At 60.5% G+C, this 57,671-nt stretch carries 48 protein-coding genes and 2 tRNA genes (1 of these 50 running past the window's edge); 35 read left to right on the top strand and 15 right to left on the bottom strand.

Features of this window, described 5'->3' with window-relative positions; all coding sequences use genetic code 11:
- The 10 genes from ACTD9P_RS10325 to ACTD9P_RS10280 form a co-directional block, all read left to right on the top strand.
- Nucleotides 1–221 carry the 3' portion of an N-acetylmuramoyl-L-alanine amidase gene (locus tag ACTD9P_RS10325; protein WP_438867633.1) on the top strand. It extends 1,201 nt beyond the left edge of the window, so only the last 221 of its 1,422 coding nucleotides appear in the window; its start codon lies off the left edge, out of view; the stop codon is at nucleotides 219–221.
- Entirely contained in the window at nucleotides 221–2,134 is a 1,914-nt protein-coding gene (mutL, locus tag ACTD9P_RS10320) for a DNA mismatch repair endonuclease MutL (protein ID WP_438867632.1), read from the top strand. Before ACTD9P_RS10325 ends, mutL begins: the two co-directional genes overlap by 1 nt.
- Nucleotides 2,134–3,105, top strand: a complete 972-nt coding sequence (gene miaA, locus ACTD9P_RS10315; RefSeq protein WP_438867631.1) for a tRNA (adenosine(37)-N6)-dimethylallyltransferase MiaA — start codon at nucleotides 2,134–2,136, stop codon at nucleotides 3,103–3,105. The genes mutL and miaA overlap by 1 nt, the downstream gene beginning before the upstream one ends.
- Nucleotides 3,106–3,198: 93 nt before the next feature.
- Entirely contained in the window at nucleotides 3,199–3,459 is a 261-nt protein-coding gene (gene hfq / locus ACTD9P_RS10310; RefSeq protein WP_003188059.1) for an RNA chaperone Hfq, read from the top strand.
- 12 nt (nucleotides 3,460–3,471) lie between these two features.
- Nucleotides 3,472–4,773 carry a ribosome rescue GTPase HflX gene (gene hflX, locus ACTD9P_RS10305; protein ID WP_017138462.1) on the top strand — a complete coding sequence of 434 codons (1,302 nt, stop codon included), beginning with the start codon at nucleotides 3,472–3,474 and terminating at the stop codon, nucleotides 4,771–4,773.
- A 96-nt stretch (nucleotides 4,774–4,869) separates the two neighbouring features.
- Entirely contained in the window at nucleotides 4,870–6,048 is a 1,179-nt protein-coding gene (hflK, locus tag ACTD9P_RS10300; protein WP_017138461.1) for an FtsH protease activity modulator HflK, read from the top strand.
- A complete protein-coding gene (gene hflC, locus ACTD9P_RS10295) occupies nucleotides 6,048–6,914 on the top strand; it encodes a protease modulator HflC (protein ID WP_017138460.1) in 867 nt (288 codons plus the stop codon). Before hflK ends, hflC begins: the two co-directional genes overlap by 1 nt.
- A 292-nt stretch (nucleotides 6,915–7,206) precedes the next feature.
- Nucleotides 7,207–8,394: an ATP phosphoribosyltransferase regulatory subunit gene (locus ACTD9P_RS10290; RefSeq protein ID WP_438867630.1), complete on the top strand. Its 1,188-nt coding sequence runs from the start codon at nucleotides 7,207–7,209 to the stop codon at nucleotides 8,392–8,394.
- A 54-nt stretch (nucleotides 8,395–8,448) separates the two neighbouring features.
- Complete coding sequence (locus ACTD9P_RS10285) at nucleotides 8,449–9,738, top strand: adenylosuccinate synthase (protein ID WP_010213605.1); 1,290 nt, start codon at nucleotides 8,449–8,451, stop codon at nucleotides 9,736–9,738.
- Nucleotides 9,739–9,878: 140 nt separating this feature from the next.
- Entirely contained in the window at nucleotides 9,879–11,813 is a 1,935-nt protein-coding gene (locus ACTD9P_RS10280) for a methyl-accepting chemotaxis protein (RefSeq protein WP_438867629.1), read from the top strand.
- A 108-nt stretch (nucleotides 11,814–11,921) separates the two neighbouring features.
- Here the strand turns inward: ACTD9P_RS10280 and ACTD9P_RS10275 are convergent, their stop codons facing one another.
- The 4 genes from ACTD9P_RS10275 to ACTD9P_RS10260 form a co-directional block, all read right to left on the bottom strand.
- Nucleotides 11,922–13,475: an ABC transporter permease gene (locus tag ACTD9P_RS10275; RefSeq protein ID WP_438867628.1), complete on the bottom strand. Its 1,554-nt coding sequence runs from the start codon at nucleotides 13,473–13,475 to the stop codon at nucleotides 11,922–11,924.
- Nucleotides 13,475–14,500, bottom strand: coding sequence for an iron ABC transporter substrate-binding protein (locus ACTD9P_RS10270; RefSeq protein WP_438867627.1), 1,026 nt, complete (start codon nucleotides 14,498–14,500; stop codon nucleotides 13,475–13,477). Before ACTD9P_RS10270 ends, ACTD9P_RS10275 begins: the two co-directional genes overlap by 1 nt.
- A 144-nt stretch (nucleotides 14,501–14,644) precedes the next feature.
- Nucleotides 14,645–14,731 (bottom strand) — tRNA-Leu (locus tag ACTD9P_RS10265).
- A 153-nt stretch (nucleotides 14,732–14,884) separates the two neighbouring features.
- Nucleotides 14,885–14,971: transfer RNA gene (locus ACTD9P_RS10260), tRNA-Leu, on the bottom strand.
- Between the two features lie 224 nt (nucleotides 14,972–15,195).
- Between ACTD9P_RS10260 and rnr the strand changes: the two genes are divergently transcribed.
- From rnr to ACTD9P_RS10195, 13 genes are all read left to right on the top strand, one after another.
- Nucleotides 15,196–17,832: a ribonuclease R gene (rnr, locus tag ACTD9P_RS10255; RefSeq protein ID WP_438867626.1), complete on the top strand. Its 2,637-nt coding sequence runs from the start codon at nucleotides 15,196–15,198 to the stop codon at nucleotides 17,830–17,832.
- Nucleotides 17,829–18,584, top strand: coding sequence for a 23S rRNA (guanosine(2251)-2'-O)-methyltransferase RlmB (gene rlmB, locus ACTD9P_RS10250; protein WP_438867625.1), 756 nt, complete (start codon nucleotides 17,829–17,831; stop codon nucleotides 18,582–18,584). Before rnr ends, rlmB begins: the two co-directional genes overlap by 4 nt.
- A gap of 321 nt (nucleotides 18,585–18,905) precedes the next feature.
- Nucleotides 18,906–19,328: a 30S ribosomal protein S6 gene (gene rpsF, locus ACTD9P_RS10245; protein WP_003217491.1), complete on the top strand. Its 423-nt coding sequence runs from the start codon at nucleotides 18,906–18,908 to the stop codon at nucleotides 19,326–19,328.
- 28 nt (nucleotides 19,329–19,356) lie between these two features.
- A complete protein-coding gene (gene rpsR, locus ACTD9P_RS10240) occupies nucleotides 19,357–19,587 on the top strand; it encodes a 30S ribosomal protein S18 (RefSeq protein ID WP_002551829.1) in 231 nt (76 codons plus the stop codon).
- Nucleotides 19,588–19,623: 36 nt separating this feature from the next.
- Complete coding sequence (locus tag ACTD9P_RS10235) at nucleotides 19,624–20,517, top strand: YybS family protein (RefSeq protein WP_438867624.1); 894 nt, start codon at nucleotides 19,624–19,626, stop codon at nucleotides 20,515–20,517.
- Nucleotides 20,518–20,535: 18 nt separating this feature from the next.
- On the top strand, nucleotides 20,536–20,982 hold the full coding sequence (rplI, locus tag ACTD9P_RS10230; protein ID WP_003171376.1) for a 50S ribosomal protein L9: 447 nt from the start codon (nucleotides 20,536–20,538) through the stop codon (nucleotides 20,980–20,982).
- Nucleotides 20,983–21,092: 110 nt separating this feature from the next.
- Nucleotides 21,093–22,487, top strand: coding sequence for a replicative DNA helicase (gene dnaB, locus ACTD9P_RS10225; RefSeq protein WP_253393118.1), 1,395 nt, complete (start codon nucleotides 21,093–21,095; stop codon nucleotides 22,485–22,487).
- A 179-nt stretch (nucleotides 22,488–22,666) separates the two neighbouring features.
- A complete protein-coding gene (locus ACTD9P_RS10220) occupies nucleotides 22,667–24,970 on the top strand; it encodes a YgiQ family radical SAM protein (RefSeq protein ID WP_438867623.1) in 2,304 nt (767 codons plus the stop codon).
- 220 nt (nucleotides 24,971–25,190) lie between these two features.
- A complete protein-coding gene (ssp4, locus tag ACTD9P_RS10215) occupies nucleotides 25,191–26,123 on the top strand; it encodes an Ssp4 family T6SS effector (RefSeq protein WP_438867622.1) in 933 nt (310 codons plus the stop codon).
- Nucleotides 26,120–26,569, top strand: a complete 450-nt coding sequence (locus ACTD9P_RS10210; protein ID WP_438867621.1) for a hypothetical protein — start codon at nucleotides 26,120–26,122, stop codon at nucleotides 26,567–26,569. The genes ssp4 and ACTD9P_RS10210 overlap by 4 nt, the downstream gene beginning before the upstream one ends.
- Nucleotides 26,570–26,756: 187 nt before the next feature.
- On the top strand, nucleotides 26,757–30,044 hold the full coding sequence (locus ACTD9P_RS10205) for a transglutaminase family protein (protein WP_438867620.1): 3,288 nt from the start codon (nucleotides 26,757–26,759) through the stop codon (nucleotides 30,042–30,044).
- A 196-nt stretch (nucleotides 30,045–30,240) separates the two neighbouring features.
- Nucleotides 30,241–32,727, top strand: a complete 2,487-nt coding sequence (locus tag ACTD9P_RS10200; protein ID WP_438867619.1) for a circularly permuted type 2 ATP-grasp protein — start codon at nucleotides 30,241–30,243, stop codon at nucleotides 32,725–32,727.
- Nucleotides 32,727–33,617 (top strand): transglutaminase family protein, encoded by an 891-nt coding sequence (locus ACTD9P_RS10195; RefSeq protein ID WP_438867618.1) that lies wholly within the window; start codon nucleotides 32,727–32,729, stop codon nucleotides 33,615–33,617. Before ACTD9P_RS10200 ends, ACTD9P_RS10195 begins: the two co-directional genes overlap by 1 nt.
- Before the next feature lie 46 nt (nucleotides 33,618–33,663).
- Here the strand turns inward: ACTD9P_RS10195 and ACTD9P_RS10190 are convergent, their stop codons facing one another.
- Nucleotides 33,664–33,846 (bottom strand): hypothetical protein, encoded by a 183-nt coding sequence (locus ACTD9P_RS10190; RefSeq protein ID WP_017138444.1) that lies wholly within the window; start codon nucleotides 33,844–33,846, stop codon nucleotides 33,664–33,666.
- Nucleotides 33,847–34,179: 333 nt separating this feature from the next.
- Here ACTD9P_RS10190 and azu point away from each other — a divergent pair, with 333 nt between their 5' ends.
- A complete protein-coding gene (azu, locus tag ACTD9P_RS10185) occupies nucleotides 34,180–34,626 on the top strand; it encodes an azurin (RefSeq protein ID WP_438867617.1) in 447 nt (148 codons plus the stop codon).
- A 136-nt stretch (nucleotides 34,627–34,762) separates the two neighbouring features.
- Here the strand turns inward: azu and nadE are convergent, their stop codons facing one another.
- From nadE to ACTD9P_RS10170, 3 genes are all read right to left on the bottom strand, one after another.
- Complete coding sequence (gene nadE, locus ACTD9P_RS10180) at nucleotides 34,763–35,590, bottom strand: NAD(+) synthase (protein ID WP_438867616.1); 828 nt, start codon at nucleotides 35,588–35,590, stop codon at nucleotides 34,763–34,765.
- Nucleotides 35,591–35,593: 3 nt separating this feature from the next.
- Nucleotides 35,594–36,808, bottom strand: coding sequence for a nicotinate phosphoribosyltransferase (gene pncB / locus ACTD9P_RS10175; RefSeq protein ID WP_110623864.1), 1,215 nt, complete (start codon nucleotides 36,806–36,808; stop codon nucleotides 35,594–35,596).
- Nucleotides 36,809–37,043: 235 nt separating this feature from the next.
- Nucleotides 37,044–37,934: a LysR family transcriptional regulator gene (locus ACTD9P_RS10170; RefSeq protein WP_438867615.1), complete on the bottom strand. Its 891-nt coding sequence runs from the start codon at nucleotides 37,932–37,934 to the stop codon at nucleotides 37,044–37,046.
- A 153-nt stretch (nucleotides 37,935–38,087) separates the two neighbouring features.
- On the opposite strand from ACTD9P_RS10170, the gene amaB reads away from it, so the two are divergent.
- The 9 genes from amaB to ACTD9P_RS10125 all read left to right on the top strand — a co-directional run bounded on the left by amaB (nucleotide 38,088) and on the right by ACTD9P_RS10125 (nucleotide 49,312).
- The gene (gene amaB, locus ACTD9P_RS10165; protein WP_138817094.1) at nucleotides 38,088–39,578 is read left to right on the top strand and encodes an L-piperidine-6-carboxylate dehydrogenase; all 1,491 of its coding nucleotides are present in this window, start codon (nucleotides 38,088–38,090) and stop codon (nucleotides 39,576–39,578) included.
- A gap of 144 nt (nucleotides 39,579–39,722) precedes the next feature.
- Complete coding sequence (gene amaA / locus ACTD9P_RS10160; RefSeq protein ID WP_438867614.1) at nucleotides 39,723–41,006, top strand: L-pipecolate oxidase; 1,284 nt, start codon at nucleotides 39,723–39,725, stop codon at nucleotides 41,004–41,006.
- A gap of 374 nt (nucleotides 41,007–41,380) precedes the next feature.
- Entirely contained in the window at nucleotides 41,381–42,514 is a 1,134-nt protein-coding gene (locus ACTD9P_RS10155) for a branched-chain amino acid ABC transporter substrate-binding protein (RefSeq protein ID WP_438867613.1), read from the top strand.
- A gap of 277 nt (nucleotides 42,515–42,791) precedes the next feature.
- Nucleotides 42,792–43,706 carry an ABC transporter permease subunit gene (locus ACTD9P_RS10150; RefSeq protein WP_017136076.1) on the top strand — a complete coding sequence of 305 codons (915 nt, stop codon included), beginning with the start codon at nucleotides 42,792–42,794 and terminating at the stop codon, nucleotides 43,704–43,706.
- 2 nt (nucleotides 43,707–43,708) lie between these two features.
- Entirely contained in the window at nucleotides 43,709–44,986 is a 1,278-nt protein-coding gene (gene livM, locus ACTD9P_RS10145; RefSeq protein WP_017136077.1) for a high-affinity branched-chain amino acid ABC transporter permease LivM, read from the top strand.
- Nucleotides 44,983–45,858: an ABC transporter ATP-binding protein gene (locus ACTD9P_RS10140; RefSeq protein WP_017136078.1), complete on the top strand. Its 876-nt coding sequence runs from the start codon at nucleotides 44,983–44,985 to the stop codon at nucleotides 45,856–45,858. Before livM ends, ACTD9P_RS10140 begins: the two co-directional genes overlap by 4 nt.
- Nucleotides 45,855–46,571 carry an ABC transporter ATP-binding protein gene (locus tag ACTD9P_RS10135; protein WP_094949744.1) on the top strand — a complete coding sequence of 239 codons (717 nt, stop codon included), beginning with the start codon at nucleotides 45,855–45,857 and terminating at the stop codon, nucleotides 46,569–46,571. The genes ACTD9P_RS10140 and ACTD9P_RS10135 overlap by 4 nt, the downstream gene beginning before the upstream one ends.
- A gap of 810 nt (nucleotides 46,572–47,381) precedes the next feature.
- A complete protein-coding gene (locus tag ACTD9P_RS10130; RefSeq protein ID WP_138817089.1) occupies nucleotides 47,382–48,149 on the top strand; it encodes an SDR family oxidoreductase in 768 nt (255 codons plus the stop codon).
- 257 nt (nucleotides 48,150–48,406) lie between these two features.
- Entirely contained in the window at nucleotides 48,407–49,312 is a 906-nt protein-coding gene (locus tag ACTD9P_RS10125; RefSeq protein ID WP_056860506.1) for a cation diffusion facilitator family transporter, read from the top strand.
- Between the two features lie 119 nt (nucleotides 49,313–49,431).
- Here ACTD9P_RS10125 and ACTD9P_RS10120 read toward each other — a convergent pair whose 3' ends face one another.
- The 5 genes from ACTD9P_RS10120 to ureE all read right to left on the bottom strand — a co-directional run bounded on the left by ACTD9P_RS10120 (nucleotide 49,432) and on the right by ureE (nucleotide 53,136).
- A complete protein-coding gene (locus ACTD9P_RS10120; protein ID WP_438867612.1) occupies nucleotides 49,432–50,541 on the bottom strand; it encodes an AGE family epimerase/isomerase in 1,110 nt (369 codons plus the stop codon).
- Nucleotides 50,542–50,744: 203 nt separating this feature from the next.
- Nucleotides 50,745–51,317: a HupE/UreJ family protein gene (locus tag ACTD9P_RS10115; RefSeq protein ID WP_438867611.1), complete on the bottom strand. Its 573-nt coding sequence runs from the start codon at nucleotides 51,315–51,317 to the stop codon at nucleotides 50,745–50,747.
- Nucleotides 51,318–51,339: 22 nt separating this feature from the next.
- On the bottom strand, nucleotides 51,340–51,954 hold the full coding sequence (gene ureG / locus ACTD9P_RS10110) for an urease accessory protein UreG (RefSeq protein ID WP_438867610.1): 615 nt from the start codon (nucleotides 51,952–51,954) through the stop codon (nucleotides 51,340–51,342).
- A 10-nt stretch (nucleotides 51,955–51,964) separates the two neighbouring features.
- Entirely contained in the window at nucleotides 51,965–52,639 is a 675-nt protein-coding gene (locus ACTD9P_RS10105; protein WP_438867609.1) for an urease accessory protein UreF, read from the bottom strand.
- Entirely contained in the window at nucleotides 52,636–53,136 is a 501-nt protein-coding gene (gene ureE, locus ACTD9P_RS10100; RefSeq protein WP_138817084.1) for an urease accessory protein UreE, read from the bottom strand. Before ureE ends, ACTD9P_RS10105 begins: the two co-directional genes overlap by 4 nt.
- Nucleotides 53,137–53,475: 339 nt before the next feature.
- On the opposite strand from ureE, the gene ACTD9P_RS10095 reads away from it, so the two are divergent.
- Nucleotides 53,476–53,964, top strand: a complete 489-nt coding sequence (locus ACTD9P_RS10095) for a C40 family peptidase (RefSeq protein ID WP_438867608.1) — start codon at nucleotides 53,476–53,478, stop codon at nucleotides 53,962–53,964.
- A 6-nt stretch (nucleotides 53,965–53,970) separates the two neighbouring features.
- On the opposite strand, the gene ACTD9P_RS10090 is transcribed toward ACTD9P_RS10095, so the two are convergent.
- Together ACTD9P_RS10090 and ACTD9P_RS10085 are read right to left on the bottom strand one after the other, a co-directional pair.
- Nucleotides 53,971–54,603, bottom strand: a complete 633-nt coding sequence (locus ACTD9P_RS10090) for a TetR family transcriptional regulator (protein ID WP_438867643.1) — start codon at nucleotides 54,601–54,603, stop codon at nucleotides 53,971–53,973.
- A 153-nt stretch (nucleotides 54,604–54,756) separates the two neighbouring features.
- Nucleotides 54,757–55,167 carry a hypothetical protein gene (locus tag ACTD9P_RS10085; RefSeq protein ID WP_219266572.1) on the bottom strand — a complete coding sequence of 137 codons (411 nt, stop codon included), beginning with the start codon at nucleotides 55,165–55,167 and terminating at the stop codon, nucleotides 54,757–54,759.
- A gap of 346 nt (nucleotides 55,168–55,513) precedes the next feature.
- Between ACTD9P_RS10085 and ACTD9P_RS10080 the strand changes: the two genes are divergently transcribed.
- Nucleotides 55,514–57,580: an AsmA family protein gene (locus ACTD9P_RS10080; protein ID WP_438867607.1), complete on the top strand. Its 2,067-nt coding sequence runs from the start codon at nucleotides 55,514–55,516 to the stop codon at nucleotides 57,578–57,580.
- Nucleotides 57,581–57,671 lie beyond the last annotated feature (91 nt).

The raw sequence follows: 57,671 nt of genomic DNA, 5'->3' as shown, positions 1-57,671 counted from the left end.
ACCCGCCGCCGGGCACCTACATTGCCTGGCTGCGTGATTCCGGCAAAATCGCCCAAGGCCCGCGTGACCATCGCGTGCAGCCCGGCGACACCCTGGCCATGCTGGCCGTGCGTTTCCAGGTATCGGCCGCGACCTTGCGCAGCGCCAATAACCTGAAGACCGATGAATTGAAAGTCGGCCAGGTGTTGACCATCCCTGGCACTGAATTGGCGGCGCAGTAATGAGCGAATCGGTTTTGAATAGCGGTTCACGCATCGAACTGCTCAGCCCGCGCCTCGCCAACCAGATTGCCGCGGGTGAGGTGGTTGAGCGCCCGGCGTCGGTGATCAAGGAGTTGCTGGAAAACAGCATCGACTCCGGTGCGAAGCGCATTGACGTCGATGTGGAGCAGGGCGGCGTCAAGCTGCTGCGGGTGCGCGATGACGGCAGTGGGATCTCCTCGGATGACCTGCCGCTGGCTCTCGCGCGTCACGCCACCAGCAAGATTCGTGACCTCGAAGACCTTGAGCGGGTAATGAGCCTGGGTTTTCGTGGTGAGGCCTTGGCCTCCATCAGCTCCGTAGCGCGCCTGACCCTGACTTCGCGTACTCGCAGCGCCGAGCAAGCCTGGCAGGTGGAAACCGAAGGCCGTGACATGGCGCCCCGTGTGCAGCCGGCCGCGCATCCGGTGGGGACTTCGGTTGAAGTTCGCGACCTGTTTTTCAACACGCCCGCGCGACGCAAATTCCTCAAGGCCGAAAAAACCGAATTCGATCACCTGCAAGAAGTCATCAAGCGTCTGGCCTTGGCGCGCTTTGATGTGGCGTTTCATTTGCGCCACAACGGCAAAACCATCCTCAGCCTGCACGAAGCCCATGACGACGCTGCGCGTGCTCGGCGGGTCTCGGCGATCTGCGGCGCAGGCTTCCTGGAGCAGGCGTTGCCAATTGAGATTGAGCGCAATGGCTTGCGGCTGTGGGGCTGGGTGGGCTTGCCGACCTTCTCCCGCAGTCAGGCGGACTTGCAGTATTTCTTTGTGAATGGCCGTGCGGTACGCGACAAACTGGTGGCCCACGCGGTGCGCCAGGCGTATCGCGATGTGTTGTTCAACGGGCGGCATCCGACATTTGTACTGTTCTTTGAGGTCGACCCGTCGGTGGTCGACGTCAACGTGCACCCAACCAAGCACGAAGTGCGTTTCCGTGACGGGCGCATGGTGCATGACTTCCTCTACGGCACGCTGCACCGCGCCTTGGGCGATGTGCGCCCGGATGATCAGTTGTCTGCGCCGATTGTGACGGCGGTGGTAAGGCCCAGCGGTCCGGAGGCCGGCGAGTTTGGCCCTCAGGGCGAAATGAGCCTGGCCGCCAACCTGCTGCAATCGCCGCAGCCGCAGCCTTCCTATACGGCGCCGGGTTCCGGTTCGGGCGCGGGTTATCAGTACCAATACACGCCACGTCCGCAGTCGGCTGTGCCGGTAGCTGAGGCCCAGGCCGCCTATCGCGAATTTTTTGCACCGCTGCCGGGGGCCGAGCCGGGCGCTGTGGCGTTGCCAGACGGCGGCGGTGATATTCCGCCCTTGGGTTATGCGCTGGCTCAGCTCAAGGGCATTTACATCCTGTCCGAAAACGCCCACGGCCTGGTGCTGGTGGACATGCACGCCGCCCACGAGCGGATCATGTACGAGCGCTTGAAGATCGCCATGGCCAGTGAAGGTCTGAGCGGCCAGCCGTTGTTGGTGCCGGAATCCCTGGCGGTGAGCCAGCGTGAGGCCGATTGCGCCGAGGAACACCACAGTGTGTTCCAGAAACTGGGCTTCGAACTGCAACGCCTGGGCCCGGAAACCCTGGCTATTCGCCAGATTCCCGCCTTGCTCAAGCAAGCCGAAGCCAATCGCCTGGTGGCCGACGTGCTGGCCGACCTGATGGAATACGGCACCAGTGACCGCATCCAGGCGCATATCAACGAACTGCTCGGCACCATGGCCTGCCACGGTGCAATCCGTGCCAACCGCCGCCTGGCCTTGCCGGAAATGAACGGCTTGCTGCGCGACATGGAAAACACCGAGCGCAGCGGGCAATGCAACCATGGCCGACCGACCTGGACCCAAATGGGCCTGGACGACTTGGACAAACTGTTCTTGCGCGGCCGTTGATGAGTGCCTTGCCCCCCGCCATCTTCCTGATGGGCCCTACGGCCGCCGGCAAGACCGACCTGGCCATCGAGTTGACCAAAGTGCTGCCCTGCGAGCTGATCAGTGTCGACTCTGCCCTGGTTTACCGGGACATGGACATCGGCACCGCCAAGCCTTCAAAAGAACTGTTGGCACAGTATCCACACCGGTTGATTGACATCATCGACCCGGCCGAGAGTTATTCCGCCGCCGATTTCCGTACCGACGCCCTGGCCGCCATGGCCGAAATCACCGCGCGGGGCAATATTCCGCTGCTGGTGGGCGGTACGATGCTCTACTACAAGGCTTTGCAGGAAGGCTTGGCGGATATGCCGGCGGCCGACGCCCAGGTGCGCGGCGAAATTGAGGAAGAGGCTGCACGCCTCGGCTGGCAAGCCCTGCACGACCAGTTGGCGGCCGTTGACCCGGTTTCCGCTGCGCGCATTCACCCCAATGACCCCCAGCGCCTCAGTCGCGCCCTGGAAGTCTGGCGGGTGAGCGGCCAGACCATGACTGAACACAGGCTGAAACAAACTGCGCAAAGTGCTGATGCAGGCGCATCTGGACAGTCACAATTGCCCTATACTGTGGCGAATCTGGCCATTGCTCCGGCAAATCGCCAGGTGTTGCATGAACGAATTGCACAAAGATTCACAATTATGTTGGAACAGGGGTTTGTGGACGAGGTCGTAGCACTGCGTTCCCGAGGTGACCTGCATGCCGGGTTGCCTTCGATACGTGCTGTAGGCTACCGCCAAGTCTGGGAACATCTGGATGGCAAGCTGACGTCAGCCGAAATGCAGGAGCGCGGCATCATTGCCACGCGCCAATTGGCGAAGCGCCAGTTCACCTGGCTGCGCAACTGGAGCGATTTGCACTGGTTGGACAGCCTGGACAGCGACAATCTGTCACGCGCCTTGAAATACTTGGGATCGGTCTCCATATTGAGCTGAGTCCTTGCAATTGCCGTCTATCCTTGGGGGTGTGACGGCCATGAGCTATCTATTTTCCGAATTTTATTATTGATCCTTAAAGGAGTGCGGCACATGTCAAAAGGGCATTCGCTACAAGACCCTTACTTGAATACTTTACGTAAAGAGAAAGTTGGGGTTTCCATCTACCTGGTCAACGGTATCAAGCTGCAGGGCACGATCGAATCGTTCGACCAGTTCGTGATCCTGCTGAAAAACACCGTCAGCCAGATGGTTTACAAGCACGCTATCTCGACAGTCGTTCCAGTTCGTCCAATCCGTCTGCCTAGCGCAGCAGGTGATGAACAGGGTGACGCTGAGCCAGGTAACGCCTGATAGGAGTCTCCTTTGTTCTTTGAGCGCCACGGTGGTGGTGAGCGAGTAATCCTCGTTCACTTGGATGGACAGGACCCTGAGGCGCGCGAAGATCCGCAGGAGTTTCAGGAGTTGGCAAATTCGGCCGGCGCCGAGACCGTTGCGTTTTTTAACGTACCGCGTCATCGGCCAACCGCCAAATACCTGATTGGCAGCGGCAAGGTCGAGGAACTGCGCGACCTGGTTCACGCCGAAGAAGCCGATCTGGTGATCTTCAATCACACCCTCACGCCCAGTCAGGAACGTAACCTCGAACGTGTTTTCGAGTGTCGCGTGATCGACCGCACCGGTCTGATTCTCGATATTTTCGCCCAGCGCGCCCGTACCCATGAAGGCAAGCTCCAGGTAGAACTGGCCCAGCTTGACCACATGAGCACCCGGCTGGTGCGTGGCTGGACTCACCTTGAGCGTCAAGGTGGTGGCATCGGCATGCGCGGCCCGGGTGAAACCCAGCTGGAAACCGACCGACGTCTGCTGCGGGTACGCCTGCGCCAGATCAAGGGGCGCCTGGAAAAAGTACGCAGCCAGCGTGAACAATCACGCCGTGGCCGCTCGCGTGCGGACATCCCTACCGTGTCCCTGGTGGGCTATACCAACGCCGGCAAATCCACGCTGTTCAACAACGTGACGAAATCCGACGTGTACGCGGCCGACCAACTGTTCGCGACCCTCGACCCGACCTTGCGCCGTCTGGACATCGACGACCTGGGGCCGATTGTCCTTGCCGATACCGTAGGTTTCATTCGTCACTTGCCGCACAAGCTGGTCGAAGCGTTTCGGTCTACGCTCGAAGAGTCGAGCAATTCCGACCTGCTGTTGCACGTGATCGATGCGGCCGAACCGGATCGCATGCTGCAGATCGAGCAGGTGATGGTGGTGCTGGGCGAGATTGGTGCACAGGACTTGCCGATCCTTGAGGTCTATAACAAACTCGATTTGCTTGAGGGCGTTGAGCCGCAAATCCAGCGCGATGAAGACGGCAAGCCCCAGCGGGTCTGGCTGTCGGCGCGCGATGGTAGTGGTTTGGAGTTGCTTGAACAGGCGATTGCCGAGTTGTTGGGCAGCGATTTGTTTGTCGGCACCTTGCGCTTGCCGCAACGTTTTGCTCGACTGCGTGCACAGTTTTTCGAACTGGGCGCCGTACAGAAAGAAGAATACGACGAAGAAGGTGTCAGCTTGCTGGCCGTTCGATTGCCGCGCTCGGAGCTGAATCGGCTGGTCAGCCGTGAAGGTGTAGTACCGACGGAGTTCATCGAACAACACACTTTGCAATAAAAGCCTCCGAAAGCGGTTGTGCCGCAGTAGCAGGCATTCTGTAGCATTGGTCGGCGCGCCGTGGGTGCGTCTTTGCTTTATCAGATGGAGAGCGCTATGGCTTGGAATGAGCCGGGTGGCAACTCGAATAATCAGGATCCTTGGGGTGGTAAACGCCGCAATAATGGCGACCGCAAGGGGCCACCAGATCTCGACGAGGCCTTCCGAAAGCTGCAGGAAAGCCTGAATGGGTTGTTCGGTGGTGGAAAAAAACGCGGTGGTGGTGACGACGGCGGTCGCACAAGCAAGGGCGGCGGCTACGGCCTGCTGGGCCTTGGGCTTGTCGTGCTCGCAGCCGTGTGGCTGTACAGCGCCGTGTACGTGGTGGACGAGCAGGAGCAGGCCGTGGTGCTGCGCTTCGGCAAGTACTACGAGACTGTCGGGCCAGGCCTGAACATCTATTTCCCGCCGATCGACAAGAAGTACATGGAGAACGTCACGCGTGAGCGTGCCTACACCAAGCAGGGCCAGATGCTGACCGAAGACGAGAACATCGTCGAAGTGCCGCTGACCGTGCAGTACAAGATCAGCAACCTGCAGGACTTCGTGCTGAACGTTGATCAGCCGGAAATCAGCCTGCAACACGCAACCGAAAGCGCCCTGCGCCACGTGGTGGGTTCCACCGCCATGGACCAGGTGCTGACCGAAGGTCGTGAATTGATGGCCAGCGAAATCAAGGAGCGCCTGCAACGGTTCCTCGATACCTATCGCACCGGCATCACGGTGACTCAGGTGAACGTACAGAGCGCAGCGGCACCGCGCGAAGTGCAGGAAGCCTTTGATGACGTGATCCGCGCCCGTGAAGACGAGCAGCGTTCGCGCAACCAGGCTGAAACCTACGCCAACGGCGTCGTGCCGGAAGCCCGTGGTCAGGCCCAGCGCATCCTTGAAGATGCCAACGGTTATCGCGACGAAGTGGTCTCCCGCGCCAAGGGTGAGGCGGACCGCTTTACCAAACTGGTTGCCGAGTACCGCAAGGCTCCGGAAGTCACGCGTGAGCGTTTGTACCTGGACACCATGCAGGAAGTCTTCAGCAACACCAGCAAGGTTCTCGTGACCGGCAGCAAAGGTGGGCAGAACAACCTGCTGTACCTGCCGCTGGACAAGATGATCGAAGGTGGTCGTAGCGGCACCAGCGCACCGTCGAGCAGCTCGAATGCCGCTGCCAACGAAGCGAGCGCCCGTGCGGCCGCTGACTTGCTGCAACAGCAAACACGTACCAGGGAGAGTCGTTGATGAGCAATAAATCGCTGACCGCCCTGATTGTGGGCGTCGTCGTGGTCATCGCTGCCTGGAACTGCTTCTACATCGTGTCTCAGACCGAGCGCGCGGTGTTGCTGCAATTCGGTCGTGTGGTGCAGGCGGATGTCCAGCCGGGCCTGCATGTGAAAGTCCCCTACGTGAACCAGGTGCGCAAGTTCGACGGCCGCCTGATGACCCTGGATGCACCGACACAGCGCTTCCTGACCCTGGAAAAGAAAGCCGTGATGGTTGACGCCTACGCCAAGTGGCGCGTCAAGGATGCCGAGCGCTTCTACACCGCGACCTCCGGCCTCAAGCAGATTGCCGACGAGCGTTTGTCGCGTCGTCTGGAATCGGGCCTGCGTGACCAGTTTGGTAAACGCACCCTGCACGAGGTGGTATCGGGTGAACGTGATGCGCTGATGGCTGACATCACCCGTTCGCTGAACACGATGGCAGAAAAAGAGCTGGGCATCGAAGTGGTTGATGTTCGGGTCAAGGCTATCGATCTGCCGAAGGAAGTGAACCGCAGCGTGTTCGAGCGTATGAGCACCGAGCGTGAGCGTGAAGCCCGTGAGCATCGCGCCAAAGGTAACGAGTTGGCTGAAGGGATCCGTGCGGATGCCGACCGTCAGCGCCGTGTACTGCTGGCAGAGGCTTATCGCGAGTCTGAAGAGGCCCGTGGTGATGGTGATGCCCAGGCTGCGGCGATCTACGCCAAGGCTTACGGCCAGGACCAGGAGTTCTACGCGTTCTACCGTAGCCTGCGTGCCTACCGTGAAAGCTTCGCGAACAAAACCGACGTCATGGTGCTGGACCCAAGCAGCGACTTCTTCCGCTACCTGGAAAAGTCCAAGTAACCAAGCCTGTGACTTTAGGGCGCACTCCGTCGGGCGGCTAAAATGCCTGGCGGGGTGATCCTTTCAGAAAACGGGTGTATGATGCGGCAGCCGGGAAATTCCCGGCTTTTTTGCGTCTGCATGTTTGATTCGGCAGACGCCACAGGTTTTTCGAGGAAAGTGCCCGACGAGGCCGCTGGCAGGCCGTTCGTCACGTCGCTCTTGCGCGTGGATTATGCAAAGCGTGGGTATTTTCTGCTTCACTCAAGGCTCGGCCGAGGGCTGGCCGCCCGGATCATAGGGGAATGGCATAATGGCAACGGTAGACCGCTGGCTGCTGCCAGATGGCATCGAAGAAGTACTGCCACCAGAAGCTGCGCGCATTGAAGTAGCGCGTCGCCAGGTGTTGGATCTGTTCCAGAGCTGGGGTTACGAGTTTGTCGTGACCCCCCATATCGAGTACCTGGAATCCCTGCTGACCGGCGCGGGCCAGGACCTGGATCTGCGCACCTTCAAGGTCATCGACCCGCAATCGGGCCGGCAAATGGGGTTCCGTGCCGACATCACGCCGCAAGTGGCGCGCATCGATGCGCACACCCTGCGCCGCGAAGGCCCGAGCCGCCTGTGCTACGCCGGCAGCGTGCTGCATGCTCAGCCGCGTGCGTTGTCGTCGTCGCGCAGCCCGATCCAGTTGGGCGCCGAGTTGTACGGTGATGCCAGCCCGAGCAGCGACGTTGAAGTGATCAGCCTGATGCTGGCCATGCTGCAACTGGCCGATGTGCCGGATGTACACATGGACCTGGGCCACGTCGGTATCTATCGTGGCCTGGCCCGTGCGGCCGGTTTGTCCGGTGAAGTGGAGCAACAGTTGTTCGATGCCCTGCAGCGCAAGGCTATCGATGAAGTGATCGCCCTGACCGCAGGCGTGCCTGCGGACCTGGCCGACATGCTGCGCGCCCTGGTGAACCTGTGCGGTGGCCGTGAAGTGCTGGCGGCTGCCCGTGAGCGCCTGGCCAATGCGCCGGCGCCGGTATTGGCTGCGCTGGATGATGTGTTTGCGATTGCCGAGCAGTTGTCGGCGCGCTTCCCCGAGTTGCCGCTGTATTTCGACCTGGGTGAGTTACGCGGGTACCACTACCACACCGGTGTGGTGTTCGCCGTGTTTGTACCGGGCGTTGGCCAGGCCATCGCCCAAGGCGGTCGTTATGACGATATCGGCGCTGATTTTGGTCGCGCACGTCCGGCGACTGGCTTTTCTACCGATTTGAAAACCCTGGTGACCCTGGGGCGTGCTGAGGTCGAGCTGCCGTCTGGTGGCATCTGGATGCCCGACAGTACGGACGCAGCACTCTGGCAGCAGGTTTGCCAGTTGCGCAGTGAGGGTCAGCGTGTTGTCCAGGCTTTGCCTGGGCAGCCATTGGCCGCCGCCCGTGATGCGGACTGCGACCGGCAATTGATTCTGCAGAACGGGCTTTGGCAAGTATCGCCACTGGCTTCTTGAGTTTTCCTGCCGGCCATCGCCGGCACCAAGTTTGCGCGAATGAGGACAAGTGTTATGGGTAAGAATGTCGTAGTCCTGGGCACCCAATGGGGTGATGAGGGCAAAGGCAAGATCGTTGATCTGCTGACCGAACATGCTGCCGCCGTAGTGCGCTACCAAGGTGGCCACAACGCTGGCCACACCCTGGTCATCGATGGCGAAAAAACCGTCTTGCACCTGATCCCGTCGGGCGTGCTGCGCGAAGGCGTGCAGTGCCTGATCGGCAACGGCGTGGTGGTTGCACCTGACGCCCTGCTGCGTGAGATCACCAAGCTGGAAGAGAAAGGCGTACCGGTGCGCGAGCGCCTGCGTATCAGCCCGTCCTGCCCGCTGATCCTGTCCTTCCACGTTGCGCTGGACCAGGCCCGTGAAAAGGCGCGTGGCGAGCTGAAGATCGGCACCACCGGTCGCGGCATCGGCCCGGCATACGAAGACAAGGTTGCACGTCGTGGCCTGCGTGTGGGCGACCTGCTCAACATGCCGCGCTTTGAAGACAAGCTGCGTGAACTGGTGGATTACCACAACTTCATGCTGGTGGGTTACTACAAAGAGCCGGCCATTGAGTTCGAAAAGACCCTGGCCGAGTGCAAGGAATACGCCGAGCTGCTCAAGCCGCTGATGCTGGACGTGACCGCCGAGCTGCACGACCTGCGTCGCGCCGGCAAAGACATCATGTTCGAAGGCGCCCAAGGTTCGTTGCTCGACATCGACCACGGCACCTACCCGTACGTGACCAGCTCCAACACCACCGCGGGTGGCGTTGCTACCGGTTCGGGCGTTGGTCCGATGTTCCTGGACTACATCCTGGGCATCACCAAGGCTTACACCACGCGCGTGGGTTCGGGCCCGTTCCCGACTGAGCTGTTCGACGAAGTCGGTGCACACCTGGCCAAGCAAGGTCACGAGTTTGGTGCTACCACCGGCCGTGCCCGTCGTTGCGGCTGGTTCGACGCCGTTATCCTGCGCCGCGCTATCGATGTGAACAGCATCTCGGGCATCTGCCTGACCAAGCTGGACGTACTCGACGGCCTGGAAACCATCAACATCTGCATCGGCTACAAAGACGCAGAAGGCAAGGACGTTGCACCGACCGACGCTGACAGCTACGTAGGCCTGCAGCCTGTGTACGAAGAAGTGCCGGGCTGGACCGAATCGACCGTGGGCGCCAAGACCCTGGAAGAGCTGCCGGCCAACGCCCGTGCCTACATCAAGCGTGTTGAAGAGCTGATCGGCGCGCCGATCGACATTATTTCGACAGGCCCGGACCGCAACGAGACCATCGTTCTGCGTCACCCGTTCGCTTAACAAGCTGTTGATGTAAAAAGCAAAAGGGCTCCTTAGGGAGCCCTTTTTCGTGCCTGGCTGGCAATCGGCACGACCCTTGCTATGGTTCTTCCTTTCGCGGTGCTATCAAATTAATGGCACCCGTGGTGGAGGGATTTACCGTGTCTGCCGTTCTCTCATTGTTACAAAGCCGGCTGTTGCGGCCGGTGTTCGTTACCCTAGGTATCGCTCTTTTGGTGCAAGTGCTGGTGGCCGTTGCCCTGACGCGAAGCACCGTGACGGCGTTGGAAGCGGACTTAAGCAGCCGCCTGGATACCGACAGCCAGAAACTCTCTGGCGAGCTGGTGCAAGCCGGCAAGGAAGTCACCTCGAGCCTGGACAGCCTGTCTTCGAGCACGCGCCAGCGTCTGACCGCAGGGCTTTCCACACGCCTGCAAGAGGAGCAGAAGCAACTGCGTGCGACCCTGGAAAAAGACCTGCAGGATTCGGCCAATGACATGGCCCAACTGCTGGCGTCGGTGGCGCCGCGCGCCATGTGGGACAGCGACGTACCGACGTTGTCGGAGTTTGCCCGGCGTGCCCAGCGTAATCCCAACGTGTTGTTCGTGGTGTATGACGACGCGGCTGGCGAGCACCTGACCCGTTATCTCAACCGCGAAAACCCGATCAACCAGGCGCTGCTGGACAAGGGCAAGGGCGACCGAGCCTTGGATAAAGTCCTGGATGCGGCTAAAAACGACCCTTCGGTGTTCTACGTCGAAGCTTCGATCAGTCCCAATGGCACCGAGATCGGCAAAGTCCGCATGGGTGTCTCGACCAAAGCGGTAGAGGCTGACCTGGCAGCGCTGGACAAGCGCTTTGCTGCCTTGATCGCCAGCAGTGATCAGTTGGTCGGTGACAGCCTCAAGGGCGCCGCCGCCGACAGCGCAGCGGCCATGGGTGCGCGCCTGCAATCGGCGCAAGCCACCGCCACCCAGATGACCGCCAACACCAGCAGCGCCGTGCAGGACGCGGCAGGAGCGCTGCGCTGGCGCATCGGCATGGGGCTCGCCATTGTCGGGTTTGGCGTATTGCTGCTGATCGCCATCGTGCTGGGACGCCGTGTGGTCAATCGGCTGAAGCTGTTGATTGTCGCAATGGACGACCTGGCGGCGGGCGAGGGCGACCTCACCAAGCGAGTGCAGATCAACAGCAAAGACGAAATCGGCGACATGGCCTCGGCGGTCAATCGCTTTGTGGATAAGTTGCAGCCGATCGTGCGTGAGGCGGGCGATGTGGCTCAGCGCACCGGCGTCGAAATCGGCGCCATGACCCTGCGCAATGCCGGGGCTGACAAGGCGGCCGGTTTGCAGCGCGACGAAGTTGCCGAAAGCCTGCGCGCGCTTTCGCAAATGGCCGATGAGGCCCAGGCCGAAAGCCATGCGATGCAGGCGGCGTTGCAGCAGGTGGTGGATATTCGCCAGGCCACGGATGAAAACTCGCGGACCTCGGCGGAGGTCGGCAGCCTGATCGAAGCGCTGGCGGGGCAAGTGCAGGCCGGTTCCCAGGTGATCGAGCGGTTGGCGCAGCAAAGCGAGCAGATCGAAGTGGTGTTGACGGTGATTCACGGGATTGCCGAGCAGACCAACCTGCTGGCCCTGAACGCGGCGATTGAAGCGGCGCGCGCGGGTGAGACCGGACGAGGTTTTGCGGTGGTGGCGGACGAAGTACGCGCGCTGGCGAGTAAAACCCAAAGCTCCACCGGCGACATCCAGGCGCATATCGTGGCGTTGCAGCAGGGTGCACGGGAGGCGGTGGAAACCATCGGCAAGGCCGGGCGCCAAGCGAATGAAGGGTTGTTGGTGCTGCGCGACAGTGTGCGCTTGCAACAGTCGGTGCAGGCCTCTGTGGAGCAAGTGCATGCGGCGATTGGCCTGGCGACGCGTGCGGCCGAGTATCAAGCCCAGGGCGCGCATGCGGTGCGTGGGCGGGTCGAGGTGATCCACGCCCAGGCTGAGCGCGCCGCGCAGGCGGTGGTGGAAACCACGGCCAGTGGCAAGGTGCTGGATGGGTTGGCGGCGCAGTTGAAGGCGAGTTTGGGGCAGTTTCGGGCTTGAGGTTGCCTGGGATGGCCTCTTCGCGAGCAAGCCCGCTCCCACATTCGATCGGGTTCCAGCTTTGGAATGCAGTCGAATGTGGGAGCGGGCTTGCTCGCGAAAGCTATTTCAGCGGCTCAAATACATCCGGGTAGTGAGCAAGTACACCGGCAACCCCGACACCAGAATCAACAACGCCGCATACGGCGCCGCCGCCGCAAACTCAACATTCGAGGTATGCGCCCACACGGCAGTCGCCAGGGTATTCAACCCCGTCGGGCTGAGCAGTAAAGTCGCCGTCAACTCCTTCATCGCATCCAGAAACACCAGCGCAAACGCCGCCCCCAATGCCGGGAAAATAATCGGCAAGGTGACCCGGCAAAACGCGCTGAAGGACGAGGCGCCCAGCGTGCGTGCAGCTTCTTCCAGTTGCGGCGCAGCTTTGTTCAGTGCGGTTCGAATCGGCGCTTGAGCAAGCGGCAGAAACAACAGCGCATAAGCAATCAGCAGCAGCGCCGAGGTCTGATACAGCGCGGGCACATAGTGCAGCGCGAAGTACACCAGCGTCAGCGCAATCACCAGGCCTGGCAGGGCATGCAACAGGTAGGGCAGGCGCTCAGCCCAGATCGCCAGCTGGCCTTTATAGCGCACCACCAGCAGGCCGACCGGCACAGCCAATACAAGACAAAGCGCAGCGCCGCCCAAGGACAATGCCAGCGAAGACATCAATGCCTCGCCAATTTCGGCCACCGGGAATGCCGCCGATGAACCCACCGCCAGCCAATAAGCGAGCATGCCCAACGGAATGCCGCTACCGATGACCGCCAGCGCCAGGCAATACAGCTGACCCACGGTCGACCATTTGCCCAGCTTGACCTGTTCAGCGTGCCGCGCCGCGCCCTGGCCGATGCGCACATGCCGGCCCTTGCCGCGCACCCGCAACTCCAGCCACAGCAGCGTCAGGCACATCACCAGCAGCACCGCCGAGAGCATCGCGGCATTGGCGTTGCTGAATTCCAGTTCGAACTGTTGGTAGATCGCGGTGGTAAAGGTTTGCAGGCCGATGATCGACAGCGCGCCGAATTCCACCAGCATATGCAGCGCGATCAGCAGCGCTCCGGCCAGCAGCGAAGGCCAGAGCAGCGGCAGTGTAATTCGGAAAAAAACGCCCCAGCGATTCAGTCCCAGGGTGCGGGCCGACTCTTCAAGGGATGGATCAAGATTGCGCAATGTCGCTGCCACCGGCAGAAACACCAACGGGTACTTGGACAGGGTCATCACCAGGATTGCCCCGCCCAGGCCCTCTAAGTTGGCGCTCAGCGAGACCCAGGTGAAGCTGCTGACAAACGCAGGCACTGCGAACGGCAGGCACAGGATCACGCCCCAGATGCGTCGCCCCGGCAGGTTACTGCGCTCCAGTAGCCACGCCAGTGACAGGCCGATTACGCCGCACGCCACCGTCACCCCAACCATCAACGCCAGGGTGTTGCGCAGCAGCCCGAATACATAAGGCCGCCACAGCAGGTGCATCGCCTGCGCCCAGCCCGCCTGCCAGGCCTTGGTCCCAACATATACCAGCGGCAGCAGGCTCAAGCCCACCAGAAACAGCACGGGCAGCAGCAGCCAAATCGACGGGCGTTTGCGCCGGGGCATGAACCCGGCGGCGGAAAGCGATGGGTTCATCAATTCAAGCCAACGTCACGTTCCAGGTCCAGGGCTTCTTCGGCATTGCCAAGGTCTGCCGGGGTGACTTTCGGCGGTTGCAGCTCGCTGAACGGCTTGAGGCCGCGATTGGATTGCATGCCCTTGCGCAGCGGGTATTCGGCCGAGGTATTGGTGATGACGCGCTGGCCTTCTTCACTGGCCATGAATGCCAGGAGTTGCTGGGCTTCTTTGGGATGCTTGCTGGATTTGAGCGCCGCCGCCGAGGACACGGTGATCAGGCCGCCCACATCGCCATCGGTGAAGTAATGCAGCTGCGAATCCAGGTTGGTTTTTTCTTTCTTCAGGGCGAACCAGTAGTAGTTGTTCACCAGCACGGTGGCCACTTCGCCGTTTTCCACGGCCTTGAGGGCGACCATATTGTTGCTGTACACCTTGCCGAAGGCGCGCAGGCCGGTCAGCCATTCCTCTGCGGCTTCGCGCCCGTGCAATTTGATGATGGCTACCGCTTGCTCCTGGAATGCGCCGCTGGTGGGCACAAAGCCGACTTTGCCTTGCCACTCGGGGCCAGCAAAATCGAGTACCGATTTGGGCAGGTCTTTTTCGGCGATCAGTTTGGGGTTAAAGGCCACGACGCGGGTGCGAGCGGTCACGCCCATCCAGTCGCCATTGCTGCCCACGTAATCCTTGGGCAGCACGTCCAGCGTGCTCGCATCAATTTTGGCCAGCAGGCCTTGCTCGCCGAGTTTGTTCAGCGGCGGCGATTCTTCGGTGTAGATCACATCGGCAGGGGAGCGCTCGCCTTCTTCCACGACCTGGCTGGCGAGCTGGTTGCTGCTGCCTTTGCGCACGTTGACGTGAATGCCGGTCTTGGCTTCGAAAGCCTTGGCGAGTTCATCGCCGACTTCTTTGTGCTGGCCGTTGTACAGGGTCAGGGACACCTTGTCGGCGGAGTAGGCGGTGGGCGAGAGCAGTGTCAAGCCAAGCAGGGTGAGGGTCAGGCAACGCAGAAGGGATGTCTTGAGACGGTTATCGCGGATCATCATCCGAAGTGTTCCTCGCTTGTATGCAACAAATCATTGCAAGGATAAACGATAAAACTTCTCATGTGCGGACGAGGGGGAAATCAGCGCTGAGGTTTTCAAACCCCGGAAACGAAAAAACCCGCTTTCGCGGGTTTGATCTGAATTTGGTGCCCAGGAGAAGACTCGAACTTCCACGACCTTGCGATCACCAGCACCTGAAGCTGGCGTGTCTACCAATTTCACCACCTGGGCATTATCAACAACGCTTGCGCTGTTGATGGAGCGAACTATACGGAGCGCTTTTTAATCTGTAAACCCCTGATATCAAAAATATAATTCAATATTCTTGTTAAAAATCAAAGGCCTGAAACGAAAAAACCCGCTTTCGCGGGTTTAATCTGAATTTGGTGCCCAGGAGAAGACTCGAACTTCCACGACCTTGCGATCACCAGCACCTGAAGCTGGCGTGTCTACCAATTTCACCACCTGGGCAGCATCAACAACGTTGCCGTCGTCGATGGCGCGCACTATACGGAGGCGATTTTGAGCTGTAAAGCCCTGCCATGAAAAAAGCCTGGAAAATTTCGCCAATGGTCATGCAAGGTGCTTTCCGAGGGCTGCAAAGGCCTTTTAAACGCTTGTCGACACCTGAAATTTCCCGTTTCAATACGCGTATGCCAAACTAACCCGCATATAGACAAGGTGAAAACTCTCTAATGGCCGATTGGCAGTCCCTCGATCCCGAGGCCGCTCGTGAAGCGGAAAAATATGAAAACCCTATTCCTAGCCGCGAACTGATCCTGGCGCATCTCGCCGATCGTGGTTCGCCTGCTAGCCGCGAGCAGTTGGTTGAAGAGTTCGGTCTGACCACCGAAGACCAGCTCGAAGCCCTGCGCCGCCGTTTGCGTGCCATGGAGCGCGATGCTCAACTGATCTACACCCGTCGTGGCACCTATGCGCCTGTGGATAAGCTCGACTTGATCCTGGGCCGCATCGCCGGCCATCGGGATGGCTTCGGCTTCCTGATCCCGGATGACGGCAGCGACGACCTGTTCATGAGCCCGGCGCAAATGCGCCTGGTATTCGACGGCGACCGTGCCCTGGCACGCGTTTCCGGCCTGGACCGTCGTGGTCGCCGTGAAGGCGTGATCGTCGAAGTGGTGTCCCGTGCCCACGAGTCCATCGTCGGTCGTTACTTCGAAGAAGGCGGTATCGGCTTTGTGGTGCCGGATAACCCGAAGGTGCAGCAGGAAGTGCTGATCACCCCGGGTCGCAATGGCGCCGCCAAGGTAGGCCAGTTCGTCGAAGTGAAAATCACCCACTGGCCAACGGCGCGCTTCCAGCCACAGGGCGATATTGTTGAAGTGGTCGGCAACTACATGGCGCCGGGCATGGAAATCGACGTTGCGCTGCGCACTTACGATATTCCTCACGTCTGGCCACAGGCTGTGCTCAAGGAAGCCGCCAAGCTCAAGCCGGAAGTGGAAGAGAAAGACAAAGAAAAACGCATCGACCTGCGTCATCTGCCGTTCGTCACTATCGACGGCGAAGATGCTCGCGACTTCGACGATGCGGTCTATTGCGAAGCCAAGCCTGGCAAGCTGCGCCTGTTCTCCGGCGGCTGGAAGTTGTTCGTCGCGATTGCCGACGTGTCCAGCTATGTGAAGATCGGTTCGGCCCTGGATAACGAAGCCCAGGTGCGCGGAAACTCCGTGTATTTCCCTGAGCGCGTGATCCCGATGCTGCCTGAGCAGCTGTCCAACGGCCTGTGCTCCCTGAACCCGAAAGTCGACCGTTTGGCCATGGTCTGCGAGATGACCATCTCCAAAACCGGCGAAATGACCGACTACCAGTTCTACGAAGCGGTGATCCACTCCCAGGCGCGCCTGACCTACAACAAGGTCAGCACCATCCTGGAAGCGCCGAAGACCAGCGAAGCCAAGGCTCTGCGTGGCGAATACGCCGACGTCGTGCCGCACCTCAAGCAGCTTTATGCGCTGTACAAGGTGTTGCTGGGCGCACGTCATGTACGTGGCGCAATCGACTTTGAAACCCAGGAAACCCGGATTGTGTTCGGTTCCGAGCGCAAGATCGCGGCCATTACGCCGACGACGCGCAACGATGCGCACAAGCTGATCGAGGAATGCATGCTGGCGGCCAACGTGGCCACCGCAGAATTCCTCAAAAAGCACGAAATTCCTGCCCTGTACCGTGTGCACGACGGTCCGCCGCCGGAGCGTCTGGAAAAACTGCGCGCCTTCCTCGGTGAGCTTGGCCTGTCCCTGCACAAAGGCAAGGACGGCCCGACGCCGAAGGATTACCAGGCATTGCTGGCCAGCATCAAGGATCGTCCGGATTACCACGTGATCCAGACCGTGATGCTGCGCTCTCTGAGCCAGGCGGTGTACAGCGCCGATAACCAGGGCCACTTCGGCCTGAATTACGAGGCGTACACCCACTTCACGTCGCCGATTCGTCGTTACCCGGACCTGCTCACGCACCGGGCGATTCGCAGCGTGATCCACTCCAAGCAGAACACCCCGCACGTCAAGCGCGCCGGTGCCATGACCATTCCGAAGGCACGGATCTATCCGTACGACGAAGCGGCCCTGGAACAGCTGGGCGAGCAGTGCTCCATGAGCGAGCGCCGCGCCGACGAAGCCACCCGCGACGTAGTGAACTGGCTCAAGTGCGAGTTCATGAAAGACCGCGTGGGCGAGTCGTTCCCAGGTGTGATCACCGCCGTGACCGGTTTTGGCCTGTTCGTCGAGCTGACCGACATCTACGTCGAAGGCTTGGTGCACGTCACTGCGCTGCCGGGCGACTACTACCACTTCGACCCTGTGCATCACCGCCTGGCGGGCGAGCGCACCGGTCGCAGCTTCCGCTTGGGCGACACCGTGGAAGTACAGGTCATGCGCGTCGACCTCGACGAGCGCAAGATCGACTTCGGCATGCCCGACAAGCCGACTGAAACACCGAATGGCCGCAAAAAGCGTGGCAGCGAACCGACTGCACCCGCCAGCAAAGGCAAGAGCGCACCTGCGAAAGCAGCTGCCGCCGAGCCTGCGCCAGCCAAGGCCGGTCGTCGTTCGTCCACCAAGGAAAAGGCCCCCGAGGCCTACCGCCCGAGCGATGCTGCGGCGAAAAACGCCGAAGTGCGCAAGAGCCGTGAGTTGAAGCAGCAGTTGCTCAGCGAAGCCAAAAGCGGTGGTAAAGCGGCGTCTGGGGGAAAGTCCCACGGGGCGGAAAAGCCGTCGAGCAAACCGAGTAAACACCGTAAAGGCCCGCCTAAAGCGGGTTCGGCCCCCACGAAAAGCGGCGGGTCGCGCAAACCTAAGGCCAAGTCATGAGTCTGGAAAAAATCTACGGCGTGCACGCCGTAGAAGCACTGCTGCGTCATCACCCTAAACGCGTCAAGCAGGTGTGGTTGGCCGAAGGCCGCAGCGAGCCGCGTGTACAAGCGCTGGTCGAGCTGGCCACGCAAAACAAGGTTGCCATCGGCCAGGCCGAGCGCCGTGAGATGGACGTGTGGGTTGAAGGCGTTCACCAAGGCGTGGTTGCGGACGTAAGCCCGAGCCAGGTCTGGGGCGAAGCGATGCTCGACGAGCTGCTCGACCGTACCGAAGGCGCACCGCTGTTGCTGGTGCTGGACGGCGTGACCGACCCGCACAACCTCGGCGCTTGCCTGCGTTCGGCCGATGCTGCCGGTGCGCTGGCGGTGATCGTGCCTAAAGACAAGTCGGCAACCCTGACGCCGGTCGTGCGTAAAGTCGCGTGCGGCGCGGCGGAAGTGATTCCGCTGGTGGCCGTGACCAACCTGGCGCGCACCCTGGAGAAACTCCAGCAACGCGGCCTGTGGGTCGTGGGCACGGCGGGCGAGGCTGAGGTCAGCATTTATGACCAGGACCTCACCGGCCCGACCATCCTGATCATGGGTGCCGAAGGCAAAGGCATGCGCCGCCTGACCCGCGAGCATTGTGATTACCTGGTGAAGCTGCCGATGGCCGGCAGCGTCAGCAGCCTCAACGTGTCGGTTGCCACCGGCGTGTGCTTGTTCGAGGCCCAGCGTCAGCGCGGTGCCAAGGCCAAGAGCAAGAAGTAAGTGCTTGGATCGTTCCCACGCTCCGCGTGGGAATGCCTCTTGTGACGCTCCGCGTCACGCTTCGACGGCGGACGCAAAGCGTCCTCGGGCTGCATTCCCACGCAGAGCGTGGGAACGATCAGCGCAGTCGTTTGAGGCTGTTTGGAAGATTGTTCAAATAATCACCAATCACCTTGCGCCGTTTCTCCCCCTTCTCTACAATTGCGCCCCTTGCCTTCCTGGCAGGCACCTATGTGCCTCCCTGCGGCAAGATCCATAAGTGTCATTCACTCCTTGTCTGACCGCTTTTGAGCGGCAGGCTACAACCCGTAAGGAGCATTCATGCGTCATTACGAAATCATCTTTTTGGTCCACCCGGATCAAAGCGAGCAAGTCGGCGGCATGGTTGAGCGTTACACCAAGCTGATCGAAGAAGACGGCGGCAAAATCCACCGTCTGGAAGATTGGGGCCGTCGTCAACTGGCCTACGCAATCAACAATGTTCACAAGGCTCACTACGTGATGCTGAACGTTGAATGCACTGGCAAGGCCCTGGCCGAGCTGGAAGACAACTTCCGCTACAACGATGCAGTGATCCGTAACCTGGTCATCCGTCGCGAAGAAGCCGTTACCGGCCAATCCGAGATGCTCAAGGCTGAAGAAAACCGCAGTGAGCGCCGTGAGCGTCGCGACCGTCCTGAGCACGAAGGCGCTGAAAGCGCTGATAGTGATGACAGCGACAACAGCGATAACGCTGACGAGTAATCCACGGACCTTTTAAGGAGCCTATCAAATGGCACGTTTCTTCCGTCGTCGTAAATTCTGCCGCTTCACCGCTGAAGACGTGAAAGAGATCGATTACAAAGATCTCAACACTCTGAAAGCCTACGTATCCGAGACCGGCAAAATCGTTCCAAGCCGTATCACCGGTACTAAAGCACGTTATCAGCGTCAGCTGGCCACCGCTATCAAGCGCGCCCGCTTCCTGGCCCTGCTGGCCTACACCGACAGCCACGGCCGCTGAGACCGGGCAGTCGACAAGTAGTAAGGGATTGAATGCATGCGCGCCTTAGCTGAGTTCATCATGCGCGGTCGCGTGCAGGCCACTCTGGTAGTGGCCGGATGTGCGGCATTGCCGTTGCTTTATTGGTTGGGTGCTGCTGCAGGTTGCCTTGTGCTCCTGCGGCGCGGTTTGAAGGATGCCCTTGGCGTTCTTGCCCTGGGATTGTTGCCGGCCTTGATCTGGTGGCTTCAATTCGGTGATCCGCGGGTACTTCTGGTACTGCTGGGGTCATCGAGCCTTGCGTTGGTTTTACGCGCAAGCGAGTCCTGGGTCCGCACGCTGCTGGTCAGCGTGGCATTGGGGGTGGTGTACTCAGTGATGCTTGGCGCGGCTTTCCGCCCGCAAATCGAAGCGCTGTCGCAAGAGATCGTCAAGATCCTGCCGATGGCCCTCGGGGATCTCTACCAGCAATTGTCGGTAGATGAGCGAGCGCGGTTTGCGTCACTGATTGCCCCGGTCCTGACCGGCCTGATTGCGGCATTGTTGCAGGTCGTCAGCGTGCTGAGCCTGATTGTTGGGCGTTATTGGCAGGCGTTGTTGTACAACCCGGGTGGTTTTGGTCGCGAATTTCGCAGTATCAGAATCCCAGCGGGGCCGGCGATGTTGCTGCTGGCGTGCATGGTTGTCGGGCCGAACTTCGGCCCACAGATGGCCTTGCTGGCGCCGATTTGCAGCGTACCGCTGGTGTTTGCCGGGCTGGCCCTGATGCATGGGCTGGTAGCGCGAAAGCGCCTGGCCAAGTTCTGGCTGGTGGGGTTGTACGTCACAATGTTGCTGTTTATGCAGCTGATCTATCCGTTACTCGTGGTTTTGGCCATTGTCGACGGCCTGATTGATTTTCGCGGTCGTCTCGCGTCGAAAGACGCCGATAACGCGAACGGTGAAGGTTAAAAGTTAGAGGATTTTCACATGCAACTGATCCTTCTGGAAAAAGTCGCCAACCTGGGCAACCTGGGCGACAAAGTGAACGTTAAGGCCGGCTACGGTCGTAACTACCTGCTGCCATACGGCAAAGCCACCGCTGCAACCGCTGCCAACCTGGCTGCGTTTGAAGAGCGTCGTGCTGAGCTGGAAAAAGCCGCAGCAGACAAAAAAGCTTCGGCCGAAACTCGCGCTGCCCAACTGGCTGAGCTGGAAGTGACTATCACTGCCACCGCCGGTGACGAAGGCAAGCTGTTCGGTTCGATCGGCACCCACGACATCGCTGATGCACTGACCGCCTCCGGCGTTGAAGTGCAGAAGAGCGAAGTTCGTCTGCCGAACGGCACCATCCGCAACGTAGGCGAATTCGACGTAGCCGTGCACCTGCACGCTGAAGTTGAAGCCACCGTACGCGTTGTCGTGGTAGCAGCTTAAGCAGCACCTAACTGACTGGCACCTCGCGTGCCAGGCGGTTAACATCGGGCACGATCCTGTTTACAGGTCGTGCCTTTTGTTTTTCTACACACCCCTAATTCCAAGTGGCCATGAACGATATTTCAGCTCCTGAGCAATACGATCTGCAAACCGCTGCCCTGAAGGTGCCGCCGCATTCCATCGAGGCCGAACAGGCCGTGCTCGGTGGCTTGATGCTGGACAACAACGCCTGGGAACGCGTGCTGGATCAAGTCTCGGACGGTGATTTCTATCGCCATGACCACCGCCTGATTTTCCGCGCCATTGCGCGGCTGGCTGACCAGAACTCACCGATCGATGTGGTGACGCTGGCCGAGCAATTGGACAAGGAAGGCCAGACCTCGCAAGTCGGTGGGCTGGGCTACCTGGGCGAACTGGCGAAAAACACGCCTTCGGTTGCCAACATCAAGGCCTATGCGCAGATCGTCCGTGCGCGGGCCACCTTGCGCCAGTTGATCGGTATCGCCACCGAGATCGCCGACAGCGCCTTCAACCCGGAAGGCCGCACCGCTGAAGAGATTCTCGACGAAGCCGAACGGCAGATCTTCCAGATCGCCGAGGCCCGGCCTAAAACCGGTGGCCCGGTCAGCGTCAACGACCTGCTGACCAAGGCTATCGACCGTATCGATACCTTGTTCAACACCGACAACGCCATCACCGGCCTGTCCACCGGCTATACCGACCTCGACGGCATGACCAGCGGCTTGCAACCGTCTGACTTGATCATCGTCGCCGGCCGGCCGTCCATGGGTAAAACCACCTTCGCCATGAACCTGGTGGAAAACGCCGTGTTGCGCAGCGACAAGGCCGTACTGGTTTACTCGCTGGAGATGCCAGGTGAATCGCTGATCATGCGTATGTTGTCGTCCCTCGGGCGTATCGACCAGACCAAGGTGCGTGCGGGTCGCCTGGAAGACGACGACTGGCCGCGCCTGACCTCGGCGGTCAACCTGCTCAACGACCGCAAGCTGTTTATCGATGACACCGCGGGCATCAGCCCCTCGGAAATGCGTGCGCGTACCCGACGCCTGGTGCGTGAGCACGGCGATATCGCCCTGATCATGATCGACTACCTGCAGTTGATGCAGATCCCGGGTTCCAGCGGCGACAGCCGTACCAACGAGATTTCCGAGATTTCCCGCTCGTTGAAAGCGCTGGCCAAGGAATTCAACTGCCCGGTGGTTGCCCTTTCGCAGCTCAACCGGTCTTTGGAGCAGCGCCCGAACAAGCGCCCGATCAACTCCGACTTGCGCGAATCCGGAGCGATCGAGCAGGATGCTGACGTGATTATGTTCGTATACCGGGACGAGGTGTATCACCCGGAGACCGAGCATAAAGGTATCGCCGAAATCATTATCGGCAAGCAGCGTAACGGGCCAATCGGCACCACGCGCCTGGCGTTTATCGGCAAATACACCCGTTTCGAAAATCTTGCGCCGGGCAGCTATAACTTCGACGACGAGTAACATTGTGGGAGCGGGCTTGCTCGCGAATGCGGTATCACATTCACCCTTTTGCTGAATGACACACCGCTTTCGCGAGCAAGCCCGCTCCCACATTATTTCCGACCATTACCGTCGGAATTGGTCAAAATTTGTGCTATATTCCGCGCCCGCGATTTTTCATCTCAACACCGGTCACCGTCATGCAAACAGCCAAGCCGTTATTTGACTATCCCAAGTACTGGGCCGAATGTTTCGGTCCTGCGCCATTCCTGCCGATGAGCAGGGAGGAGATGGATCAGCTTGGCTGGGATTCCTGCGACATCATCATCGTCACCGGTGATGCGTATGTGGATCACCCATCGTTCGGTATGGCCATTATCGGCCGGCTGCTGGAGTCCCAGGGCTTTCGCGTCGGGATCATTGCCCAGCCCAACTGGCAGTCCAAAGACGACTTCATGAAGCTCGGCGAGCCGAACCTGTTTTTCGGCGTCGCGGCCGGCAACATGGACTCGATGATCAACCGCTACACCGCCGACAAGAAAATCCGCTCTGACGACGCCTACACTCCAGGCGGCATGGCCGGCAAACGCCCGGACCGCGCCAGCCTGGTGTACAGCCAGCGTTGCAAGGAAGCCTACAAGAACGTACCGATTGTGCTCGGCGGCATCGAAGCCTCGCTGCGCCGCATCGCCCACTACGACTATTGGCAGGACCGTGTGCGCAACTCGATCCTGATCGATGCCTGCGCCGACATCCTGCTGTACGGCAACGCCGAGCGGGCCATCGTCGAAGTTGCCCAGCGCCTGTCGTGGGGCCACAAGATCGAAGACATCACCGACGTGCGCGGCACCGCGTTCATTCGCCGTGACACGCCTGAAGGCTGGTACGAGGTGGACTCCACGCGTATCGACCGTCCGGGCAAGATCGACAAGATCATCAACCCGTACGTGAATACCCAGGACACCCAGGCCTGCGCCATCGAGCAGGAAAAAGGCCCGGTTGAAGACCCGGAAGAAGCCAAGGTCGTACAAATTCTTGCCAGCCCGCGCATGACCCGTGACAAGACGGTCATTCGTCTGCCGTCCATGGAAAAAGTCCGTGGCGACTCGGTCCTGTACGCCCACGCCAACCGCGTGCTGCACCTGGAAACCAACCCAGGCAACGCCCGCGCTTTGGTGCAGAAGCATGGCGAAGTGGACGTGTGGTTCAACCCGCCGCCCATCCCGATGACCACCGAAGAAATGGACTACGTGTTCGGCATGCCGTACGCCCGCATCCCGCACCCGGTGTATGGCAAGGAAAAGATTCCGGCCTACGACATGATCCGTTTCTCGGTGAACATCATGCGTGGCTGCTTCGGTGGCTGCACCTTCTGCTCGATCACCGAGCACGAAGGCCGCATCATCCAGAACCGTTCCGAAGAGTCGATCATTCGCGAGATCGAAGAGATCCGCGACAAAGTGCCAGGTTTTACCGGCGTGATCTCCGACCTCGGCGGCCCGACCGCGAACATGTACCGCATCGCCTGCAAGAGCCCGGAAATCGAATCCGCGTGCCGCAAGCCATCCTGCGTGTTCCCGGGCATCTGCCCGAACCTGAACACCGACCATTCGTCGTTGATCCAGCTGTACCGCAGCGCCCGTGCGTTGCCGGGTGTGAAGAAGATCCTGATTGCTTCCGGCCTGCGCTACGACCTCGCGGTCGAGTCGCCGGAATACGTCAAGGAACTGGTTACCCACCACGTCGGTGGCTACTTGAAGATCGCCCCGGAACACACCGAGGAAGGTCCGCTCAACCAGATGATGAAACCGGGCATTGGCAGCTATGACAAGTTCAAGCGCATGTTCGAGAAGTACACCAAGGAAGCGGGCAAGGAGCAGTACCTGATCCCGTATTTCATCGCCGCCCACCCGGGCACCACCGATGAAGACATGATGAACCTGGCCTTGTGGCTCAAGGGCAATGGCTTCCGTGCCGACCAGGTGCAGGCGTTCTACCCGTCGCCGATGGCCACCGCCACGGCGATGTACCACTCGGGCAAGAACCCGCTGCGCAAGGTCACCTACAAGAGCGACGCTGTGACCATCGTCAAGAGCGAAGATCAGCGCCGTCTGCACAAGGCCTTCTTGCGCTACCACGATCCGAAAGGCTGGCCGATGCTGCGTGAAGCACTCACGCGCATGGGCCGCGCCGACCTGATCGGGCCGGGCAAGGATCAGTTGATTCCGCTGCACCAGCCGTCCACCGACAGCTACCAGAGCGCCCGTCGCAAGAACTCGACGCCGGCTGGCAGCCATAAGGTTGCGAAGGAAACCACCACCAGGATCCTCACCCAGCACACCGGCTTGCCACCGCGCGGCAGTGACGGCAGCAACCCGTGGGACAAGCGTGAGCAAGCCAAGGCGGCAGCTCAGGCGCGTAACAAGCAGGCGGCTAAAGAACGCAGTGATGCGGCGAAGGGCAAGGGCGGCAAGCCTGCGCGTAAGCCGGTTGTGCCGCGTTGATCGCAGCCTGAATATGCAAAACGCCAGCCTTGTGCTGGCGTTTTGCTTTCTATTCGGTGGCGTGCCTGTTTGTTAAGGTGGCGCCCATTGAATCGCCTTCGCGAGCAAGCCCGCTCCCACATTTGTCCGAGTTCCAGCATGAGGATGCGGTCGAATGTGGGAGCGGGCTTGCTCGCGAAGGCGTCAGTTCAGGCACTATTCATTTCAAGGAAGAACACCCATGAGCAACCCCCTGCTCTCCATCGGCATGGACTCCAACCGCTCCCAATTCATGGCGCGCCAGCGCATCGAAAGCCAGATCAACCTGCCACGCTTGTTCGCCGCCATCGACGCCGACCCCGGCATTGTCGGCGCAGGTGTGGTGTACATCGACGCCGACTTCAACGTCGTGACCCTGCGCGAATTCAGGCCACTGTGCAGCATCAAGCCCAAGCGCATCATTTTGCGCGAAGCACAGAAGTACATTTCGCCAGCGCAATTTGTGGAACAGGTGAAGACCGACCCCCGTGAAGAACGCCTCAGGAAAGAGGCGTTTGATATGGGCTTGTCGTGCACCGCCGCGATTATCGGCTGGATCGTGGTGTTCAGCGGCAGCGTTGCCGTGCCTTTTACGGCGGGCGCCAGCGCGTTCGTGGTGGGCATTGGCGTGACGGCGGCGCTGGCCAGCAGTGCGCAGTGCGGGTTCGGCGTGGTGCGTACCTACAACGAGATACTCGACCCTGACGCTAATGACCGGATGGAAGACGCCGAATGGTTCGGTGCTGTTTCAACCATCCTTGATACGGCCTCCCTGGTGGGGATTGGCACCGGTGCGCTGACCACGGTGAAGCTGCTCAGAGCCAAAAAAGCTGCCGCTTTGGGCAAGAGTTGGTATGAACTGCTCAAGGGTTTGAATCGCCAGGAACGCAAGAAACTGACCAAGGAGTTGCTAAGCCTGCGCGACCCGAGCCTGACGCCCAAGTTGCTCAAGTTGCAGCAGCGTGCCGGCAAACTGACCAAGAGCTTCAGCTCCACGGAAATTCGGCATGCCACCCTTACCCAGATGAAAGACGCGTTGGGCGGCATCCTCGGTATCGTCGGCAGTTACCGCAGCGGTAGCGTGGGCAGCGCCACCACCCTTGCCATCGGCTTGTATGAGGACCTCACCGAATGAAAGGTTTCCCCGACATGGGCAGTTTCCTCGCGCGCTATTTCCCGGTGTTCATGGGCACGATCTTTATGTCGATCTTTGCCGGCGCGTCTGCCGTGTCCCTCGCCGGCGTGACGTATTTGCGTGGTGTCGACCCGTCGCTTAAATCCGACTACTCCGGCCTGGCGATTTTGCTGCTGGTGGCGGTGCTGGTTTTCGGCAACGTGATGGTTGCGCGCGGACGCCCTTGGGCGACCGGCCTGGTGGCGGGTTACCTGGGCTGCTGCCTGCTGTTCGTGCTGCCGATGATTCAGTACCCCATTCCCAAACTGGTCTACGGCTCGGCGGTGCTCTTTCCGCTGTTGGGTTTGTTGCTGCTCAACAGCAAGCGTCACCGCGAAATGCGCCAGAAGCTGCTCGAGGTTCGCCACCTGCGCGAAGCCATGATCGCCCGCCACAAAACCCGCTGACTGGGTAGATTCACCACCCCGCCTCACACGCACGCCACAAATATGTGCAAGCCTTGCACCACGGCGCCCCCGTTGGCGCTGTTTTGGTGCTGTACTGCACCGGGTCTTACGATAAAGCGCAATGACGGCCGCTCTGGCATAAGTCTTGCGCGCTTTGTGTCCATGCCCTGGCTCGCAGGAGGCCGCCGTGTCGATTCATGTCGCGTTGCACCACGTTACGCATTACCGCTACGACCGCGCTGTCGAACTCGGCCCACAGATCGTGCGCTTGCGCCCGGCTGCCCATAGCCGCACGCGGATCTTGTCTTACGCGCTCAAAGTGCTGCCCGAGCAGCACTTCATCAATTGGCAGCAAGACCCGCAGGGCAATTACCTGGCGCGCCTGGTATTCCCGGAAAAGACCGATGAGTTGCGCATTGAGGTAGACCTCGTCGCCGAGATGGCGGTATTCAACCCGTTCGATTTTTTCCTTGAGCCCTACGCCGAAAAAATCCCCTTCAGTTACGCCGCCGATGAGCAGCGCGAGCTGGCGCCGTACCTGGAAACCTTGCCACTAACGCCTAAGTTTGCCGCCTACCTGGCGGGTATCGACCGCACGCCGCTGCCGGCGGTGGATTTTCTGGTAGGCCTCAATCAGCGCCTGGCGGCCGACATCGGCTATTTGATCCGCATGGAGCCGGGCGTACAAACCCCGGAATTCACCTTGGGCGCCGCTTCCGGCTCTTGCCGGGATTCGGCCTGGCTGCTGGTGCAACTGCTGCGCAACCTGGGGTTGGCGGCGCGGTTTGTGTCGGGCTATTTGATCCAGCTCACCGCCGACGTCAAAGCCCTTGATGGCCCGTCCGGCACCGAGGTTGACTTTACCGACCTGCACGCCTGGTGCGAGGTGTACTTGCCCGGCGCGGGCTGGATCGGCCTGGACGCCACCTCCGGGCTGTTCGCCGGTGAAGGGCATATCCCATTGGCCTGTAGCCCTGATCCTTCGTCCGCCGCACCGATCAGCGGGCTGGTGGAACCCTGCGAGTGCGAATTCACCCACGAGATGTCGGTGGAGCGCATTTGGGAAGCGCCACGTGTCACCAAGCCCTACACCGAAGAGCAATGGCTGGCGATCCAGGCGTTGGGCCGGCAGATCGACGCCGACCTGCTCAAGGATGACGTACGCCTGACCATGGGCGGCGAACCGACCTTCGTCTCCATCGACGACCCCGACGGCGCCGAGTGGAATACCGCGGCCCTCGGGCCGGACAAGCGTCGTTTGTCTGCCGAGCTGTTCCAGCGCATGCGCGCGCACTACGCGCCCAAAGGCTTGGTGCACTTTGGCCAGGGCAAGTGGTACCCCGGCGAGCAACTGCCGCGCTGGTCGCTCAATTGTTACTGGCGCCGCGACGGCGTGCCGATCTGGCACAACAGCGCGTTGATCGCCGATGAACAACAGGACTACGGCGCCGATGGCGCGATGGCCGGGCGCTTCCTCGCCAGTGTCGCCGAGCGCCTTAAACTGCCGGCCCGCTTTGTGTTCCCGGCTTTTGAAGACAACTTCTACTACCTGTGGCGTGAAGGCGCGCTGCCGCAAAACGTCACGGCCCAAGACCCACGCCTGAGTGATGACCTGGAGCGCGAGCGTCTGCGCAAGGTGTTCAGCCAAGGCCTGGATAAAGTCATCGGCCAAGTGCTGCCGCTGGCGCGAACGCCAGCCAATGACCGCTGGCAGAGCGGGCGCTGGTACCTGCGTGACAACCACTGCCGTCTGGTGCCGGGCGACTCACCGCTGGGTTATCGACTGCCGTTGGCCTCGCAGCCATGGGTGACGGCGGCGGAGTATCCGTTTGTGCATCCCACCGACCCGAATCAGGATCAGCCGGAACTGCCGACCACCGCCCAACTGCAAAGCCATGACACGCCTGCGCCGAGCGATGAGCGCGTGCCGAAGGTCGACGAGTCCGCCGACTGGCTGACCCGCACTGCCTTGTGCGCCGAAGCACGGGACGGGCGCCTGTACCTGTTTATGCCGCCGCTGGAACGCGTCGAGGATTACCTGGAGTTGGTGGCTGCCATCGAAGCCACCGCCGAAGAGCTGCATTGCCCGGTATTGCTGGAAGGTTACGAGCCGCCGTTCGATACGCGCTTGAGCAACTTCCGGGTCACGCCGGATCCGGGTGTGATCGAGGTCAATGTGCAGCCGTCCGCCACCTGGGATGAGTTGGTGGAACGCACCGAGTTCCTCTACGAAGAGGCGCGGCAAACCCGCCTGACCACCGAAAAATTCATGATCGACGGGCGCCACACCGGCACCGGCGGTGGTAACCACTTTGTGCTGGGCGGCGCGACGCCGAAAGACTCGCCGTTCCTGCGCCGCCCGGATTTGCTGCGCAGCCTGATCAGCTACTGGCATAACCATCCGTCCTTGTCGTACCTGTTTTCCGGGCTGTTTATCGGCCCGACCTCCCAGGCGCCACGGGTGGATGAAGCGCGTAACGACGCGCTGTATGAGCTGGAAATCGCCTTCGCACAAATGCCCGAACCTGGCGAGGAATGCCCGCCGTGGCTGGTCGACCGGCTGTTGCGCAACCTGCTGATCGACGTGACCGGCAACACCCATCGCGCCGAATTCTGCATCGACAAACTCTATTCGCCCGATGGCGCCACCGGCCGCCTGGGCTTGCTGGAATTGCGCGCATTTGAAATGCCGCCCCATGCGCGCATGAGCCTCACCCAGCAATTGCTGCTGCGCGCCTTGGTCGCGCGTTTCTGGCGCGAACCCTATGCACCGCCAAAACTGGCGCGTTGGGGCACTGAGCTGCACGATCGCTTTTTGCTGCCGCACTTTATCGAGCAGGATTTTGCCGACGTGATCGTCGAGCTCAACGCTGCCGGTTACCCGCTGCGCGCCGAATGGTTTGCCGCGCACCTGGAGTTCCGTTTCCCCAAGGTCGGCGACTACGCCGTCAGCGGCATCGAACTGGAGTTGCGCCAGGCCCTGGAGCCTTGGCACGTGCTGGGCGAAGAAGGCGCCGTGGGTGGCACGGTGCGTTACGTGGATTCATCCCTGGAACGCTTGCAGGTGAAGTTGAGCGGCCTGGCGCCGCAACGCTATCTGCTGACCTGCAACGGCATCCCGGTGCCGTTGCAGCCGACCGGGCGTATCGGCGAGTTCGTCGCCGGCGTGCGTTATCGCGCCTGGCAACCGGCCAACTGTTTGCAACCGACCATCGCGGTGCACGCGCCGTTGGTGTTCGACTTGCTCGATACCTGGATGCAACGCTCGCTGGGCGGCTGCCAGTACCACGTCGCGCATCCGGGTGGGCGCAATTACGACAGCTTGCCGGTGAATGCCAATGAGGCGGAGAGCCGGCGCATGGCGCGGTTTTTCCGCTTGGGGCACAGCCCTGGCAAGCTGCCGGTGCCGCCCTTGGTGATTAACGATGAACTACCGATGACCCTGGATTTGCGGCGTTTCCCCAATAAAAAATGACCAAACCCAATCCAAATGTGGGATGGCTTTTGTGGCGAGGGAGCTTGCTCCCGCTGGGGTGCGAAGCGCCCCCAAAGCAGGCGACTGCTACGCAGTCGAACGGGAGCAAGCTCCCTCGCCACAACAAGCCGGCTCCCACATTAGATTGCAGTGAATTTGATTTAAACTGACTTCCCTTGCCTCTGCCGAGCGTTCCATGCCCGACTTGCTCGACCGTTACCCGCTCACTGCGGGCACCTATCACGAACTGCTCGACGACAGTGGCGCGGTGCGTGCCCATTGGCAGCGCCTGCTCGATCACCTGCAACGCAGTACGCCCGTGCAACTGGCCCAGCGCCAGGCGTTGTTGACCCGGCAGATCCAGGAAAACGGCGTGACCTACAACGTTTACGCCGACCCCAAGGGCGCCGACCGCCCGTGGGAGCTGGACTTGCTGCCCCATGTGCTGGCCGCCGATGAGTGGCAGCACCTGTCGGCCGGCATCGCCCAGCGCGCGCGTTTGCTCAATGCCGTGCTGGCCGACCTGTACGGCCCGCAGCGCCTGATCAAAGAAGGCCTGTTGCCGGCCGAGCTGGTGTTTGGGCACAACAACTTCCTGTGGCCGTGCCAGGGCATTCAGCCGCCGGACGGCGCGTTTCTGCACCTGTATGCCGTGGACCTGGCGCGCACCCCGGATGGCCGTTGGTGGGTCACCGCCGACCGTACCCAGGCGCCCTCGGGCGCAGGTTACGCGCTGGAAAACCGCACCATCGTGTCCCGTGCGTTCCCGGATCTGTACCGTGATCTGCAGGTTCAACACCTCACCGGTTTCTTCCGCACGCTCCAGGAAACCCTGGCCCGCCAGGCGCCCGGTGATGACCAGCCGCCGCTGATCGTGCTGCTCACGCCGGGGCGTTTCAACGAAAGCTATTTCGAACACCTCTACTTGGCGCGCCAGCTCGGCTACCCGCTGGTAGAAGGCGGCGACCTCACAGTGCGTGACAGCACAGTGTTCCTCAAAACCCTCAGCGGCCTGCGCCGAGTGCACGCGATCATGCGGCGCCTGGACGATGATTTCTGCGACCCGCTGGAGCTGCGCACCGACTCGGCCCTGGGTGTGCCCGGCCTGCTGGACGCGGTGCGCCAGGGCAATGTGCTGGTGGCCAATGCCTTGGGCAGCGGCGTGCTGGAGTCGCCCGGTTTGCTCGGCTTTCTGCCGAAGATCAACGAGTTCTTGTTTGGTGAAGAACTGATCCTGCCGTCCATCGCCACCTGGTGGTGCGGCGAGGCTCCGGTGCTGGCCGAAGCTTTGGAAAAGCTGCCGGAATTGCTGATCAAACCGGCGTTCCCCTCGCAGAGTTTCGCGCCGGTATTCGGCCGCGATTTGAACGATGAACAACGCCAGGCCCTGGCAGAGCGCATGCGTGCGCGGCCTTACGCCTATGTGGCCCAGGAGCTGGCGCAACTGTCCCAGGCCCCGGTGTGGCACACCGTGGATGACCATCTGCAACACCGTGCCATCGGCATGCGCGTGTACGCGGTGGCCAGCGCTGACGGCTACCGCGTATTGCCCGGCGGCCTGACTCGCGTGGCGGCTGAGGCGGATGCCGAAGTGGTGTCGATGCAGCGCGGTGGCGCGAGCAAAGACACCTGGGTACTGGGCGATCGCGCCGTCGGCGGCGAGCATTGGCGTGCACAACGGGCGATTGGCGTACATGATCTGGTGCGGCGCGACCCTTATCTGCCGTCGCGCGTGGTGGAAAACCTGTTCTGGTTTGGCCGCTACTGCGAGCGCTGTGATGACAGTGCGCGCTGGCTGCGCATTGTGCTGGCGCGCTATGTTGACGGCGACGACCCGCAAGCCTTGCAGGCCGCTGTCGAGCTGGGCGAGACCTTGCGCTTGTTGCCGGAGGAAGGCGAGTTGCCCGAGCGCCTGCTTGCCGCTTTGCTTGGCGATGACTGGCCGTCGAGCCTGCGCGCCAACCTGCAACGCTTGCAGTGGGCCGCGTCCCAGGTGCGCGGCAAGTTGTCCCGCGAGAACTGGCAAGCGCTGGTGGAGTTGCAACGCGAAGCCCTGGAGCTGGAAAGCGAGACCCCGGATTTTGGCGAGTTGCTGGATTTTCTCAACCGTCTGGTGATGTCCCTGGCGGCGCTGTCCGGGTTTGCCCTGGATGACATGACCCGCGACGAAGGCTGGCGCTTTTTGATGATGGGCCGGCGTATCGAGCGCCTGCAATTTCTCAGCAGCAGCCTCGCCGCGTTCCTGCGTGGCGTGGCGGTGTTCGATCAGGCCGGGCTGGAATGGCTGCTGGAGCTGGGCAACAGCAGCATCACCTATCGCTCGCGTTATTTGGCAGTGCCGCAACTGATCCCGGTGCTCGACTTGTTGCTGCTCGATGAACAGAACCCGCACGCGGTGCTGTTCCAGTTGAAGCTGGTCAGCCGCACCCTGCGGCGTCTCAATGATGACTTTGGCGTGCCCCGGGAAACCGGCCTGGCGCCGTTGGTGGAGCGCCTGTCGCGTTTTGATCTGGGCTGCCTGGAGAACCCGCTGTTCGGCGAATCCAGTGTGCGCGCCGCTCTGGACGGCCTGGCGGACCTGCTGCAAGCGGTCGCCGATGAAAGCGGGCAAGTGTCGGATCGCCTGGCGTTGCGCCATTTTGCCCATGTGGATGATGTCAGCCAGCAAACGGTGTCGGTGTGATGAGTGCGCGCTACCAGATTTTTCACGATACCCATTACCACTACGACAGCCCGGTGTCCCTGGCCCAGCAGTTGGCTCATCTGTGGCCGCGTCCGTGCGCGTGGCAGCGCTGCAGTTCCCAGCAATTGGATATCAGCCCGCAACCGTCGTCGCGCCGCGACGAACTGGACGTATTCGGCAACCCGATCACCCGGCTGGCGTTCGAACGGCCCCATGATGAATTGCTGGTCAATGCCGGGCTGACCGTGGAAGTGCTGGCGCGACCGGCGCTGGATTTCCAGCAGTCACCGGCCTGGGACCAGACGCGCGACAGCCTGACCTACAGCAGCCAGGTGCTATCGCCTGAAATGCTCGAAGCCTGCCGTTATCGCTTCGAATCGCCCTACGTACACCTGAAGAACACCTTCGTCGAGTTCTCCGAAAGTTGCTTCCCGCCAGGCGTGCCCTTGCTGCTGGGCGTGCAGGCCCTGATGCAGAAGATCTTCAGCGAATTCACCTTCGATGCCGAAGCCACCCAGGTCGCCACGCCCTTGGTGGAAGTGCTGGAGCGCCGCCGCGGCGTGTGCCAGGACTTCGCCCACCTGATGCTCGCGTGCCTGCGCTCACGCGGCCTGGCGGCGCGTTACATCAGCGGCTACCTGCTGACCCAGCCACCGCCCGGCCAGCCACGGCTGATCGGCGCCGATGCGTCCCACGCGTGGGTCTCGGTGTTTTGCCCGGTGGCGGGCTGGGTGGATTTTGATCCGACGAATAACGTGCAGCCGGCACTCGAGCACATCACCCTGGCCTGGGGCCGTGATTTCTCGGATGTGTCGCCGTTGCGTGGGGTGATTCTGGGAGGAGGGAGCCATGACCCGGAGGTGCGGGTGACGGTGATGCCGCTGGAGTAACAGTGGGTTGTGGTGAGCAGGGAGGGCCTGCTCACCCCAACAAAATTTATTCCGCCGGGTCTTTCGGTGTCTCGGTGTCATCAGCAGCCACTTCACCTTCAGCATCCGGGTTCAGTGCGCCTGCTTCTTCATCTGCAGCGGCTTTCTTACGTTGCAGCTTTTCCTCTTTCTTCTGCTCCTTGGCCAAGTCTCTCTGACGTTTGGCGAAGGAGTAATTAGGTTTGGCCATGGGCGATCCTCTAAGGTCGAAGGTGAGGGTGGGCGGCGCGCAGCTGCCTTGGGTCGCTATGGTAGCAGCTTAGCAGCGCGATTGGCCTTCACTTACCGCAGGCATACGCGGCCAACAGGCCGTTTAAGAATTGATTGAAGTGCATGGCAGACGCTCCGGTGGGTGATGGAGCGATCATAGGCGGGTGGCTGTTGTTTGGCTGGTAGATTGTGTTGATCAGTCTGATAGCCTAAAGTTGTATACAATCTGTTGATTCAGATCATAAGAATTTCAGCCTGCTTGAGGCACCCTAGTCGCAATACGCGTTTTTTAAACCCTGCCTTGGAGATTCACATGTTTGCCAAAATCGTTGCTGTTTCCCTGCTGACACTGGCGAGCGGCCAGTTGCTTGCTGCAGAGTGCGCGGTCACTGTTGATTCCACCGACCAGATGTCCTTCAACACCAAAAAAATCACCATCGACAAGAGCTGCAAGACGTTCACTGTGAACCTTGAGCACTCCGGCAGCTTGCCGAAAAACGTCATGGGCCATAACTGGGTACTGAGTTCCGCCGCCGACATGCCTGGCGTCGCCAGCGACGGCATGGCCGCCGGTATCGACAAGAACTACCTCAAAGACGGCGACACCCGCATCATCGCCCACACCAAGATCATTGGTGCTGGCGAGAAAGATTCGGTGACCTTCGAAGTGCCGAAACTGGCTGCAGGCACGGATTACGCGTTCTTCTGCTCGTTCCCGGGCCACATCTCGATGATGAAAGGCACTGTGGTAGTCGAGTAACACCGCGTTATCGTTCTTCGCGAGCAAGCCCGCTCCCACACTTGACCGCATTCCAATATGAGAATGCGGTCAAGTGTGGGAGCGGGCTTGCTCGCGAAGGCGATCTAACAAACACCGCCGGACTAACAGGCTTACCTTAGGGCGCAAATGGCATGACGCGCTTGTGCTCAGTCTTGCGATAGGTGTCGCAGATAATCTTGAACGCTTCCTCACGCACCGGCTCGCCGTGCAGGAACGCATCGATCTCGGCGTAGGTCACGCCGTGTGACGCTTCGTCCGGTTTGCCCGGCGACAGGTCTTCAAGGTCGGCAGTCGGGATCTTCTCCACCAGCGATTCCGGTGCACCGAAGTGCCGCGCAATCGCACGCACCTGGTTTTTCACCAACCCGCTCAACGGCGCCAGGTCGCAGGCACCGTCACCGAACTTGGTGAAAAAGCCCATTACCGCTTCCGCCGCATGATCAGTGCCGATCACCAAGCCACCGGCCGCGCCAGCGATGGTGTACTGCGCCACCATGCGCATGCGCGCCTTGGTGTTGCCCAGCACAAAATCACGCGACACCGCCGCCTTGCCTTCGAACGCCGCCACTTCATTGGCCAGGGATTTAACCGCCGGGCCGATGTTCACGGTGTGGCGCTCGTCCGGGTCGATAAAGTCCACCGACGCCTGGGCGTCGTGTTCGTCGAACTGGGTTTCGTAGGGCAGGCGCACGGCGATAAAACGGTAGGCCTCATCACCCGTGCTGGCACGCAGTTCTTTCATTGCACGCTGGGCCAGCAGGCCGGCGGTCAGGGAGTCGACACCGCCGCTGATGCCCAGCACCAAGGTCTTGAGCCCGGAATTGCGCAGGCAGTTCTGGATAAACCCTACGCGGCGCGCCACTTCGGCCTCAAGGGCGGCCTGGTCGTTGAACGGTGCTTGGACCTTGAGCTGCTGCGCAATCTCACGCTGTACGGCTTGCATGATTCACTCCTTGCTGGAAAGGGCAGGTACTTTGAAAACGTGACGCAAATAGGCGACAAAATTCGGGTCGGTGCAGTGGGTCTTGCCCGCTTCATCGGAAATCTTCGCGACGGGCTGGCCATTACAGGCAGTCATTTTAAGCACGATGCTCATCGGTTCAACACCCGGAATGTCACAGGTCAGGTTGGTGCCGATGCCGAAGCTAACATTAATGCGGCCACGCAGCGCGCGGAAAATCTCCAGGGCCTTGGGCAGCGTCAGGCTGTCGGAGAACACCAGGGTCTTGCTCATCGGCTCGATGCCGAGCTTGTGGTAGTGGGCGATGGCTTTTTCGGCCCATTGAATCGGGTCACCGGAGTCGTGGCGCAGGCCGTCGAAGAGCTTGGCGAAGTACAGGTCGAAATCGCCCAGGAACGCGTCGGTGGTGATGCAGTCGGTCAGCGCGATGCCGAGCAGGCCACGGTACTCGCGCACCCAGCAGTCGAGCGCGGCGATCTGGCTGTCGATCAGGCGCGGGCCGAGTTGCTGGTGGGCCATGATCCATTCGTGGGCCATGGTGCCCAGCGGTTTCATATCGAACTCGCGGGCCAGGTGCACGTTGCTGGTGCCGACAAAACGCCCAGGGAAATCGTGCTTGAGCACGCTGACCACTTCTTCCTGCACGCGGTACGAGAAGCGTCGGCGGGTGCCGAAGTCAGCCACTTGCAGTTCCGAAAGTTCTTCGCTGCTGGCATTGGCGGTCAGCCAGTCGAACTTGCGGTACAGCTGTTCGCGGGCCTGTTCGAGGATGACGGTCTGGTAGCGGTAGCGGTTACGCACTTCGCTGACGATGGCCAGCATCGGCACTTCAAACAGGATCACATGCAGCCACGGCCCGCGCAGGCGGATAAACAGCTCGCCGTTCTCGATGCCGGTTTGCACGTAGCGCAGGTTGAAGCGAAACAGCCCGAGGAAGCGCAGGAAGTCCGGCTTCATAAAGCTGATGCGTTCCAGGAAACCCAACTGGTCCGGGCTCAGGCTCAGCTCCGCGAGGCGTTCGATCTGGTAGCGGATTTCCGCCAGGTACGGGCGCAGGTCTTCACTGTTGCGGCAACGAAACTCCCATTCAACTTCCACGTTCGGGTAGTTGTGCAGCACCGCCTGCATCATGGTCAGCTTGTAGAAGTCGGTGTCGAGCAAGTTCTGCACGATGCGATCGGCAAACACACTCTCGCTCATAACGGGAATCTCCAGACGGGTCGGCGATGGGCGCCGGCCTTTACGCACTATTAAGGAATGGTGCTAGTGGCGCATAGACCTGTGGGGTTTTGCCAGTGTTTTTTCATTTTGGGATTTTTGTTGCGGCCACTGACGCTTTCGCGAGCAAGCCCGCTCCCACATTCGACCGCATTCTCATGTTGGAACTTGGACAAATGTGAGAGCGGGCTTGCTCGCGAAGATAATATCCCTGACGCTAAATAACCTGCTCCATCATCCACTTCACAAACTCACGCACCTTGGGCACCTCCGCCGAATGCTCCGGATACGCCAGGTAATACGCATCCTGGCTGGGCATCGCGTGCTGCCAGGGAATTACCAGCTTGCCCTCGACCAGCTCTTCTTCCACCAAAAAACGCGGCAACAAGGCCACGCCACAACCCACCTGCGCCGCCCGAATGCACATATAAAAGGTATCAAAACGTGGCCCGTGGTAGCTGTGCTCGGTCTGGTAGCCCTGGCTGGCGAACCAGTCATGCCAACCCTGCGGTCGCGAGGCGTTCTGCAACAGCACCAGGTTGCTCAGTTGCGTGGGGTCGGTGAATGGCTGCGCGGGCAGGCTCTCCGGCGCGCACACCGGCACCAGCTCTTCGCTGAACAGTTTCAGGCTTTCGGTGCCCGGCCGTGAACCCTGGCCGAAGTAGAAGGCCATATCGGCCTTGCCTTGCAGCAACTCGTCCGGCTCCTGCTCGTTGCACAGGTCCAGGTGGATCTGCGGGTGACGCAAACGCCAGCCCTTGAGGCGCGGCACCAGCCAGCGCGCGCCGAACGTGTAGGGCGTGGACACGCGCAGCACTTCAGTCTCGCCGCCGTAGGAACGTAGGTAGTGGGTGGACATCTCTACTTGCGTGAGGATTTTGCGCACTTCCACCAGGTACAGATCCCCCGCCGGGGTCATCTGCAAGCGGCGGCGCACCCGGCGAAACAACAGGTGTTGCAGCAGTTCTTCCAACTGCGCGACCTGCTTGCTCACGGCGCTTTGCGTGAGGTTCAGTTCCTCGGCAGCGCGGGTGAAGCTCAGGTGACGGGTGGCGGCTTCGAAACACTGCAGGGCGGTGATCGAGGGCAAATGTCTTTTGTTGAGCACGGCACGCCTCTTTTTATTCTTTGCATGAGTAAACGGAATGATATCTCGCCTAATCGTCGTTTGTTGGCAAGTCTTGGGCCAGCTACAAATAAGGTCTGGATCGCCGTGTCTGTGGCGGCGCGAATTTTCTGTTTGAGTTTGAAGGAGTGACCCATGGTTGCCGCATTGCTTGATCGTCTCGGGGTAAACCCGGCGCTGTACCAGTCGGGTAAACAGCCCGTGCATTCGCCGATTGATGGCAGCCGTATCGGCAGTGTGCACTGGGAAGGTGCCGCTGAAGTGGAGCAGCAGGTCAGTCGCGCCGAGCATGCATTCGAGGCCTGGCGCAAGGTGCCGGCACCGCGTCGCGGTGAGCTGGTGCGCCAGTTCGGCGATGTATTGCGCGAATATAAAGCCGACCTGGGCGAGTTGGTGTCGTGGGAAGCCGGCAAGATTACCCAGGAAGGTTTGGGCGAAGTGCAGGAGATGATCGACATCTGCGACTTCGCCGTGGGCCTGTCCCGCCAGTTGTACGGCTTGACCATCGCCTCCGAGCGCCCTGGCCACCACATGCGTGAAACCTGGCACCCGCTGGGCGTGGTCGGTGTGATCAGCGCGTTCAATTTCCCGGTCGCCGTGTGGGCGTGGAACACCACGCTGGCGCTGGTGTGCGGCAACGCGGTGATCTGGAAACCGTCGGAAAAGACCCCGCTCACTGCATTGGCCTGCCAGGCATTGTTTGAGCGCGTACTGAAGAAGTTCGACGGCGCCCCCCAATACCTCAGCCAAGTGATCATCGGCGGCCGTGACGCCGGTGCGGCGTTGGTGGATGACCCGCGCGTTGCGCTGATCAGCGCCACCGGCAGCACCCGTATGGGCCGCGAAGTGGCGCCGAAAGTCGCCGCACGTTTCGCCCGCAGCATCCTTGAACTGGGCGGCAACAACGCGATGATCCTCGGCCCAAGCGCCGACCTCGACATGGCCGTGCGCGCCATCCTGTTCAGCGCCGTCGGCACTGCCGGTCAGCGTTGCACCACCTTGCGCCGTCTAATCGCCCATGAGTCGGTAAAGGAAGAAATCGTTACCCGCCTCAAAGCCGCGTATTCCAAAGTGCGCATCGGCCACCCGCTGGAAGGCAACCTGATCGGCCCGCTGATCGACAAGCACGGTTTCGAGAATATGCAGGACGCCCTGGAGCAAGCCTTGAGCGAAGGCGGCAAGGTGTTCGGCGGCAAGCGCCAACTGGAAGACAAGTTCCCGAATGCCTACTACGTGTCGCCGGCCATTGTCGAAATGCCCGAGCAAAGCGACGTGGTGTGCACCGAAACCTTCGCGCCGATTCTGTATGTGGTTGGCTACACCGAGTTCACCGAAGCCCTGCGCCTGAACAACGCCGTGCCGCAAGGTCTGTCCTCGTGCATCTTCACCACCGACGTGCGTGAAGCCGAGCAGTTCATGTCGGCGGTGGGCAGTGACTGCGGCATCGCCAACGTCAACATCGGCCCGAGCGGCGCAGAGATTGGTGGCGCGTTTGGCGGCGAGAAAGAGACCGGCGGCGGCCGTGAGTCGGGTTCGGATGCGTGGCGCGGGTACATGCGTCGCCAGACCAATACCGTGAACTACTCGCTGGAATTGCCCTTGGCGCAGGGCATTACCTTCGACTGACTCGGCTGATCGTTCCCACGCTCCCGCGTGGGAATGCATCCTGTGACGCTCCGCGTCACAAAAAGCGGACGCGGAGCGTCCAGGGCTACGTTCCCACGCAGAGCGTGGGAACGAGCGGTGGTGAACTCATCCCGGAGTCTGGCAATGGCACTACGCGAAACATGTTTATGGGAACAACTCACCCCAGGCCGGGCTGATCGCGCTGCGCTCGTGGGCGAGGTCAAGGTGGATGTGTGCGTGATCGGCGCCGGCATCACCGGCCTGTCGGCCGCTGTTCACCTGCTGGAACAAGGCAAAAGCGTCGCCGTGCTGGAGGCTCATCGCACCGGCCATGGCGGTTCGGGGCGTAACGTCGGGCTGGTCAACGCCGGTATGTGGATCCCGCCGGACGAGATCGAAGCCGGTTTTGGCGAAGCGGTGGGCAGTCAGCTCAACCGCATGCTGGGCGCGGCACCGTCGCTGGTGTTCAGCCTGATCGACAAATACAAGATTGATTGCCAACTGCGCCGTGAGGGCACCTTGCACATGGCGCACAACGCCCGTGGCGAGGCGGATTTGCGCAGTCGCGAAGAACAGTGGAAGCGCCGCGGTGCCCCCGTCGAGCTGCTGACGGGCCAAGCGTGCGAGCAAGCCACCGGCACCAAAAAGATCGCCGCCGCCTTGCTCGACCGGCGTGCCGGCACCTTGAACCCAATGGCCTACACCACTGGCCTGGCGAATGCGGCTGTGGGACTTGGCGGGCAACTGTTCGATCATTCGCCGGTCACGCAACTTGAGCGCCAAGGCGCAGTCTGGTCGGTGCAGACCGCCCAGGGTTCAGTGCAGGCGGCGCAAGTGGTGATCGCTTCCAATGCCTATACCGAAGGCGAATGGACTGAGCTGCGGCGCAACTTTTTCCCGGGTTATTACTACCAGGTCGCCTCGGCCCCGCTGACGGACGAAGCCGCGCAACAAATCCTCCCCGGCGGACAGGGCTCATGGGATACGCGCCAGGTGTTAAGCAGCATCCGCCGTGATGCCGAGGGTCGGTTATTGCTCGGCAGCCTGGGCAATGGCAACCAGAAACCCACGTGGTTTCTCAAAGCGTGGGCCGATCGGGTGCAGCAGCATTACTTCCCGTACCTCAAATCGGTGCAGTGGGAATGCACCTGGACCGGCTGCATCGCTTTCACCCCTGACCACCTGATGCGCCTGTTCGAACCTGCGCCCGGTTTGGTCGCCGTCACCGGTTATAACGGGCGCGGCGTGACCACCGGCAGTGTGGTCGGCAATGCCTTTGCCGACTATTTGTGTCACCAGGATCCTCAGGCACTGCCGATCCCCTTTGCGCCCATGCAACCGTTGGCCGGAGTGGGCCTGCGCAGTTGCCTGTATGAAGCTGGGTTCTCGCTGTATCACGCCGGGCAATGCCTGCGGATCGTGGTCTGATCAGCGAAATACCTGTCAGAAGCCTGCATTTTCTTAGCAGGCTACTAATCTGTATTGGTGCAAGTCGTAGCAATCACGCACTGTAAATGTGCAGTTCCGTTACGCGCATTGTTACAGCTGTAGGAACTGTCGTTTAGGCATCCGGTTGCAGGTGCGACCTGCCAGGGTTGTACTTTTTGGATCCATCGGTTGCACCTTTCGATGCTAGACGGTTGCACGTGCTGGCAGAAGGAGCCGAAACGCCTGTAATAACAATGACACCGTGTCTTTTTGAAGAATAAAAAAGTAATGGCACGCGCCTTGCTCTGGGCTTTCCTGTGAAAGTTTGACGCGAATTCGTAGTGCCAATAAACAAAAACCTCGGAGCACCACTCATGTCCCAGACGTTTTACAAGAAAGGTTTTCTGGCCCTCGCCGTTGCAGCGGCGTTGGGTGTTTCTGCGTTTGTTCAAGCTGATGTGAAGATTGGCGTGGCGGGCCCGATGACGGGCGCCAACGCAGCTTTCGGTGAGCAGTACATGAAGGGTGCCCAAGCGGCAGCCGATGTTATCAACAAGGCCGGCGGCATCAACGGTGAGCAGATCAAACTGGTTGCCGGTGATGACGCCTGTGAGCCCAAGCAAGCCGTGGCCGTGGCCAACCGCCTGGCCGACCAGGACAAAGTGATCGGCGTGGTCGGGCACTTCTGCTCCTCCAACACCATCCCGGCGTCTGAGGTGTACGACGAAGCGGGCATCATCATGATCACGCCGGGTTCCACCAACCCACAGGTGACCGAGCGTGGCCTGGGCGCCGTGTTCCGCATGTGCGGGCGTGACGATCAGCAAGGCATCGTGGCCGGCGACTACATCGTCGACGTGCTCAAGGGCAAGAAAGTCGCGGTCATCAACGACAAGGACACCTACGGCAAAGGCCTGGCCGATGCCACTGCTGCCCAGTTGACCAAGCGCGGCGTCAAGCCGGTGCTGGAGGAAGGCCTGACCCGTGGCGAGAAAGACTTCAGCGCCCTGGTCACCAAAATCCGCTCCACCGGCGCCGACGTCGTGTACTTCGGCGGCCTGCACCCGGAAGCCGGTCCACTGGTTCGTCAGATTCGTGAAGCGGGCCTCAAGGCCGCGTTCATGTCCGATGACGGTGTCGTGACTGACGAACTGGCGAAAACCGCCGGTGGCAACCAGTACGTTGATGGCGTCTACATGACCTTCGGCGCTGACCCGCGTCTGCTGCCGGAAAGTAAAACCGTGGTGGAGCAATTCCGCAAAGACGGCGTAGAGCCTGAAGGCTACACCCTGTACGCCTATGCCTCGATCCAGGCCCTGGCTGCCGGCTTCAACGGCGCCAAGTCCAACAAAGGTGAAGACGCCGCCAAGTGGCTCAAGGCTCACCCGGTGAAAACAGTGATGGGCGAAAAAGCCTGGGATACCAAGGGCGACCTGAAAATCTCCGACTACGTGGTTTACCAGTGGGATAAAGACGGCAAATACCACCAGCTGGAAAAGCAGAAGTAAGAACAAGCACCACGGAACCCCTGTGGGAGCGGGCTTGTTGTGGCGAGGGAGCTTGCTCCCGTTGGAGTGCGTAGCACTCCCAAACCGTTCACCGAGTTACACCTGATGTATCTCGATCGCCCAGTTTGGGGCTGCTTTGCAGCCCAGCGGGAGCAAGCTCCCTCGCCACAAAAGCCCGCTCCCACAGGGGGACTGTGTCGTGATCAAGATCTGTCTTTTCCTCCAGAAGCGCCGCACACCCACCCGTGTGCAGGTGCTCACCGCGTGAGATTGCGTTATGGATGGTATTTTCCTGCAGCAACTGGTCAACGGCCTGACCCTCGGGTCGGTTTATGGCCTGATCGCCATCGGCTACACAATGGTCTATGGCATCATTGGCATGATCAACTTCGCCCACGGCGAGGTTTATATGATTTCCGCTTACCTCGCGGCGATCAGTCTGGCACTGCTGGCTTACTTCGGCATCGAATCCTTCCCGCTGCTCATTCTCGGCACCCTGATCTTCACCGTGGTCGTCACTGGCGTTTATGGTTGGGTCATCGAGCGTGTTGCTTATAAACCGCTGCGCAACTCCACCCGACTGGCACCGCTGATCAGCGCCATCGGTATTTCCCTGATCCTGCAAAACTATGCGCAGATCGCTCAGGGCGCGAAACAACAAGGCATTCCAACCCTGCTGGCCGGCGCCTGGCGCGTCGATATCGGCACAGGGTTTGTGCAGTTGACCTACACCAAGGTGTTTATCCTGGTGGCCGCGTTTCTCGGCATGGGCCTGCTGACCTACATCATCAAGTACACCAAGCTCGGCCGCATGTGCCGCGCCACCCAGCAAGACCGCAAGATGGCTTCGATCCTGGGCATCAACACCGATCGGGTGATCTCCTACGTGTTTGTCATTGGTGCCGCCATGGCCGCCCTGGCAGGCGTGCTGATCACCCTCAATTACGGCACCTTCGACTTCTATGCCGGCTTCATCATCGGCATCAAGGCATTTACCGCAGCGGTACTCGGCGGCATCGGCTCCCTGCCTGGGGCGATGTTGGGCGGGATCATCCTGGGTATCTCCGAGTCGCTGTTCTCGGGGTTGATCAACTCTGACTACAAAGACGTGTTCAGCTTCTCCCTGCTGGTGGTGATTCTGATCTTCCGTCCTCAGGGCCTGCTTGGTCGCCCACTCGTGGCTAAGGTGTAAACATGTCTGCTGCCAAATCTATCGATATCAAGAAAAGTGTGGTCGATACGGTCCTTGCCGGGCTGATTTCGTTGATCGTATTCGGCCCGATTGTCGGCGTGGTGCTCGACGGCTACAGCTTTAACCTGGAACCGGCCCGTGTGGCCACGTTGGTCGCCATCGTGATGGCCGGGCGCTTTGCCTTGAGCCTGTTCCTGCAAACCCCCAAGGGCGTGAAGATTCTGCAGGGTTTCGAGAGCAGTGGCTCCGGCGTGCACGTGTTGCCGCCGGACTACAAATCGCGGCTGCGCTGGATCATCCCGGCATTGATCGTGATCGCCATCGTGTTTCCGATCTTCGCCAATAAATACCTGCTGACCGTGGTGATCCTCGGGCTGATCTACGTATTGCTCGGCCTTGGCCTGAACATTGTGGTGGGCCTGGCCGGCTTGCTCGACCTGGGTTACGTGGCGTTCTACGCTATTGGCGCCTACGGCCTGGCACTCGGTTACCAATACCTCGGCCTGGGTTTCTGGAGTGTGTTGCCCCTGGCAGCCATCGCTGCGGCGTTGGCGGGCTGTATTCTCGGGTTCCCGGTGCTGCGAATGCACGGTGACTACCTGGCCATCGTGACGTTGGGCTTTGGTGAAATCATCCGCCTGGTGCTCAACAACTGGCTGTCGTTCACCGGCGGCCCCAACGGTATGCCAGTGCCTTCGCCGACCTTCCTCGGCCTGGAATTCGGGCGTAAGGCGAAGGATGGCGGGATTCCGTTCCACGAGTTCTTCGGCATCGATTACAACCCCAACATCAAGTTCATGTTCATCTACATCGTGCTGTTCCTGGTGGTGCTGGCCGTGCTGTACATCAAGCACCGCCTGACCCGCATGCCAGTGGGCCGCGCCTGGGAAGCCTTGCGCGAAGATGAAATCGCCTGCCGCTCCATGGGCCTGAACCATGTGCTGGTCAAGCTCTCGGCGTTCACTATCGGGGCCTCGACTGCAGGGCTGGCCGGGGTGTTCTTTGCCAGCTACCAGGGCTTCGTCAACCCGTCGTCGTTTACCTTCTTCGAGTCGGCGTTGATCCTGGCCATCGTGGTGCTGGGCGGCATGGGCTCGACGGTCGGCGTAGTGATTGCGGCGTTCGTATTGACGGTTGCGCCGGAGTTGCTGCGCAGCTTCTCCGAATACCGCGTGCTGCTGTTTGGCGTGTTGATGGTGGTGATGATGATCTGGCGACCGCGCGGCTTGATCCGCATCAGCCGTACCGGTGTGACACCACGTAAAGGAGTGGCGCCATGAGCAAGGAAGTCGTCCTCTCTGTGGAACACCTGATGATGCACTTCGGTGGCATCAAGGCCTTGAGCGATGTGAGCCTCAAGGTCAAACGCAACTCGATCTTCGCCTTGATCGGCCCCAACGGCGCGGGCAAGACCACGGTGTTCAACTGCCTCACTGGCTTCTACAAAGCCAGCGGCGGCAAGATCGAACTGAACATTCGTGGCAAGCAGACCAACGTGATCCAGTTGCTCGGCGAACGCTTCAAGGCCGTCGACTTTGTGTCGCCAAAAAGCTTCTTCAGCCGCGTGTACTACAAGATGTTCGGCGGCACCCACCTGGTCAACCGCGCAGGGTTGGCGCGGACCTTCCAGAACATTCGCCTGTTCAAGGAAATGTCGGTGCTGGAAAACCTGCTGGTGGCCCAGCACATGTGGGTCAACCGCAACATGCTGGCGGGCATCCTCAATACCAAGGGCTACCGCAAGGCCGAAAGCGATGCCCTCGACCACGCCTTCTATTGGCTCGAAGTGGTGGATTTGGTCGACTGCGCCAACCGCCTGGCCGGTGAGCTTTCCTACGGCCAGCAGCGCCGCCTGGAGATCGCCCGCGCCATGTGCACCCGGCCGCAGATTATCTGCCTGGACGAACCGGCTGCAGGCCTCAACCCGCAGGAAACCGAAGCCCTCAGCGCGATGATTCGCCTGCTGCGCGACGAACACGACCTGACAGTGGTGCTGATCGAACACGACATGGGCATGGTGATGAGTATTTCCGACCACATTGTGGTGCTCGACCACGGCAACGTGATCGCCGAAGGCGGCCCGGATGCAATCCGCAACGACCCGAAAGTGATCGCCGCCTACCTGGGCGCAGACGAAGAGGAGCTGGTATGAGTGCGCCTATCCTCGAAATGAAGGACCTGGACGTCTTTTACGGGCCGATCCAGGCCCTCAAAAAAGTCTCGCTGCACATCAACGAAGGCGAAACCGTGAGCCTGATCGGCTCCAACGGCGCGGGTAAATCCACGTTGCTGATGTCGATTTTCGGCCAGCCGCGCGCCGAGTCCGGGCAAATTCTGTACAACGGCGTCGACATTACCCACAAGTCGTCCCACTACATCGCCTCCAACGGCATTGCACAGTCGCCGGAAGGGCGGCGGGTGTTCCCCGACATGACCGTCGAGGAAAACCTGCTGATGGGCACCATTCCGATTGGCGACAAGTTTGCGCAGGAAGACATGCAGCGCATGTTTGAGCTGTTCCCACGGCTCAAGGAGCGGCGCACCCAGCGCGCAATGACCATGTCCGGTGGTGAGCAGCAAATGCTCGCCATCGCCCGCGCGCTGATGAGCCGGCCCAAACTGCTGTTGCTGGACGAACCAAGCCTGGGCCTGGCGCCCATTGTGGTGAAGCAGATTTTTGCCACACTGCGCGAGCTGGCGGCTACCGGGATGACCATCTTCCTGGTGGAACAGAACGCTAACCACGCGCTGCGCCTGTCGGACCGGGCGTATGTGATGGTTAACGGCGAGATTCGCCTGACGGGCACCGGCAAGGAATTGCTGGTTAACGAGGAAGTGCGCAACGCCTACCTCGGCGGGCATTAACGCCTGCCCCTGATCGTTCCCACGCTCCGCGTGGGAACGCCTCTTGTGACGCTCCGCGTCACGCTTCGGGACGCGGAGCGTCCTTTGATGCATTCCCACGCAGAGCGTAGGAACGATCATCCACGATCATCCACATGTGTTTTTGGGGCGTTTTCAGTGCTCCCGCCAAATTGTGGAAAACAAATCCAGCCCACCTCCAAAGCGCGACATATAGCCGCCGCAAATCCCTGTTTTGTCACAGTTTTGACTTGTCCCCATCCGCTGTGGAACCGGCTGTGGGTAACGTGGGAGTAGCTGGCTGGACGCCTTTAAAACCGTGGCTTTCAGCGTGGTGGTTGTTTATTGATCAGCGGTTTTTTCGGCGGCTGCCGAGGGCTTTGTCAACCTGTTTAAAGACACAGGTATATGACCGATTTGTGTCGGCTCAGCCTGTGGATAAGTCTGTGACTAAACTCTGGAAAGACTGCCGCAGAGGCCGGAATGACTGGCCTGGAGCCATCGTTAGGATTTTCCCTCTTGCCATTGGGCTACATACGCCTTGGCCAAGGTCAAGCAAAAAACTTTCTGAAACCGTCTGCAAGCCTTGTCCAGAGCGGCTTGGCGCTTTTTACACTTGCCCCCAAAGACTGTGGGCGCAGTTGTGGATAACCTGCGTGCATATGGCTGCACGCCACGTTCTATAAGGCTTTGCGTGATGTGATTAAAAAACAACCAGCCCTGCATGAAGTTATGCGCTTAGCGGTTGCCGCAATCGCGGCGTAAGGGCATTCTGCTGGCTGTTTTTTTCTCGATGCCCGCAAGGAGAACACCATGTCCGACACGCTGTTTATTACTGGCGCCACCTCAGGTTTCGGCGAAGCTTGCGCCCGTCGTTTTGCCGACGCCGGCTGGAAACTGGTGCTTACTGGCCGTCGTGCTGAGCGTTTGAATGCCTTGGTCGAAGAGCTTTCCAAGCAGACCGAAGTGCATGGCCTGGTGGTGGACGTGCGTGACCGCAAGGGTATGGAAGAGGCCATTGCCAACCTGCCGCCGTCGTTTGCCAAGCTGCGCGGGCTGATCAACAACGCCGGCCTGGCCGTGGGCACCGACCCTGCGCCCAAGTGCAGCCTCGACGATTGGGAAACCATGGTCGACACCAACATCAAAGGCCTGCTGACCACCACCAACCTGCTGTTGCCGCGCCTGATCGCCCACGGCCGTGGCGCCGGCATCATCAACCTGGGTTCCATCGCCGGTAACTATCCGTACCCGGGCAGCCACGTGTATGGCGGCTCCAAGGCGTTCGTGAAGCAGTTCTCACTGAACCTGCGTTGCGACCTGCAAGGCACCGGCGTACGTGTGACCAACATCGAGCCGGGCCTGTGTGAGAGCGAGTTCTCGCTGGTGCGCTTTGGCGGTGACCAGGCGCGTTATGACGCGACCTATGCCGGTGCCGAGCCGATCCAGCCGCAGGATATTGCCGACACGATCTTCTGGGTGATGAACACCCCGGCGCACGTGAACATCAATCGGTTGGAGCTGATGCCGGTGAGCCAGACCTGGGCTGGGTTTGCGATTGAGCGTGGGGCCAAGGGCTGAAGCTGATTGTTGTTGTTGTTGTTGTTGTTGTTGTTGTTGTTGTTGTTGTTGTGGCGAGGGAGCTTGCTCCCGCTGGGGCGCGCAGCGGCCCTAAGATTTTGGGGCTGCTGCGCAGCCCAGCGGGAGCAAGCGCCCTCGCCACAAGGTTTTCCGGTGTCTCGGAAGGCGTCAAATCGGCCAAAACAGGACATAAGGTACACTCCACCCCTGAAAACCCCTCCGCACTGTGCGGTTTAAAGGTTTTGACGGGAGGAAATGTGAGTAACCGAGGTGAGCAGGCACTGCTCAAACAATCGACGATTCTGATGTTCGCGGTCGCGATCGCCGGGATTGTCACGGGTGTGATATCTGGCGCCCAATCCATTCTGTTCGACGGCTTTTTCTCGCTGATCGCCACCGCCATCAAGGTGTTGATGCTGATCACGGCCAAGCTGATCGCCAAGAAAAGCAACGAGCGTTTTCAGTTCGGCTACTGGCACCTGGAGCCGATGGTGCTGCTGATCGAAGGCAGCTTCCTGTTGCTGATCGCGATCTACGCGTTTCTCAACGGCGTGTTCGGCATCATCAATGGCGGGCGTGAAATCGAATTGGGGCTGGTGATCGTCTACGCGGCGGTGTTTACCGTGGTCGAGTTCGCCTACTTCTTCTACGTGCGCTATCGCAATCGCACGCTGAAATCTTCACTGATCCAGTTCGACAACATCAGTTGGCTGGTGGACGCAATGCTGTCGGTGGGCTTGCTGATCAGCTTCCTCGCCGCGCTGTTGCTCAAGTCCCAGGGTTATGGCGAATGGGCGGTGTATGTCGACCCATTGATCCTGATTCTGCTGGCCCTGAGCATGCTGGCGCCGGCGTTCAAGATCCTGCGCCCGGCGTTGCGTGAGGTGCTGGGCATTGCCCCGGACCACTTGGATGACAAAGTGCGCGAAGTGATGGACGCGGCCCAGGCCAGGCATGGTTTCGATGACTACGTGTCCTACGTGCAAAAGCACGGGCGGGCGCGGTTTATCGAGATTCATGTGGTGCTGCCGGCCAACTACCCGGTGGCTAACGTCGCGACGCTGGATGAGCTGCGCGAAGAGATATCCACAGGGTTGGGTACGCCGGATGCGGCGCGCTGGTTGACGATCAGTTTTACTGGGGATCGCAAGTGGATTGCATGAGGTCAGTTAGACCGAGGTGAGGCATTCGCGAGCAAGCCCGCTCCCACATTGAACCGAGTTCCAGCATGAGAATGCGGTCACGTGTGGGAGCGGGCTTGCTCGCGAAGAGGCCCTGAAGCTCAGCCAAGATGCTGGATAAGACCCTGGTAGCAAGTGGCCAAGTGATACGGCGTAGTCGACGGCATATCCCGCCGGCTCACCGCACCCTTGGCATCCAGGCATTCATGCCAGCCGTTCTCATGCAAAAAGCGCTGTTGCAGCGCCAGCAATTGGCGTTGCAGCAGCGCCTCACTGCCAGGGCGCAAGGTCAGCGCTCGCAGGTATTCAGCCTGAGCCCAGATCCTTTGAGTGCCGTCGCGCACGCTGCCATCCAGCGCGAGCATGCCGCTGACTGCGCCACTTGATGTATCCACACCCTTGAGCTCTGCATAGGCAAATGCCCGCGTCAGCGAGGCGTGCAACGCTGTGCCGCGCAGCACGTCCGACGATTCGAGCAAAAAGAACCATTCGAATTGGTGCCCCGGCTCAAACCAGTTATCCACAGCGCCCAGCGGTTTTTCCATCATCACGCCGTGCTGGCGGTCAATGAAGCGCTTTTGCAGGGCGGTGGCGAGGTCCAGCAGCGCATCCTGGGTGATCGCGTCTTCACGCACGGCCAGGGTGGCGAGGAAGCCTTCGGCCAGGTGCATCAGTGGGTTTTGCAGCGGGCCGGACTTGAGCGATGACCAGTTGCGCTCCAATACGGCTTCGTACAGGCCGTCGCCGGTGGCAAAACGTTCGGCGACCACGGCCAGGGCCGCATCGAGTACCGACTCCACCAACGGCTCGCGTACCTTGGCCCAATAGTGGGCGCAGGCGAAGATGATGAAGGCGTGGGTGTAGAGGTCTTTGCGCTTGTCCAGCGGTTTGCCGTGGGCGTCGATGCTGTAGAACCAGCCGCCATGCTCGGCATCGTGGAAGTGCCGTTGCAGCGAACGAAACAGCGCCGCTGCACGGTCTTCGGCAAACGCTGCACCCGGCTCGCCGATCAGGCTGGCGAACAGGTACAACTGCCGGGCGCAGGCCATGGCGCGGTAGCGTTGCGGGGGCAATGGCTGGTGATTGGCGTCCAGTGCCTCGTAGGGCAACGCCAGCTCGGCATTCCAGCCCGGGCCTTGCCACAGCGGCACGATCAAGGTGTGGAAGTGCGTGAGCACGGCATTCAAGGAAGGTTGGGAAGCGATGGGCATCGGCTGGCGTCGTCACGGCAGAGGTGTAGGCGCGCATGGTAGCAGGCTGATCGTTCCCACGCTCTGCGTGGGAATGCATTTCGTGACGCTCTGCGTCAGGCTTTGGGACGCGCAGCGTCCAGGGCTGCATTCCCACGCAGAGCGTGGGAACGATCAGGTGGGAGCTGGCTTGCCTGCGATGGTGCCCTCAGCAGCGCCGCCGATCAGCCCGCCAGCAACCAAACCCCAGTCGCCGCCGAAGCCGCGCCGGCAACTCGCACCAGCGGCGCCGCAGCGGCAGGCAGAAAACGCACCACTGCAAAGCCCGCAGCATGCAGAGCCGCCGTCGCGCCCACAAACCCGGCCGCATACGCCCACGGGCTGGACATGTCCGGCAGCTCCAGGCCGTGCGCCACACCGTGGAACAGCGCAAACAACGCCGTCGCCGCCACCGCCACAAACAACGGCGGCCGTACTGCCAGCGCCACCGCCAAGCCCAGCGCCAGCACCGAGGCGGCAATCCCGCTTTCCAGCGCCGGCAGTTCCAGGCCTTCAAAGCCGAGCAGGCCGCCGATCAGCATGGTGCCGACAAACGCGCAAGGCAGTGCCCAGCGCGCCTTGCCTTGTTGCTGCGCGGCCCACAGCCCGACCGCGACCATGGCCAATAAATGATCAATACCGCCCAACGGGTGGCTGATACCGGCTACCAGCCCATTATCGCCATGCCCGGGGTGAGCGAAGGCGAGTGCCGGTGCCAGCAGCAGGGCGGCGGTTGCGAGAAGTTTGTTGAGACCCATACAGGCTCCTTTTGGGGGGTGATCAGGCTGCAGTCAGCAAACCCTGACGTTCGATAAAGGCGACGATTTCATCCAGGCCGACGCCGGTTTTCTGGTTGCTGAACACAAAGGGCTTGCCGTTGCGCATGCGGGTGGTGTCGCTGTTCATCAGGTCCAGCGAGGCGCCGACCAGGGGCGCCAGGTCGATTTTGTTGATCACCAGCAAGTCGGATTTGCAAATACCGGGCCCACCCTTGCGTGGCAGCTTGTCACCGGCAGACACATCGATCACGTAGATGGTCAGGTCTGACAGTTCCGGGCTGAACGTGGCAGACAAGTTGTCGCCGCCGGACTCCACCAGGATCAGGTCCAGGCCGGGGAAGCGGCGGTTGAGTTGGTCCACGGCTTCGAGGTTGATCGAGGCATCTTCACGAATCGCCGTGTGCGGGCAGCCGCCGGTTTCTACGCCGATGATGCGCTCGGGCGCCAGCGCCTGGTTGCGCACCAGAAAATCCGCGTCTTCGCGGGTGTAGATATCGTTGGTGACCACCGCCAGGTTGTAGCGGTCGCGCAGCGCCAGGCACAGCGCCAGGGTCAGGGCGGTCTTGCCGGAGCCCACTGGGCCGCCGATGCCGACACGCAAAGGTTGTGTGTTCATGTAGGTTCTCCTAGGAACGGAACAGGCGGCTGTATTGGCGCTCATGGGCCATACACGCCAGGGACAGGCCGAACGCGGCGCTGCCGAAATGGTGAGGGTCGATGCGTGCCGCGTCCTGCTGGGCTTGTTGCAACAGGGGCAGCAATTCGCTGGTCAGGCGTTGGGCGGCTTGCTGGCCCAGCGGCAGGGTTTTCATCAGCACCGCCAATTGGTTTTCCAGCCAGCTCCACAGCCACGCGGCGAGGGCGTCATTTGGGCTGATGTGCCAGGCGCGGGCGGCCAAGGCCCAGCCCAGAGCCAGGTGCGGTTCATCACGCTGGGCCAGAAAGTTGCGTGCGGCGTCGTCCAGCTCCGGCAAGCCGTTGAGCAGCTGTTGCAGGGAGTAGCCCATCTGACGACTTTCCTGATACAGCTCGCGCGTCTCACGGCTGGCGCGGTGCTCTTCGCACAGCTGCGCCAAGCGTGGCCAATCCTGCTCGGCGGTGGCGCGGCAATGGGCGAGCAGCAGCGGCGCTTCAAAACGGGCGAGGTTGAGCAGCAACTGGTCGCTGATCCAGCGTCGGGCACTGGCTGCATCATTAACCCGGCCGTTATCCACGGCCATCTCCAGGCCTTGGGAATAGCTGTAGCCACCAATCGGCAATTGCGGACTGGCCAGACGCAACAGCGCCCAGGCTGGGTTCATAGACGCACGCCGAACTGGTGCAGCTTGGGTGGGTAATTGAAGTCTTCATCGCCATGACGCGAATGATGATGGCCGCCGCCATAGGCGCCGTGTTCCGGCTGGAACGGAGCCTCGATGGTTTGCGTGGTGGCTCCGAGCTGTTCGAGCATGGCCTTGAGTACGTAGTCGTCGAGCAGGCGCAGCCAACCGTCGCCGACTTGCAGGGCCACATGCCGGTTGCCGAGGTGATAGGCCGCGCGGGTCAGTTCAAAAGCATTGCTGCAGGTCACGTGCAGCAGCTGTTCTGGGCGGGCAACCACGCGTACTACGCGCCCGTCTTCCGCTTGCAGGCATTCGCCATCGTGCAGCGGCGGCTGGCCACGCTCCAGAAACAGGCCGACGTCTTCGCCGTCAGCACTGAAACAGCGCAGGCGGCTTTTGCTGCGGGCTTCGAAGTTCAGCAGCAGTTCAGCGGCCCAGAGGGCTTGGGGGGCGATTCGGCGGTGGATCACCAGCATCAGGAGGCTTCCAGCTATGAGCGATAAATGAGCTAGAGCAAGGGGCTTGCCAACCGTGTGTATGGACGGGAAATCCCTGTAGGCAAGCACGGACATGCCACCGAATAGGGCGTCAGTCATTTCCTGCTGCGCTTCAATTTGGTGCGTTATGGGATTTATAGCACTGGATAGGGGCGTTTTGCGTTGAGAGCCGTTGCGTGGAGGATGAAATTTCCTTCATCTGTTTCGCACTGGATTTTTCTCGGAATTGTCCTACGCGATTGAAGGATTTGGCGTTCAAAAAGTTACGTGCTGTTTCATTACGATGTGCGCCGTGTTTAATCCACTGCGACGCCGATCATGTTCAGAGTATTTTTGGTTTCACTTATTGTCAGCTTGTCCTGCGCCGTCATACCGGCCTCGGCCAATTTAAAAGCACCTGTGGCCTTTGAGCCCTCCGCCAGCATCGACAACGTGATCGATCGTGCCCATGAGTTGCTCGGCACGCCCTATAAAAGCGGCGGTACCAAGGTTGACCAAGGGTTTGATTGCAGCAGCTTCCTGGTCTACCTGTTCAAGACCGAAGCCAATATCCGCCTGCCGCGCACCACCACAGAAATGCATCGATCAAGCGCCGCGACGGTAAAGCGCGAGGCGCTCAAGCCCGGCGACGCGGTATTTTTCAAAGGCAATGGGCGCGGCCAGGTCAGCCATGTGGGCCTGTACATCGGCAAAGGCAAATTCATCCACTCGCCCAGCACCGGCAAACGCGTGCGTATCGATTCATTGAGCAACAGCTACTGGAAAAAGCACTACACCACCGCCAAGCGTTTCCACACGGCGGGTTGAGTGGGCTTATTCGGTACTGCCCAGCCCTTGCCAATGCTTGAGGCCGATAAAGATAAAGCGCAGTTGCTGGGTGATTTTCGCCTGGGGCGTAAGGTGGGGAGGCAGGGCATGGGCCGGTGGGTCGATAATGTCGGGCAGGGTGGCGAATACGCTCTTGACGATCAGGTCGGCCATCACATGTAAGCCGTCGGCATCCAGGTGCTGGAGCTTGGGCATCAACGTGAGGTCGGCAGCCAAGTCACTGGTGATGTCTTCACGCAGCGCGCCTATGGCTTGGCGCACAGCCAAGCAACCACCGTATTGTTCGCGGGCCAGGAACAGGAATTGCGAACGGTTGGCGGAAACCACGTCCAGAAAGATCCGCACGGAGGCATCAATGATGCCGCCCATCACGAACTCGTTGTGACGGACCAGGCGAATGGTGGCGCGGAAGGTCTGGCCGACTTCACTGACCAGGACGAGCCCTAGCTGGTCCATATCCTCAAAATGACGATAGAACCCGGTGGGCACGATCCCGGCGGTCTTGGCCACTTCGCGCAGGCTCAGGCTGCCAAACCCACGGCCACACTCCATCAGATGGCGGGCTGCGTCCATCAAGGCGAGGCGGGTCTGTTGCTTTTGTTCGGCGCGGGGCAGCATCGGCGGGCGGGCTTTGTCGGCAAGTACAGCGACGCACTCTAGCAAAACAGCTTCAGTTACGTCGAACTTGGCGGGGTGTCGGGGTGTGATGCGGTTCAGATAAAAGCAAAAGCCCGATCTTCAGATCGGGCTTTTTTCTCGGCCACCACGGGGTTAGCTCTGTGCTTGATGCAGTTCTTGCAGACGGTCAGCACCGCCTTCAGCAACACCTTCGGTGTAAGCGCGTTTGCTGGCTTGTTCAGCACCGCCTTCTACCAGGCCTTTCTGTTCCAGGCGATCACGGCCACCTTCAGCAACGCCTTCGGTGTAAGCGCGTTTGTTGGCTTGTTCAGCGCCGCCTTCTACCAGGCCTTTCTCTTCCAGGCGGTTACGACCGTTTTCAGCTACAGCGCCTTTGGCGTAGTCGCGGTTTTCGTCTTCTTGCGAACCGCTGCGGGCCAGAGTCTGGCTCGACTGAACGGCTTGAGCTTTGTTCTGTGGGGTAGCTTGTTCAGCGGCTGGCAGGGCAAATGCGCTGGAAGCCAGGACCGACAGCAGAACAGTAGCGAGTATTTGGCGTTTCATGATGGGTTGCTCCTTGGGAGGGCGATAAAGTGGGTACAGGGCTAATGTTACTCTCGAGAAGTCGATATAAAAGTTCATAAATACAATGGTAATAATCAACAGAATTGATTGTTCCCCGCAGAGGCTCTAGAACGCGCCTCTCAAGCCCGCGCTTTTGCACCGTGGTGGGTATTTTCGACACGAATGTGGGTAACAATGGTGCGCCGTCGATGATGAAAACTGTCTGATCGATCAGGAATGTGGCTTTTTGCGACTAAATCGCTGATCGGGTTAAACCCCCAGGCGGTTTGCCAGTCGTAGCCTTATGAGCTGTAGTTTTGCTATCTGTGTTGAGGAGTCCTGTGCAATGACGCGCACTCGTAAAATCGTGGTTTGGAGCTGCGCCAGCTTCGCTGTGTTAATCGCCATCCTTGTCTTGGTGCTGGTGTTTTTTGATTGGAACCGCATCAAGCCGCCGCTCAATGCCAAGGTCTCCGAAGAATTGCATCGCCCGTTTGCCATTAATGGCAACCTCGCCGTGGTGTGGGCGCGCGAGCCCGACGAAGGCGGTTGGCGTGCCTGGGTGCCGTGGCCGCACGTGATTGCCGAAGACCTGAGCCTGGGCAACCCGGACTGGTCAAAAAAACCGCAGATGGTCACGTTAAAACGCGTGGAGCTGCGCATCTCGCCTCTGGCGCTGTTGGCCCAGCGCGTGGTGATCCCGCGTATCGACCTCACCGAACCAAGCGCCGACTTGCAGCGCCTGGCTGACGGTCGCGCCAACTGGACCTTCAAGTTCGACCCCAAAGACCCCAACGCCGAGCCCTCCAGCTGGGTGGTGGACATCGGCTCCATCGGCTTCGACAAGGGCCATGTCACCCTCGATGACCAAACCCTCAAGACCCAGCTGGATGTGATTATCGACCTGCTCGGCAAGCCGATTCCGTTCGGTGAAATCGTGGGCGACGCGAATGCCAAAAAAGCCCTGGAAAAAGGCTCGGCGCCGCAGGATTACGCATTCGGTCTTAAGGTCAAAGGCCAGTATCACGGCCAGAAACTCGACGGTACCGGCAAGATCGGCGGGCTGCTGGCCTTGCAGGACGCGGCCAAGCCGTTCCCGCTGCAAGCTCAGGTGAAGATCGCCGACACCAGCATCGCCTTGGCCGGCACCCTGACCGACCCGCTGAACCTTGGCGCCCTGGACCTGCGGCTGAAACTCTCGGGTAGCAGCCTGGGCAACCTTTACCCGCTGACCGGCGTGACGCTGCCCGATTCCCCGGCCTATTCCACCGACGGCCACCTGATCGCCAAGCTGCATGCGGCCAGCGGCGCGTCATTCACCTATGAAAACTTCAACGGCAAGATCGGCGACAGCGACATCCACGGCAACCTCAGCTACGTCGCCAGCCAGCCACGGCCCAGGCTCAGCGGTACGTTGGTATCCAACCAACTGCTGATGACCGACCTTGCGCCGTTGATTGGTGCCGACTCCAACGCCAAGCAAAAGGCCCGTGGTGGTGAAAGCAAGCAGCCGGCGACCAAAGTGCTGCCGGTGGAAGAGTTCCGTACCGAACGCTGGCGTGACATGGACGCCGATGTGGAATTCACCGGCAAACGCATCGTGCACAGCGCCGACCTGCCGTTCACCGACCTCTACACCCACTTGGTCCTCAACGATGGCCAACTCAGCCTGGAGCCCCTGCGCTTTGGCGTGGCCGGTGGCAAGCTGGATGCGCAGATTCGCCTGAACGGGCAAACCACGCCGATGGAGGGCCGTGCCAGGCTGACGGCGCGCAACTTCAAGCTCAAGCAGTTGTTCCCGACATTCGAGCCGATGAAGACCAGCTTTGGTGAGCTCAACGGCGATGCCGATATTTCCGGGCGCGGCAACTCCGTGGCAGCCTTGTTGGGCACCTCCAACGGTGACCTGAAAATGCTGATCAATGACGGCGCCATCAGCCGCGGCCTGATGGAAATTGCCGGACTCAACGTGGGCAACTACGTGGTCGGCCGCTTGTTTGGCGACAAGGAAGTGAAGATCAACTGTGCGGCAGCGGACTTTGGCATCAAGACCGGTCTGGCGACGACGCGGTTGTTTGTGTTCGATACCGAGAACGCGATCATTTATATCGATGGCACGGCGAACATGGCGACCGAGCAACTGGATCTCACCATCACGCCCGAATCAAAAGGCTTCCGCCTCTTTTCCCTGCGCTCGCCGCTGTACGTCAACGGTCCTTTTATCAAGCCGAATGCCGGTGTGAAAGCGGTGCCGCTGATGTTGCGTGGTGCCGGGATGGTCGCGCTCGGTGTGATCGCCGGCCCGGCTGCCGGGTTGCTGGCGTTGGTCGCACCAAGCGGTGATGAACCCAACCAGTGCGCACCGCTGCTGCAGCAGATGAAGGAAGGCAAGGCGCCCAAGACTGTGAAGTAACAGAAGGAACGCTAACCAAATGTGGGAGCGGGCTTGCTCGCGAAGGCGGTGTCTCAGTCAGTATTGCTCTGACTGACACTCCGCCTTCGCG

Origin of the sequence: Pseudomonas onubensis (genome assembly GCF_965653655.1) — a bacterium.
Classification (GTDB): domain Bacteria; phylum Pseudomonadota; class Gammaproteobacteria; order Pseudomonadales; family Pseudomonadaceae; genus Aquipseudomonas.
This window is presented reverse-complemented; position numbering and strand designations above follow the sequence as displayed.

Bases quoted from the DNA above. Each gene is read 5' to 3' on its own strand.
- ACTD9P_RS10285 (WP_010213605.1), top strand. From the start codon at position 8,449: ATGGGTAAGAATGTCGTAGTCCTGGGCACCCAATGGGGTGATGAGGGC.
- ACTD9P_RS10200 (WP_438867619.1), top strand. From the start codon at position 30,241: ATGCCCGACTTGCTCGACCGTTACCCGCTCACTGCGGGCACCTATCAC.
- rpsR (WP_002551829.1), top strand. From the start codon at position 19,357: ATGGCACGTTTCTTCCGTCGTCGTAAATTCTGCCGCTTCACCGCTGAA.
- rpsF (WP_003217491.1), top strand. From the start codon at position 18,906: ATGCGTCATTACGAAATCATCTTTTTGGTCCACCCGGATCAAAGCGAG.
- mutL (WP_438867632.1), top strand. From the start codon at position 221: ATGAGCGAATCGGTTTTGAATAGCGGTTCACGCATCGAACTGCTCAGC.
- ACTD9P_RS10085 (WP_219266572.1), bottom strand. From the start codon at position 55,167: ATGAAACGCCAAATACTCGCTACTGTTCTGCTGTCGGTCCTGGCTTCC.
- nadE (WP_438867616.1), bottom strand. From the start codon at position 35,590: ATGCAAGCCGTACAGCGTGAGATTGCGCAGCAGCTCAAGGTCCAAGCA.
- miaA (WP_438867631.1), top strand. From the start codon at position 2,134: ATGAGTGCCTTGCCCCCCGCCATCTTCCTGATGGGCCCTACGGCCGCC.
- ureE (WP_138817084.1), bottom strand. From the start codon at position 53,136: ATGCTGGTGATCCACCGCCGAATCGCCCCCCAAGCCCTCTGGGCCGCT.
- amaA (WP_438867614.1), top strand. From the start codon at position 39,723: ATGGCACTACGCGAAACATGTTTATGGGAACAACTCACCCCAGGCCGG.
- ACTD9P_RS10290 (WP_438867630.1), top strand. From the start codon at position 7,207: ATGGCAACGGTAGACCGCTGGCTGCTGCCAGATGGCATCGAAGAAGTA.
- hflK (WP_017138461.1), top strand. From the start codon at position 4,870: ATGGCTTGGAATGAGCCGGGTGGCAACTCGAATAATCAGGATCCTTGG.
- ACTD9P_RS10235 (WP_438867624.1), top strand. From the start codon at position 19,624: ATGCGCGCCTTAGCTGAGTTCATCATGCGCGGTCGCGTGCAGGCCACT.
- dnaB (WP_253393118.1), top strand. From the start codon at position 21,093: ATGAACGATATTTCAGCTCCTGAGCAATACGATCTGCAAACCGCTGCC.
- ACTD9P_RS10190 (WP_017138444.1), bottom strand. From the start codon at position 33,846: ATGGCCAAACCTAATTACTCCTTCGCCAAACGTCAGAGAGACTTGGCC.
- ACTD9P_RS10135 (WP_094949744.1), top strand. From the start codon at position 45,855: ATGAGTGCGCCTATCCTCGAAATGAAGGACCTGGACGTCTTTTACGGG.
- ACTD9P_RS10270 (WP_438867627.1), bottom strand. From the start codon at position 14,500: ATGATGATCCGCGATAACCGTCTCAAGACATCCCTTCTGCGTTGCCTG.
- ACTD9P_RS10115 (WP_438867611.1), bottom strand. From the start codon at position 51,317: ATGGGTCTCAACAAACTTCTCGCAACCGCCGCCCTGCTGCTGGCACCG.
- ACTD9P_RS10275 (WP_438867628.1), bottom strand. From the start codon at position 13,475: ATGAACCCATCGCTTTCCGCCGCCGGGTTCATGCCCCGGCGCAAACGC.
- ACTD9P_RS10220 (WP_438867623.1), top strand. From the start codon at position 22,667: ATGCAAACAGCCAAGCCGTTATTTGACTATCCCAAGTACTGGGCCGAA.
- ACTD9P_RS10120 (WP_438867612.1), bottom strand. From the start codon at position 50,541: ATGCCCATCGCTTCCCAACCTTCCTTGAATGCCGTGCTCACGCACTTC.
- ACTD9P_RS10140 (WP_017136078.1), top strand. From the start codon at position 44,983: ATGAGCAAGGAAGTCGTCCTCTCTGTGGAACACCTGATGATGCACTTC.
- pncB (WP_110623864.1), bottom strand. From the start codon at position 36,808: ATGAGCGAGAGTGTGTTTGCCGATCGCATCGTGCAGAACTTGCTCGAC.
- rnr (WP_438867626.1), top strand. From the start codon at position 15,196: ATGGCCGATTGGCAGTCCCTCGATCCCGAGGCCGCTCGTGAAGCGGAA.
- ACTD9P_RS10105 (WP_438867609.1), bottom strand. From the start codon at position 52,639: ATGAACCCAGCCTGGGCGCTGTTGCGTCTGGCCAGTCCGCAATTGCCG.
- ACTD9P_RS10150 (WP_017136076.1), top strand. From the start codon at position 42,792: ATGGATGGTATTTTCCTGCAGCAACTGGTCAACGGCCTGACCCTCGGG.
- rlmB (WP_438867625.1), top strand. From the start codon at position 17,829: ATGAGTCTGGAAAAAATCTACGGCGTGCACGCCGTAGAAGCACTGCTG.
- rplI (WP_003171376.1), top strand. From the start codon at position 20,536: ATGCAACTGATCCTTCTGGAAAAAGTCGCCAACCTGGGCAACCTGGGC.
- ACTD9P_RS10080 (WP_438867607.1), top strand. From the start codon at position 55,514: ATGACGCGCACTCGTAAAATCGTGGTTTGGAGCTGCGCCAGCTTCGCT.
- ACTD9P_RS10210 (WP_438867621.1), top strand. From the start codon at position 26,120: ATGAAAGGTTTCCCCGACATGGGCAGTTTCCTCGCGCGCTATTTCCCG.
- ACTD9P_RS10195 (WP_438867618.1), top strand. From the start codon at position 32,727: ATGAGTGCGCGCTACCAGATTTTTCACGATACCCATTACCACTACGAC.
- azu (WP_438867617.1), top strand. From the start codon at position 34,180: ATGTTTGCCAAAATCGTTGCTGTTTCCCTGCTGACACTGGCGAGCGGC.
- hfq (WP_003188059.1), top strand. From the start codon at position 3,199: ATGTCAAAAGGGCATTCGCTACAAGACCCTTACTTGAATACTTTACGT.
- ssp4 (WP_438867622.1), top strand. From the start codon at position 25,191: ATGAGCAACCCCCTGCTCTCCATCGGCATGGACTCCAACCGCTCCCAA.
- amaB (WP_138817094.1), top strand. From the start codon at position 38,088: ATGGTTGCCGCATTGCTTGATCGTCTCGGGGTAAACCCGGCGCTGTAC.
- ACTD9P_RS10095 (WP_438867608.1), top strand. From the start codon at position 53,476: ATGTTCAGAGTATTTTTGGTTTCACTTATTGTCAGCTTGTCCTGCGCC.
- ACTD9P_RS10130 (WP_138817089.1), top strand. From the start codon at position 47,382: ATGTCCGACACGCTGTTTATTACTGGCGCCACCTCAGGTTTCGGCGAA.
- ACTD9P_RS10155 (WP_438867613.1), top strand. From the start codon at position 41,381: ATGTCCCAGACGTTTTACAAGAAAGGTTTTCTGGCCCTCGCCGTTGCA.
- ureG (WP_438867610.1), bottom strand. From the start codon at position 51,954: ATGAACACACAACCTTTGCGTGTCGGCATCGGCGGCCCAGTGGGCTCC.
- hflC (WP_017138460.1), top strand. From the start codon at position 6,048: ATGAGCAATAAATCGCTGACCGCCCTGATTGTGGGCGTCGTCGTGGTC.
- ACTD9P_RS10090 (WP_438867643.1), bottom strand. From the start codon at position 54,603: ATGCTGCCCCGCGCCGAACAAAAGCAACAGACCCGCCTCGCCTTGATG.
- livM (WP_017136077.1), top strand. From the start codon at position 43,709: ATGTCTGCTGCCAAATCTATCGATATCAAGAAAAGTGTGGTCGATACG.